The following is a 57,671-nucleotide window of genomic DNA, read 5'->3' as shown; positions in this document are numbered from 1 at the left end:
ACCATTAAGGTATTACCCATATTGTAATACTCCCCCAGCTTCTGGAAGGCGTAATACTGACCGTTAGTCATCAAATCATCGGGAATATTGCGCGAGTCAAACATCATCCCCATCGCCAGTGAGCCGAGAATCGCACATACTGCTACCATGCCCGCCAGACACAACATCCCTTTTGGAAATTCTTTTCCTGGGTTGCGTGTTTGGTTAACGTAAGGAGAAATCTTCTCAGCACCACCAACCGCAAAAACCAGCATTGAAATGGTGGTAATGTAGGTGAAATCGATATGTGGTATGAATGTTTCCCAGGTAATATTAGTAGTCGCAATATGCACTTCAGTAATCGCAGGCGCGGTTACCGCCATCGCCACATAGAGGAGCGACATGACAAACATCGCAATCCCTGCCACTGAACCAACAATTTTCAGTGACTTCATGCCTCGGGAGGCAACCCACATAAAGAAGATAAACAGCACCAGCGTTAACCCCTGTAACGCTACGACCGAATATTCTTTGATTAACGAACCATCGCCTTTCATCGCCCAACCGAGCGCGATCAGTATTGCCTGTGGTTTTTGTGCCAAATAAGGAATATGCACCACCCAGTAGGTCCATGCTGCAAGGTAAGCCAGCCCTGGCCCCATGGTATGTTTAATCCAGGTACTAACGCCCCCTCTCCCGTCTTTAAAGGTCGAACCTAACTGACCGACAATCAGGGCATAAGGTGTGAAATAGAGCGCAAAAATAAATACCCATGAAAAAACAACCACCAGTCCCTGGTTGGCATAGTTATTTACAACGTTGCCAAAGCCCCAAACGGTAATAAATGACATCAAAGCAATGTTGTACCATCGCAACTGTTTTTCCTGAACGTTTCCAGCCATAGTTCGATCCTTCGCCAATATTTAATGGATATTTAGAAAACGAGGAATTATGCGCGGCAAACAAGACGTGCGGAAATAGCGGAATGCAAAATTATAACCTGCTGCACACTTTATTTTTTAACGAATAAAATTTGCTAAAAAATAGTTGTACAGCGGAAACAAAAAACAGAGTGCGAAACAGCCAGTTCACACTCTGCACTCATTCATTTACACGTGAGCAACGGGTTTTGGTGTATGACCGGCGTTGCGAAGCAGCATGAGTAAATAAATAAACGACACACTGGCGATCATGATAAACAGCAGATTATCAGAGAAATTCTGCATTAACATGGCAGTAAAAGACGGGCCAAGCAGACTACCGACGGTATAACTTAACAATAACGCCTGATTCATTGCCACCAGCTGATGATGTTCAACTTTCTCGCAAGCCCAGGCCATCGCCACCGGATAGAGCGTAAAACCGGCTGCACCGAGGATGAACAACGCAGGTGCCATTGCCGCCTGACTTAACATCGCAATACTACCGAGAATGACGACAAATACCTGAACGCGCAGTACCAGCAGGCGACCAAATTTATCTGCCAGACGACCAATTGGCCATTGCCCAAGGATACCAGCACTAACCAGAACCGCCATCCAGAAGCCAATGCTGGCGTTGCTAATCCCTTTATGATTGAGGTACAGCGGCATCAGACCATACAAAGAACCCAGAACGATTCCCGAGATAATACAGCCGTTCACGCCAAGCCGCGCCTGACGAAGTTTTAGCATTGACGTAATTGGCGTCGAAGCATGGTTCTCAGCCTGCTGATTCACGATACGAGTAAACAGCAGCGGCAAGATCCCTGCCAGGGTCAACCCTGTAGCCCACGGCAATACGCTCATCAACTCGGTTGAAACTTTACTGAGCAGTAACTGGCCTAAAAACGTCCCCACATAATAAACCATCATATAGGCGGCAAGTAACCGCCCACGGTTACGTGACGTACCGCTGCACATCAGCGCGCTTTCTACCACCACCCAAATCATGGCGCAACCAACGCCTGCGACGAAACGCCAGGCTAACCAGCTCCAGAAACCAATCATCAAGCCAAGCCCGGCACAACCCGCAGCAAAAATAAAGGAAGCAAGGTAATAGCTGCGATTAAACCCAAAGCGTTTAATGACATACCCTGTCAGTAAAGTACCAACCAGGTTGCCGGTAAAATAAGACGAACTGACGACGCCGACCTGCCATGTGGGCAAGTGTACCTGGGCGAGCCATAGCGGCACGAGTGTATTTAACACCGCGATCGCCAGAGTCAACAAAAGTAGGCCAGACAGCAAAAGCATGACAGGCCGGGTATACGTGGACATGAATGAAAACCGTGAGGAAGTTCAAATTTCATGCGCATCATGCCACCGCCAAAAACATTGTCAATGGGTGAAAATACGTACATAACGCAGCGGCTGTATTATCGATTTATATTACTCATTCATAACACTAATAACGAAAAGATAATCAGTCTCATCTAATTGTTTTTATTGATCTAACATAACGTTCATATGTTTAGTTCAGTCGAAAAATTTCATGGTCACTGCAAACCTGAATTTCCCGTCTATGCTTTCAGGGCAACGCATCGCGTCTGAACGATTTCAGGCGTACCACTGACTCTCGAAAGGAGAAGAGAATGACCAAACCGTATGTTCGTCTCGATAAAAATGATGCTGCTGTTTTGTTAGTTGATCACCAGGCCGGTTTACTTTCCCTCGTGCGGGATATTGAACCTGACAAATTTAAAAATAACGTGCTGGCGCTGGGTGACTTAGCCAAATATTTCAATCTACCCACCATTCTTACTACCAGTTTTGAAACCGGTCCTAACGGCCCATTAGTCCCTGAACTGAAAGCACAGTTCCCGGATGCACCGTATATTGCCCGTCCGGGAAATATTAACGCCTGGGATAACGAAGATTTTGTTAAAGCGGTCAAGGCGACAGGTAAAAAGCAGTTGATTATCGCCGGAGTGGTCACCGAAGTTTGCGTAGCATTCCCGGCGCTTTCGGCGATTGAAGAAGGTTTCGATGTCTTTGTGGTGACTGACGCGTCAGGAACCTTTAACGAAATTACCCGGCATTCGGCATGGGATCGTATGTCACAAGCAGGGGCACAATTGATGACGTGGTTTGGTGTCGCCTGCGAACTGCACCGTGACTGGCGCAACGATATCGAAGGTCTGGCGACGCTGTTCTCTAACCACATTCCTGATTATCGTAATTTGATGACCAGTTATGACACCTTAACGAAACAGAAATAAAAGAAAACCGGGGCCGAGACCCCGGTTATAAACATCTTAGCTAGCAACGGCCATCCCCACAGTCATATGCAACCCGTAGAACACGCCACGCCCGATTAATTCACCAGCCAAAAGCAGGATGAATGACACGGAAAGCAGCGATACAGCAGGCTGAGAACCTTTTAACTGAGGTACAATCCACAAGCACAGTGCCACGGCGATAAGCACAATCCGCCAGGCCATCAGCGCACCATAATCCGGCACCAACGCCGCTGCCTGTTGTACAGAAGAGTGAATCGTAGCGAGTTCAGCCCCCTGCATCACAGACATTACGCCGCTCACCACCAGCGCCAGCACTGAAATGGCCGGAAGTAAACGCATCACCCAACCATTAACCCCCGCCAGACGCAGTAACAAATATCCCAGCAGCGGGCCTCCCATAAACATAGTCAGGAAGAAGCCCATCGGTGTCCAGATGCTGTACCAGGTCGGTACGGTATCGATGCTGTTATAAACTCGCACCATCATCCAGACAAACACCACGCCGAGAATCATCGTCACCACCAGCCACAGCATGCGTAATGCCGGTGACAGTTTTTTCAGCACTGCCAACAACCAGCCGATGCCACCTACGGCAAAAAAGATCGAACCACTGGCGATTTCATTACTCAATGCCGAAGAGCCAACCCGGTTGAGTGAGTTAAAGGCGCGCATAGGTGAGCCAAGGTGAAGCATTGAGGCGATAAAGCCAATGCCCATCAGTACCCACAAGCCAAACATACAGGTAATCACCCGCTGTTGGGTATCAGCCCTAAGTTCGCCTTTCAACAAGGCAAATGCCAGAACGATAAAACCGCCCACGACGCACTGCCCGAAGACCGTGAAGATCATCAACGGCCATTCATGCCATCCACTTCCCATCTCACACCTCCTTCGGATTTGCCAGATAGCCAGTGGTATCCCCGGTTGGGCGGCTGTTGGCGTTAGGTTTGATCACAATATTCGGTTTGGTAAAGTGCGCTCGTGGCAATGGCGCAACAGCCGCCAGATCACCATGTTTTTTACGCAGCTCGTCGATAGGGCCAAAATCCAGCGCCCGCAGCGGACAAGATTCAACGCAGATCGGCTTTTTACCTTCCGCGACACGGTCATAGCAACCATCGCATTTGGTCATATGCCCTTTGGTTTCGTTATACTGCGGTGCGCCATACGGGCAAGCCATATGGCAGTAACGACAGCCGATGCACACATCTTCATCAACAACGACAAAACCATCTTCACGTTTATGCATCGCACCGCTCGGGCAGACTTTGGTACACGCCGGATCTTCGCAGTGATTGCACGAAATCGAGAGATAGTAGGCAAATACGTTCTGATGCCAGACACCGTTATCCTCCTGCCAGTCGCCACCAGCATATTCATAAATGCGGCGGAAGCTGACTTCAGGCGTCAAATCTTTGTAGTCTTTACAAGCCAGTTCGCAGGTTTTGCAACCGGTGCAACGGCTGGAATCAATAAAAAATCCATACTGGGTTGTCATCGGTTACTCCTTACACCTTTTCAACCTGAACAAGGTTTGTATGCGACGGATTCCCCTTGGCGAGAGGAGACGGACGTTGAGTGGTCAGTACGTTGATACAACCGCCCTTATCGACACGTTTTGCATCCGGGTCATACCAGGCGCCTTCGCCCAGTGCGACCACGCCCGGCATCATTCGTGGCGTCACTTTCGCCTCAATATGAACTTCACCACGATCGTTAAAGATCCTGACCTTATCGCCGTTGCTGATACCACGTTTTTGCGCATCAAGCGGGTTGATCCACATCTCCTGGCGGCAAGCCGCTTTCAGCACGTCTACGTTGCCGTAGGTGGAGTGAACGCGAGATTTATAGTGGAAACCTGTAAGTTGCAGCGGATACTGTTTGTTCAGCGGATCCTGATAACTTTCAAAACCTGGCGTATAGATCGGCAGTGGATCGATCACATCGCCTTCCGGCAATTCCCAGGTAGCGGCAATGTCAGCCAGCGCCTGGGAATAGATCTCAATTTTGCCTGATGGCGTGGTCAGTGGATTAGCCTGCGGATCTTCACGGAAGGCTTTATAAGCAACGTGATGCCCTTGTGGGTCGCGCTTTTTAAAGATCCCCTGCTGGCGGAACTCTTCAAAGGTAGGCAACTCAGGAATCGCTTCCCGCGACTGGGCATACAGATGGCGCATCCACTCTTCCTGAGTACGACCTTCAGTAAACTGTTGCTCAACGCCAAGACGTTTTGCCAGTTCGCTGGTCATCTCATAGATGGTCTTACATTCAAAGCGCGGTTTAATCACCTGGTCGTTGAAAATCACATAAGACATATTCCCGCAGGATGCATCCAGCGCAAAGTCCATCTGTTCGGAAGCGGTGCAGTCCGGCAGCAGGATGTCAGCGTATTTCGCGGATGATGTCATGTGGCAGTCGATAACCACAATCAGCTCGCACTTCTTATCATCCTGAAGGATTTCATGGGTGCGGTTAATTTCTGAATGCTGGTTAATCAGGCAGTTACCGGCATAGTTCCAGATCATCTTGATCGGCACATCCAGCTTATCTTTCCCGCGAACCCCATCACGCAGCGCCGTCATTTCCGGGCCTCGTTCAATGGCATCGGTCCACATAAACATGGATATGCTGGTCTGGATCGGATTTTCGAGAGTCGGCATACGGACAAACGGTAAACTGTATGAACCTTCGCGCGCGCCGCTGTTCCCTCCATTGATACCAACGTTACCGGTCAGAATCGCCAGCATCGAGATAGCACGGGTTGCGATTTCACCATTAGCGTGACGCTGCGGCCCCCACCCCTGGCTGATAAACGCCGGTTTGGTACTGCCGATTTCACGAGCCAGTTTGATGATTTTATCTGCCGGAACACCGGTGATTTGCGATGCCCATTCCGGCGTTTTGGCAACGCCGTCTGCCCCTTCACCCAGAATATAGGCTTTGTAGTGGCCATTTTTCGGCGCACTGGCTGGCAGGGTTTTCTCGTCGTAGCCAACGCAATATTTATCGAGGAATTCCTGATCAACCAGATTTTCGGTGATCATGACGTACGCCAGACCGTTAACCAGTGCGGCATCTGTTCCCGGACGAATTGGGATCCACTCATCTTCACGGCCGGCACCGGTGTCGGTATAGCGCGGATCGATGATGATCATGCGAGCATTTGATTTCTGACGTGCCTGTTCAAGGTAATAAGTTACCCCGCCGCCGCTCATTCGCGTTTCGCCCGGGTTATTACCAAACAGCACCACCAGCTTACTGTTTTCGATATCTGACGGGCTGTTACCATCCGCCCAGCCGCCATAGGTATAGTTCAGACCTTCTGCAATTTGCGCGGAGGAATAATCACCATAATGGTTCAGATAACCGCCGCAGCAGTTCATCAGGCGTGCGACCAGGGTATTTCCCGGTGGCCAGGAACGGGTCATGGTGCCGCCCAGCGTACCTGTACCATAGTTCAGATAGATGGATTCATTACCGTACTCTTTAATCAGGCGCTGCATATTGGTCGCGATAATGTCGTAGGCTTCTTCCCAGCTAATACGCTCGAATTTGCCTTCACCGCGCGCCCCGACGCGTTTCATCGGATATTTCAGGCGGTCTGGGTTATAAACGCGGCGACGCATGGAACGTCCACGCAAACAGGCGCGTACCTGGTGCAGGCCATCGTAATTGTCATCACCGGTATTATCTGTTTCGACGTATTTGATTTCACCGTCCACAACATGCATTCGCAGTGGGCAGCGGCTACCGCAGTTAACTGTACATGCGCTCCAGATAACCTTCTCGTCAGAATTTGCCGCAATGGCGTTATCGACAGCGTGCGCTATTCGACTAAAAGGTAATGTTAATGCACTGCTGGCCATCGCCAGGCCACCGATCGCTGTCGTTTTAACCAAACCACGGCGACTCACCTCAGCAGCCAATACCGCATCAGGGATTTTCGTTTTCATAATGGCTCACTCAAGCTTGCTCACGATTAATTCCAGTAACAAACCGTATTGTGTAATTATTTTTATAGCTGGCGCTATATAGGTTTGTATACATCGAATGATTTGAAAATCAACAGGATAGGTAGATTTTCACTCGTAAGTAGTATTGCGCTTAAGTAACGAGTAATTATTGTTTGGTATCAAAGGGAGACAAAAAAAGCGCCCGCAGGCGCTTTTTAGATTCAGAAAAATTGGGTATTAGCCAATATATTCCAGTCCGTTCATATATGGACGCAAAACTTCTGGTACTTCAATACGACCATCGGCCTGCTGATAGTTTTCCATTACCGCAACCAGCGTGCGACCAACAGCCAGCCCGGAACCGTTCAGGGTATGAACCAGACGGGTTTTCTTGTCAGACTTGCTGCGGCAGCGTGCCTGCATACGACGCGCCTGGAAATCCCAGACGTTAGAGCAGGAAGAAATTTCGCGGTAGGTGTTCTGCGCCGGGATCCATACTTCCAGGTCGTAAGTTTTGCACGCGCCAAAGCCCATGTCACCAGTGCAAAGGATGATTTTACGGTACGGCAGACCCAGCAGTTGCAGGACTTTCTCCGCATGACCGGTCATCTCTTCCAGCGCCGCCATAGAGTCTTCCGGGCGCACGATCTGAACCATTTCAACTTTGTCGAACTGGTGCATACGGATCAGACCACGGGTATCACGACCATAAGAACCGGCTTCAGAACGGAAGCATGGCGTATGGGCGGTCATCTTAATCGGCAGGTCATCTTCATCAATGATTTCACCGCGAACCAGGTTGGTCAGAGGAACTTCTGCCGTTGGGATCAGCGCGTAGTTACTGGTGTCTGCTTCTTCTTCCAGCGGACGGGTATGGAACAGGTCGCCAGCAAATTTCGGCAACTGACCTGTACCGTAAAGCGTATCCTGGTTAACCAGATACGGGACATAGTTTTCACTATAGCCATGCTGCTCGGTATGCAGATCCAGCATAAACTGCGACAATGCGCGGTGCATACGTGCGATCTGCCCTTTCATCACCACAAAGCGCGAACCGGTCAGCTTAACCGCTGCTGCAAAGTCGAGGCCAGAGTGCATTTCACCCAGCGTCACGTGGTCACGAACTTCAAAGTCAAACTCACGCGGGGTGCCCCAGCGGCTGACTTCAACGTTGTCATTTTCGTCTTTACCCACCGGCACTTCATCTGCAGGCAGGTTAGGGATTGTCAGCGCGATATCGCGAATTTCAGCCTGTAAAGCATCCAGCTCGGCTTTTGCTGCATCCAGCTCTTCGCCCAGTTTGTTCACTTCCAGACGTAAAGGCTCGATATCTTCCCCGCGCGCTTTCGCCTGGCCAATGGATTTCGATCGGGAGTTACGCTCCGCTTGCAGGTTTTCCGTTTTGACCTGCAATACTTTACGACGCTCTTCAAGAGCGCCCAGCTTATCTACATCCAGCTTAAAGCCCCGGCGTGCCAGTTTTTCAGCGACTGCGTCTGGCTCATTACGCAGCAGATTGGGATCGAGCATGCTTATCCTGTGCTTATCGAATTAAATGGGAGATGTGGCCACAGCCTGCGACCACAGGGATACAGTAACAACATTACCGCAACGATAACATTAACGGTAGCGTTTTATGGGGCTATTTTGATCCTGTTCAGCCAGCCAGGCGAGCTTTTCGCCAATCTTGCCTTCCAGCCCCCTGTTTGTCGGGAAATAATAGCGTGTTTGTGCTATTTCCGGTGGGAAGTAAACCTCTCCGGCCGCATAAGCGTTTGCTTCATCATGAGCGTAACGATATTCCTGCCCGTAGCCCATTTCCTTCATTAATTTCGTCGGCGCATTACGCAAATGAACCGGCACGTCATAATCCGGACGTTCGCGAGCATCGGCCAGCGCGGCTTTAAACGCCGTATACACAGCGTTGCTTTTCGGTGCGCAGGCCAGGTAAACAATCGCCTGGGCAATGGCGCGTTCGCCTTCTGCCGGACCAACACGGGTAAAGCAATCCCATGCAGCAATCGCTACCTGCATCGCACGTGGGTCAGCATTGCCGACGTCTTCCGACGCTATCGCCAGACAGCGACGCGCGACATATAACGGATCACCACCAGCAGTAATAATTCGCGCATACCAGTACAACGCCGCATCAGGTGCGCTGCCACGCACAGATTTATGCAGTGCGGAAATCAGATCGTAAAAGCGATCGCCTTTGTTATCGAAGCGGGCGCTACGCTCACCGGCGATTTCCGTCAGTAATTCGGGCTTCAGGACACGTTTGCCACTGCCATCGACTTCGGCCATATCCGCCATCATTTCCAGCGTATTTAACGCCCGACGCGCGTCACCATTCACCAGTTCAGCAATCGCACGGCGTGTTTCATCTGGCAGAACAATATCCTGCCCGCCATAGCCGCGCGTTTTGTCTTCCATCGCCTGAGTAAGTACTCGCTCAATATCCTCGGTCGTCAATGATTTCAGCAGATAGACGCGGGCACGTGAAAGCAGCGCCGAATTAAGCTCAAACGAGGGGTTTTCAGTCGTCGCGCCAATGAAAGTGATGGTGCCATCTTCAATATGCGGTAGAAACGCATCCTGCTGGCTCTTGTTGAAGCGATGCACTTCGTCAACAAACAGAATGGTGCGGCGTCCGGCGTTGCGGTTCTGCCGCGCGCGCTCGATCGCCTCGCGAATCTCTTTCACACCAGAAGTAACGGCAGAAATACGTTCCACATCAGCGTTTGCGTAGCGGGCGATCACTTCAGCAAGGGTCGTTTTACCCGTACCCGGCGGCCCCCAGAGGATCATTGAATGCAGGTGCCCGGCTTCGATAGCGCGCGGCAACGGCTTCCCCGCAGCCAGCAAATGTTGCTGACCGATATACTGTGCTAAATTTTCTGGCCGCATACGCGCGGCCAGAGGTTGAAAAGTATTATCCGAAAAATCGAGCGACAGATTGCTCACTCAGGTGCCTCTACTTACGTTGGTCATCTACCGTTACGCCTTGCGGCGGGGTGAAGGTAAATTTCGCTGCATCCACAACGCCATTTTGCTGGGATTTCAGTTGATAACTGCTGCGCTGATCGTCCTGCTCCACCGCGCTAAACTGATGGATTGTGCCGTCACGCCCCACGTTGATGGTGAACTGCTTCAGGTTGCCATTGCTGGATTTCGGCGTGAGGACAAAGTCATCGCCATTCTGTTTGATATTGTACTGCTGCCAGTCGCTGGACTGGTTGCGGGCAATCAGCATAAACGGCGTATTACCGGTAGCATCTTTCAGCCAGGTTGCCGTAGCCTGCTCAACGAACGGGTTATAGAACCACAGTGTTTTACCGTCAGAAACCAGGATGCTTTCATCAGGTTGAGTCATATGCCAGTTGAACAAGTTAGGACGTTTCACCCACAGATCGCCCTGACCTTCCTGCACCGCCGCGCCGCTACCGTCAGTCACTTTTTGCGTGAAGCTGGCGTGGAAGCTGCTGACTTTATCCAGGCGGCTTTTCAGATCGCTTGCGGCATCAGCCCAAACACTGGACGCCACTAAACTTGAGAGTAATGCACAGGTGATGGCAATTTTTTTCATCATTGTTCCTCAAATTACGTCACTCCCAAACGGGAGTTCCCTCTACTCTATTCCAGGCTAATAATCAGCTTGAGGAAAGAAGAAAATACTGAATTTTCAGTTGATAGAGTGCCGAATGCGACGCTATTGCGTCTTATCCGGCCTACACATCCATTAGTCAAACGGCGGTGGGGCCAGCACTTCACGATTACCGTTGTGCCCCTGTTCGCTGACGATCCCCTGCGCTTCCATCTGTTCGATAATACGCGCCGCACGGTTATAACCAATGCGGAACTGACGCTGTACGCCTGAAATTGACGCTTTGCGTTTTTCAGTGACAAACTGCACCGCCTGATCGAACAACGGATCCAGTTCTTCAGCGCCATCGAAACCGCCCGCGCCACCTTCGCTTTCACTGTCGGAGGTGATGCCATCAACATACTGTGGGCGACCACGCGCTTTCCAGTCCTGCACCACGGCATGAACTTCCTGATCCCGAACAAAGGCACCATGAACACGTACCGGCATGGTGGAGTTCGGCCCGGAGTAGAGCATATCCCCCATGCCCAGTAACGATTCGGCACCAGCCTGATCGAGAATGGTTCGTGAGTCAATTTTACTGGATACCGTAAAGGCGATACGGGTCGGAATATTCGCTTTAATCAGACCTGTAATAACATCAACTGATGGACGTTGCGTTGCCAGTACGAGGTGGATACCTGCGGCACGGGCTTTTTGCGCCAGACGTGCAATCAGCTCTTCCACTTTTTTACCCACCGTCATCATCAGGTCGGCAAATTCATCGACCAGAACAACAATATAAGGCTCTTTTTTCAGCACCGGATGCTGAGCATCCATACTGTCGCCCGGTTTCCAGTACGGATCTGGTATTGGGCGCATCATACGGTCAGCTTCAGCAATTTTTTCGTTATAACCCGCCAGGTTACGCACACCCAGCGCAGACATCAGTTTATAACGACGCTCCATTTCGTTGACGCACCAGCGTAAAGCGTTGGCAGCATCTTTCATGTCGGTCACGACTTCCGTTAGCAGATGCGGAATACCTTCATATACCGAAAGCTCCAGCATTTTCGGGTCGATCATGATGAAACGCACATCTTCCGGCTGCGCTTTATAGAGCATACTCAGGATCATGGCGTTCACACCGACTGACTTACCGGAGCCGGTAGTGCCCGCAACCAACAAATGCGGCATTTTTGCCAGATCGGCAACGACCGGATCGCCAGCGATATCTTTACCCAGCACTATCGTTAATGGCGATGGGTTATCGCGGAACTTAGCGTTGTCCAGCACTTCGCGCAGGTAAACGGTTTGGCGTTTTTTGTTGGGTAACTCCAGACCTACGTAAGGTTTACCCGGAATAACTTCAACGACACGAACCGCCACGGTTGATAGCGAACGAGCGAGGTCACGTGATAAATTAGAAATACGCGCCGCTTTTACGCCCGGTGCCAGATTCAGCTCAAAGCGGGTGATAACTGGCCCCGGAGAATAATTGACGACATCGGCTTTAATGCGGAAATCAGCCAGACGCGCCTCTACCAGACGCGCCATTTGCTCAAGCGCAAAGGTATCTACGGGTTCCACTTCGCTCGGCGGCGGCGTCAGCAAATCCAGAGAAGGCAGCGGCGTCGTCGGTTTGTGTAGTGGACGACTGTCGCCATTGCGCATTAACAGCGGATGAAGCAGGGTATCCTGCGGCTGCGGCGCTACCGGTTGCTGCGGCTGCTGATATTGCGGCTGTGGCGCTACCGGTTGTTGCGGCTGTTGATAGTGCTGCTGCGGTGCTACCGGTTGTTGCGGCTGTTGATACTGCGGCTGTGGCGCTACCGGTTGTTGCGGCTGTTGATACTGCGGCTGTGGCGCTACCGGTTGTTGCGGCTGCTGATATTGCGGCTGTGGCGCTACCGGTTGCTGCGGCTGCTGAACAGGTTCAACAATTGGCGTAAACAGCGGTTCGTGTGGACCATCATCCACTAACGCTTTCATCGGTGAAAATTCGAAATCATCCAGCGAGAACGGATTCGCCCCAGCCGGTTGTTCACCGGAATAACGCTGCTGCTGAGTCTGGGCAAACTGACGAGCCAGCTCAGCCTCTGCCGCAGCATCTGCATCTTCCGCGTTCACTGGCACATCATGTTGATATTGCTCGCCATAGCGTTGCTGCTGCGTCTGGGCGAACTGACGAGCCAGTTCATCCTGCTGCATCGCATCGATTTCATCATCGTTATACTGCCCGCCAGCATCGTACTGGTTGCGCTGGGCTTCACGAGCCTTCTCTTCCGCTGCACGCTGTGAGGGCAGCTTAATGCCATATGACGCCAGTTCACGACGTGTTGGTACGCGGATACGCTTCGGTCGAGGTAACTGCGGGCCAATGCCCTCTTTCACTTGCGGACGCGGCGCACCGCTATTTGCCAGGCTGAAAACAGGCGCAGCAACCGTCGCTGCGGCTCCCGTCGCCAGGGTCGCTTTTTTCACGCCCGATGCCAGCGGTGAAACAGCGGCAGCGGCTTCTACTGGAGGTACTGCTGCAACAGAAGTTGCTTTCAGCGAAGATTTGATCGGTTCTGGTTCTTTAACCGGTTCAGGAATCGGTTGATACCAGGCCGCAAGTTGTTCACGTTCACGGGCACGCTTCTCTTCCACTTCTTCAAAATAGTAAAGCGGCGGACGCGCAGGCTTTGTCTCTTCTACAACAGGCTCAGGTGTCGCGACAGGCTGCTGTTCAACAGGTTGCGGCTGTTGGTACAACGGCTCCTGAACGGCTGGCTGCTGATAAGTTTGCTCAGTCTGGTATGTAGACTGTGGAGCAAAAGCGGATTGCTGCTCTTCGGCTTGCCAGGCGTTACCAGCCACCGGCTGTTCTGGTGCAGGGGCATAATACGGCTGTTGAACAGGTTGTTCCGCAGCAGGCGCGTAAGATGGTTGCTGAACAGCTTGTTCAGGGGCGTAGTAAGGTTGCTGAACCGGTTGTTCCGCAGCAGGCGTATAGTACGACTGCTGTGGCGGTACAGGCTGTTGCAGCGGCTCATTATATTGCACCGCAGGCTGCGAATATTGTGGCTGCTGTGGGTAACCTTCCGCTGCAGGAGCAATAACCGGCTCGCCCGTTTGCGGCTCCGGTACAGGCTGCCAGGCAACAGTAGGTTGCGCAGGTGGAACATCAACAGAGGCAACAGGCGGCGTCTGAGTAACAGGTTCAACCGGCGCGGCCCAGCTTTGCGTCGCCGTGGTTGCAGCCGCTGCGGCAGCAACAGGCTCGGTAATCGGCGCACCATTTAATAAAGGATCGTATTCGTCATACTCTGGCTGCGTTGCACGATTGCCCGAAAACAGGACGTCATCAGGATCGGCTGCTACGCCGCGCGCAGTGTAGGTAACATCGTCTTCATCATCCATCCGCTTGCCGGAGAATAACGCAGCGTCTGTTTGCCGCCCCATCGGATTAATGAATTTTTCCGCCAGGCGTTTACGACGCGCTAGCGCGCCGCGAAGAATACGGGCACGGCGCGATTCATGCTGTTTGCCGTGATTTTCATCTTCATACTCTTCGTCGTCTTCATACTCATCTTCATCGACCCAGGTATCATCGCGACGGGTGCGATTACTGGCGAAGGTGAGAATGTTTAAAATCCAGCCGCCCAGTTTTTCGGCAATAGTCACCCAGGACCAACCGGTAAACAGCGTCAGGCCAGCTGCCCAGACGCAAAGCAGCGCAATAGTTCCCCCACTGCTGTGTAGCAGAGGCTGCAACGTGGTGCTTAATAAACTACCGATTACGCCACCAGAGGCAAAATACCAGATATCGTCGGCGTTAATGGCTGCCAGACCACAGGAGGTAAGGATGAGCGCCAGCACGCCAATAATACGTAACGAAACGGCAAAATAATCAATGTATTCGTCGCTGGCCTGATGACGCCACGCAAACCAACAGCCACCGACAATGATGACGGGGATGGTGTAAGCCATCACGCCAAAAATGAAGAACAGGGTATCGGCCAGCCACGCACCAGGAGCCCCACCTAAATTATGGATAGGCTCATGCCAGGCCGTTTGCGACCAGCTAGGATCCGAAGGGTTAAAACTCAATAAAGCTGCCATCAACCAGACGGCAAACAGGACAATAAGAATCAGCAACGCCTCCAGAAGTCGGCGCCCGCTGCTTAACTTTGTCAATGTGACTTCTTTGTCTTCAGTGTATTCCTGGCTCAAGAAAGGCTCTCCAGGTTACAGGCTTTTCCTGCCCGATGCTAAAACGGACAACAGTACCAGGTTACCCCAGTACTGTTGCTGTATGGATTAACAGGAGTGTAATCAAAATACGCCGATTTTGCACCTGTTCCGTGTTAGCGCGTCTTAATAACCAGACGATTACTCTGCTTGACTTCTTCCATAACAACGTATGTCCGTGTGTCATTGACGCCAGGCAGACGCAGCAGAGTTTCCCCCAGCAGCTTACGGTAAGCTGACATATCCGGCACGCGTGTTTTCAACAGGTAGTCGAAATCACCAGATACTAAATGACACTCCTGAATTTCTTCAAGTTTTTGTACAGCGGTATTGAATTGTTCAAACACATCCGGAGCACCACGATTCAGAGTAATCTCAACGAATACCAGAAGTGATGCATCCAGATAATGCGGGTTCAGCAGTGCCGTATAGCCCTGGATAAACCCTTGTCTTTCCAGCCGACGCACACGCTCAAGGCACGGCGTTGGGGAAAGTCCCACACGTTTAGAAAGCTCGACGTTAGAAATACGCCCATCCTTTTGCAACTCATTAAGAATGTTACGATCGATACGGTCGAGATCTTTGCCAGGGCGCTTCTTGCTATCTACCATTATTATTGTCTCTCTGTATTCCTTCCCTACTCCTGTCTGACCCTGAAAACATCACTGTTCAGAGTCGCTACCCGTCACGATAGACCGAAATCATTAAGATTCACGGCGCGCAATGCCTGGGTCTACGGTGAGAAGACCGTTGCCTGGAGGCTGCTATCGACATCACGAATGGCGTCTGTCCACGCCATGCGTAGATTTCACTAGCACGGTAAACATGGTATTTACATGCATGATTATGCGCATATAAGAATACTGTTTTTTTCTTCCTCGAATGTTTTCGCAAAACACCAGGTGATTGTCAAAGCAAAACATCGTTTTTTAGTACAACATGCCAGTTATTCATTAACAGTCGCGTTTAATCATCATTTAATCGGCTTATAAACCGGAAAAATTAAGTAGCAGGCGTGATAATGACAGAAGAATTTGACATGCTTATCGCTTCTGACGATTGCACAAATCGTTAACAAAATCGTCATACTCTTTTTTTACGTCTGTAAATTCCCTACAATCCTGCCCATTGTCTGCCAACAACTATGGGGATCTCATGGGCACGACCAAACACAGTAAACTGCTTATCCTGGGTTCAGGCCCGGCGGGCTATACCGCTGCTGTCTACGCGGCGCGCGCCAACCTGCAACCCGTGCTGATTACCGGCATGGAAAAAGGCGGCCAACTGACCACCACCACGGAAGTGGAAAACTGGCCAGGCGATCCAAACGATCTGACCGGTCCGTTATTAATGGAACGCATGCATGAACATGCCACCAAATTTGAAACTGAAATCATCTTTGATCACATCAACAAAGTGGATTTGCAGAATCGTCCGTTCCGTCTGTCTGGCGACAGCAGCGAGTACACCTGCGATGCGCTGATTATTGCTACCGGAGCTTCTGCTCGCTATCTCGGCCTGCCCTCTGAAGAAGCCTTTAAAGGACGTGGGGTTTCTGCCTGTGCGACCTGCGATGGATTCTTCTACCGTAATCAGAAGGTTGCGGTTATCGGAGGCGGTAATACCGCTGTTGAAGAGGCATTGTATCTCTCTAACATTGCTTCTGAAGTACACCTGATTCACCGCCGCGATACTTTCCGCGCAGAAAAAATTCTGATTAAGCGTCTGATGGATAAAGTGGAGAACGGCAACATCATTCTGCACACCAACCGTACGCTGGAAGAAGTGACCGGCGATCAGATGGGTGTCACTGGCGTTCGTCTTCGTGATACGCAAAACAGCGATAACATCGAGTCACTCGACGTTGCCGGTCTGTTTGTTGCCATCGGTCACAGCCCGAATACTGCCATTTTCGAAGGGCAACTGGAACTGGAAAACGGCTACATCAAAGTACAATCGGGTATTCATGGTAATGCCACCCAGACCAGCATTCCGGGCGTCTTTGCCGCAGGTGATGTGATGGATCATATTTATCGCCAGGCCATTACTTCCGCCGGTACAGGCTGCATGGCGGCACTGGATGCTGAACGCTACCTCGACGGTTTAGCTAACGCAAAATAATTTTACAAATCAGTAACAAAAGTAAAGAAGGCGACACCATGCGACTATGGGTCGCCTTTATTATTCCTCCGTTGTAACATTGCCCTGCAAAAAATTCTGATAACTCACCTGCTAAGCGTGCAATGAATAAATCCCGTCAAAAAGAGTTAACCCGCTGGTTAAAACAGCAAAGCGTCATCTCCCAACGGTGGCTGAATATTTCTCGTCTGTTGGGCTTTGTAAGTGGCATATTGATAATTGCCCAGGCCTGGTTCATGGCGCGTATTCTGCAGCACATGATTATGGAGAACATCCCCCGCGAAGCCCTGCTTCTGCCCTTTACTTTACTGGTGCTGACCTTTGTGTTGCGCGCATGGGTGGTCTGGTTGCGCGAACGGGTGGGTTATCACGCCGGGCAGCATATCCGTTTTGCCATCCGCCGCCAGGTTCTCGACCGTTTGCAGCAAGCAGGACCGGCGTGGATTCAGGGCAAACCAGCGGGGAGTTGGGCGACGCTGGTACTCGAGCAAATTGACGATATGCATGATTACTATGCTCGCTACCTGCCACAAATGGCGCTGGCAGTGTCGGTGCCGCTGCTGATTGTGGTAGCAATATTCCCTTCTAACTGGGCTGCGGCGCTTATTCTGCTGGGCACTGCGCCGTTAATCCCGTTGTTTATGGCGTTAGTTGGAATGGGCGCCGCCGATGCTAACCGACGTAACTTTCTCGCACTTGCCCGCTTAAGTGGGCATTTCCTCGATCGCCTGCGCGGCATGGAAACGCTGCGTATTTTTGGTCGTGGTGAAGCTGAAATTGAAAGCATTCGTTCTGCTTCGGAAGATTTCCGTCAACGGACAATGGAAGTGCTGCGGCTGGCATTTTTATCCTCCGGCATACTGGAGTTCTTTACCTCGCTGTCGATTGCCCTTGTGGCGGTGTACTTTGGTTTTTCCTATCTCGGCGAGCTGGATTTTGGTCACTATGATACTGGCGTGACGCTGGCTGCGGGTTTTCTGGCGCTGATACTTGCGCCTGAGTTTTTCCAGCCATTGCGCGATCTCGGTACGTTTTATCATGCTAAAGCCCAGGCTGTTGGCGCGGCGGACAGTTTGAAAACGTTTATGGAAACCCCGCTCGCCCATCCGCAGCGCGGTGAGACGGAATTAACATCGACCGATCCGGTGACCATTGAGGCCGAGGATCTGTTTATCACATCGCCAGAAGGTAAAACGCTGGCCGGACCGCTGAACTTTACTTTGCCAGCAGGTCAACGTGCGGTGTTGGTTGGTCGTAGCGGTTCAGGTAAAAGTTCACTGCTTAATGCGCTTTCCGGTTTTCTCTCATATCAGGGATCACTACGGGTCAACGGGATAGAATTACGTGATTTATCACCGGAATCGTGGCGTAAACATCTCTCCTGGGTTGGGCAAAATCCACAATTACCAGCAGCAACACTACGGGACAATGTGCTACTGGCGCGACCTGATGCCAGCGAACAAGAGTTACAAACAGCACTGGATAACGCCTGGGTCAGTGAGTTTCTACCGCTCCTGCCACAAGGAGTTGATACGCCTGTTGGCGACCAGGCTGCCCGCCTTTCCGTGGGGCAGGCGCAACGCGTGGCGGTGGCTCGCGCATTACTGCATCCCTGTTCGCTATTACTGTTGGATGAACCCGCTGCCAGCCTGGATGCACACAGTGAACAGCGAGTGATGGAGGCGCTGAATGCCGCCTCTTTGCGCCAGACTACGTTAATGGTCACCCACCAGTTAGAAGATCTTGCTGACTGGGACGCCATATGGGTGATGCAGGATGGTCAGATTATTGAGCAAGGGCGTTACGCGGAATTAAGCGTGGCTAACGGTCCTTTCGCTACATTGCTGGCTCATCGTCAGGAGGAGATTTAAATGCGCGCTTTGCTACCCTATCTGGCTCTGTATAAACGTCATAAATGGATGTTAAGCCTTGGTATTGTGCTGGCGATTATTACTCTGCTCGCCAGTATCGGTCTGTTGACGCTTTCCGGCTGGTTCCTCTCCGCCTCAGCGGTTGCGGGCGTTGCAGGACTGTACAGCTTCAACTATATGCTCCCCGCCGCAGGGGTGCGTGGCGCGGCAATCACCCGTACCGCAGGGCGTTATTTTGAACGTCTGGTGAGTCATGACGCGACTTTCCGCGTATTGCAGCATCTGCGCATTTACACCTTCAGTAAACTTTTGCCGCTCTCCCCTGCCGGGCTGGCGCGCTATCGTCAGGGCGAATTGCTCAACCGCGTCGTGGCGGATGTTGATACGCTCGATCATCTTTATTTGCGCGTTATCTCACCGCTGGTGGGCGCTTTTGTGGTGATTATGGTGGTGACAGTCGGGTTAAGTTTCCTTGATTTCACCCTCGCCTTTACGCTGGGCGGCATTATGTTACTGACGCTTTTCCTGATGCCACCGCTGTTTTATCGTGCGGGAAAAAGCACCGGGCAAAATCTGACTCATCTTCGCGGGCAGTATCGCCAACAACTGACGGCCTGGCTGCAAGGGCAAGCTGAGCTGACCATTTTTGGTGCCAGCGATCGTTATCGCACGCAACTAGAGAATACTGAAATTCAATGGCTGGAAGCGCAACGCCGTCAATCTGAACTGACCGCATTGTCGCAAGCGATAATGCTGCTCATTGGCGCGTTAGCGGTGATCCTGATGCTGTGGATGGCGTCCGGCGGCGTTGGCGGCAATGCTCAACCCGGCGCGTTAATTGCACTGTTTGTCTTCTGTGCGTTAGCTGCGTTTGAGGCTCTGGCGCCGGTGACAGGTGCATTTCAGCATCTGGGGCAAGTCATTGCCTCTGCAGTACGGATCACTGACTTAACGGATCAAAAACCGGAAGTCACCTTCCCTGATACCCAAACCCATGTTGCCGATCAGGTTTCCCTGATGTTACGTGATGTTCAGTTCACTTATCCGGAACAATCACAACAAGCTCTTAACAGGATTTCCCTTCAGGCAAACACCGGAGAACATATTGCGATTCTCGGTCGAACGGGATGCGGTAAATCAACACTGTTACAACTGCTGACCCGCGCATGGGACCCGCAACAGGGCGAGATTTTGCTTAACGGTAGCCCTATAGCCAGCCTGAATGAAGCGACTCTGCGCCAGACCATCAGCGTTGTGCCACAGCGTGTACATCTGTTTAGCGCAACGCTGCGAGATAATCTGTTACTTGCAGCACCAGGCAGCAGTGATGAGGCTCTGGCGGAGATCTTGCGCCGCGTCGGTCTGGAGAAGCTGCTTGAAGACGAAGGACTCAACAGTTGGCTGGGTGAAGGTGGACGCCAACTCTCCGGTGGCGAACTGCGCCGTCTGGCTATCGCCCGTGCGCTATTACACGATGCGCCGCTGGTATTGCTGGACGAACCAACTGAAGGCTTAGATGCCACAACTGAAAGCCAGATCCTTGAATTACTTGTAGAAATGATGCGTGAGAAAACGGTGTTAATGGTCACCCATCGACTTCGCGGTCTCTCTCGTTTCCAGCAAATAATTGTGATGGACAACGGACAAATTATTGAGCAAGGTACTCACGCAGAACTGCTTGCCAGACAGGGGCGTTATTACCAGTTTAAGCAGGGTTTGTGAGCTATTATTGAACGATCCGACTTGCGTAGTGGAGTTTTGCGGTCATGCGCCTGGTTCAGCTTTCTCGCCATTCAATAGCCTTCCCTTCCCCGGAAGGCGCATTACGTGAGCCTAACGGCTTGCTGGCGCTGGGGGGCGATCTAAGCCCTGCGCGTCTGTTAATGGCTTATCAACGCGGTATTTTTCCGTGGTTTTCTCCTGGCGACCCCATTCTGTGGTGGTCGCCCGATCCGCGCGCGGTATTATGGCCAGAATCACTGCATATTAGTCGTAGTATGAAACGCTTTCATAAACGCTCGCCCTATCGTGTCACAATGAATTACGCCTTTGGTCAGGTTATTGAAGGTTGTGCCAGCGATCGCGAAGAAGGAACCTGGATCACGCGCGACGTGGTTGAAGCCTACTACCGCCTGCACGAGTTGGGTCATGCCCACTCGATTGAAGTCTGGCGTGAAGACGAGCTTGTCGGCGGCATATATGGCGTGGCGCAGGGAACGTTATTTTGTGGTGAGTCGATGTTCAGCCGCATGGAAAATGCGTCCAAAACGGCGCTCCTGGTATTCTGCGAAGAATTTATCCATCACGGTGGCAAATTAATCGACTGTCAGGTGCTTAATGATCACACAGCTTCGCTTGGCGCCTGCGAAATTCCCCGCAGGGATTACCTCAATTATCTTAATCAAATGCGCCCGGAACGATTGCCGAATAACTTCTGGGTGCCACGGCAATTGTTTTCGCCTCAGAAATGAATGTTTTCGGCACATTTCTCTCCAGAGTGTTATAATTGCGGTCGCAGAGTTGGTTACGCTCATTACTCCGCTGCCGATAAGGAATTTTTCGCGTCAGGTAACGCCCATCGTTTATCTCACCGCTCCCTTATACGTTGCGCTTTTGGTGCGGCTTAGCCGTGTGTTTTCGGAGTTATGTGCCAAACCTGTTTGTTGCGATTTAGCGCGCAAATCTTTACTTATTTACAGAACTTCGGCATTATCTTGCCGGTTCAAATTACGGTAGTGATACCCCAGAGGATTAGATGGCCAAAGAAGACAATATTGAAATGCAAGGCACCGTTCTTGAAACGTTGCCTAACACCATGTTCCGCGTAGAGTTAGAAAACGGTCACGTGGTTACTGCACACATCTCCGGTAAAATGCGCAAAAACTACATCCGCATCCTGACGGGCGACAAAGTGACTGTTGAACTGACCCCGTACGACCTGAGCAAAGGCCGCATTGTCTTCCGTAGTCGCTGATTGTTTTGCCGCCTGATGGGCGAAGAGAAAGAACGAATAAAAGGTCGGTTTAACCGGCCTTTTTATTTTGTGATATGTATGAAGTACTTTGGAAGTATAAGTCCATAACTTGTCTCGATGTAGATATACTGCACAAGTTGTTTACAGTATGAGCAAACAATAATTATCATTAAAATTCTTCTTGACCGTTTTACTCCAACTCCCTATAGTAGCGCCCCGTTGCCACCCATGAGGTTTGGCAGCAAAACAATTTGGTGAGGTGTCCGAGTGGCTGAAGGAGCACGCCTGGAAAGTGTGTATACGGCAACGTATCGGGGGTTCGAATCCCCCCCTCACCGCCATATTTAAAGAAGAGCTCGTACGAAAGTGCGAGCTTTTTTTCGCATTTTATCTGCCTGTACGGCAGTGAACATGGTGGGCGGGTGGAGTATGTTACCTGTGAATTTCTAAGCTGCCTGTACGGCAGTGAACCGAATGGCTTTTGATTCCTCGCTAAAGCGCACTTTCTAAGCTGCCTGTACAGCAGTGAACTCAAATACTACACGTTTAGCCCGTTGTTAATAAAGCAAAACCATCTCATTTTCCTGCTACCACCCTTTTTTATCCTTACCTTCCCGCAGGACTAATTATCAACAACTTACCATCATCATTAAAAAAAGGGTCTGAACCTCCTCCACCCCATAAACAAAAAGTCCGTAACCTCTTTCGAGATTACGGACTTCACCAACCTACCTAACAATCAGATTAATGCGCTGCTTCCGCCTTGTGCTTTTGCGCACTCTGGAACCCGTAGGTCAGCTCATTTTTCTCTTTATCCAGTGCAACGGTGACCTGACCGCCGTCCACCAGCGAGCCAAACAGCAGTTCGTTAGCGAGCGGTTTTTTCAGGTTGTCCTGAATGACGCGAGCCATCGGACGTGCACCCATTGCCCGGTCGTAACCTTTCTCGGCCAGCCAGTTACGTGCTTCCTGACTCACTTCCAGAGAAACACCTTTTTGATCCAGCTGAACCTGCAACTCGACGATGAATTTATCCACCACCTGATGGATTACGTCGGTTGACAGATGATCGAACCAGATAATGTTGTCGAGACGGTTACGGAACTCTGGCGTAAAGATCTTCTTGATCTCTTCCATCGCATCGGTGCTGTTATCCTGGTGGATAAGGCCAATAGATTTGCGCTCGGTTTCACGTACCCCGGCGTTGGTGGTCATCACCAGCACCACGTTACGGAAATCTGCCTTGCGTCCGTTGTTATCGGTCAGCGTGCCGTTGTCCATCACCTGCAACAGAATGTTGAATACGTCCGGATGCGCTTTCTCGATTTCGTCCAGCAGCAGCACCGCGTGCGGATGTTTGATCACCGCATCGGTCAGCAGACCACCCTGATCAAAACCAACGTATCCCGGAGGTGCACCAATCAGGCGGCTGACGGTATGACGCTCCATATACTCGGACATATCAAAGCGTAAAAGCTCAATGCCCAGGGCTTTGGAAAGCTGTACCGTCACCTCGGTTTTCCCGACCCCAGTTGGACCAGCAAACAGGAACGAACCGACCGGTTTATGTTCGTGGCCTAAACCCGCACGCGCCATCTTGATAGCCTCAGTCAGCGCCTCAATGGCTTTATCCTGACCGAAGACCAGCATTTTCAGGCGATCACCGAGGTTTCTCAGCGTATCGCGGTCACTCTGAGAAACGCTCTTCTCTGGAATACGCGCAATACGGGCTACCACGGACTCAATATCCGCCACATTGACCGTTTTCTTGCGCTTGCTTACCGGCATCAGGCGTGCGCGAGCGCCCGCTTCGTCGATAACGTCAATCGCTTTATCCGGCAGATGACGATCGTTTATGTATTTCACCGCCAGCTCTACCGCCGCACGCACCGCTTTCGCGGTATAACGCACGTCGTGGTGCGCTTCGTACTTCGGTTTCAGGCCGTTGATGATTTGAACAGTTTCTTCGATCGACGGTTCAGTAATATCAATTTTCTGGAAGCGACGCGCCAAAGCACGGTCTTTCTCGAAAATGTTGCTGAACTCCTGATAGGTTGTCGAACCAATTACGCGAATTTTACCGCTGGAGAGCAACGGTTTGATCAGGTTAGCTGCATCCACCTGACCGCCAGAGGCTGCACCTGCGCCGATGATGGTGTGGATCTCATCAATAAACAGGATGCTGTTTGTATCCTGCTCAAGTTGTTTAAGCAATGCTTTGAAACGTTTTTCAAAGTCGCCGCGATATTTGGTGCCCGCTAACAGAGAACCGATATCGAGGGAGTAAATCGTACAGTCAGCCATCACTTCCGGTACATCGCCCTGAACAATACGCCAGGCAAGACCTTCCGCAATGGCGGTTTTACCGACGCCAGACTCCCCGACCAGCAGCGGGTTGTTTTTACGGCGGCGACAGAGAACCTGAATGGCGCGCTCCAGTTCCTTCTCACGACCAATCAGCGGGTCGATTCCTCCCACGCGTGCAAGCTGGTTCAGGTTAGTCGTGAAATTCTCCATACGGTCCTCCCCACCAGCTTGTTCTTCACTGCTCGGCTGGTTTCCTGGTTCAGAAGACTGAGATGGCTCGTCTTTACGCGTGCCATGAGAAATAAAGTTCACCACATCGAGACGGCTGACTTCATGTTTGCGCAACAGATACGCCGCCTGTGACTCCTGTTCGCTAAAGATAGCAACCAGAACATTCGCACCGGTAACCTCACTGCGACCGGAGGACTGTACATGGAAGACCGCACGTTGCAGTACACGCTGAAAACTCAGCGTCGGCTGTGTGTCGCGCTCCTCTTCACTGGCAGGCAGAACGGGTGTGGTTTGTTCAATAAAGGCTTCCAGTTCCTGACGGAGCGCCACCAGATCCACGGAACATGCTTCCAGCGCCTCCCGAGCAGACGGATTACTGAGCAATGCCAGTAACAAGTGCTCGACGGTCATAAACTCATGACGGTGCTCGCGCGCTCTGGCGAAAGCCATGTTTAAACTGAGTTCCAGTTCTTGATTGAGCATAGGCACCTCCCCCAATTTTTATGCCTGCATTCAGGCTTTTTCCAGCGTACACAGCAATGGATGCTCGTTCTCCCTCGCGTACTTGTTCACCATCGCCACTTTGGTTTCTGCAACCTCGGCGGTAAAGACTCCGCAAATGGCCTTCCCCTGGTAGTGAACAGCGAGCATCAATTGCGTTGCACGTTCTACATCATAAGAAAAGAATTTTTGTAACACGTCAATAACAAACTCCATCGGAGTGTAATCATCATTGACTAATATCACTTTATACATAGATGGCGGTTTTAGCGCGTCACGCATTTTTTCTTCCGCCAGTTGATCAAAGTCCAGCCAGTCGTTCGTTTTACCCATTGTCAGTTATCATCTTCGGTTACGGTTATCGGCAGAACGCTCTGCCGCTGACAAGAGCTTATTTGCCTGACCAATCTACTCCACATAATAGATAAGTATCATCTATCGTTGGCATCAGCGACATCAGTCACATTACTGTCAATAGCGTTAACTGCTTCAAATTTTTGATGCATACCTACCCCCTGGCTCCTGTCAAACGCTTGACGACTCGCCCTATTTCTCTAAATTGTATTTCTAGAGTTGGCGAGGTTTTGAACTGCCCCCTCTCTGACCCCGGTTTATTCCATCTTACTTGTATAAGATTTGCGAAGGATGTCGAAGCATGGAAAAGGGTACTGTTAAGTGGTTCAACAATGCCAAAGGGTTTGGTTTCATCTGCCCTGAAGGCGGCGGCGAAGATATTTTCGCTCATTATTCCACCATCCAGATGGATGGTTACAGAACGCTAAAAGCTGGGCAATCCGTTCAGTTTGATGTCCACCAGGGGCCAAAAGGCAATCATGCCAGTGTTATTGTGCCCGTCGAAGTAGAAGCGGCAGTCGCATAGCTCTTCTGTCTCATTGTGTACATCCTACAGGCAAAATGCCAGCCCGATCGGCTGGCATTTTTATCTCAAATACTACTCTCGCGCCAGAGCATCCACTGGATCCAGCCGTGCCGCATTTCTCGCAGGCAGCCAGCCGAATAAAATCCCGGTTATGGTCGAGCAAAGAAACGCCAGCAGCAGCGCCAACGGAGAAAAGCCAATTTCCCAGCCGGGTAAAAAAAGCTGCAAGGTGAAAGCGATTAACAGCGAAAGAGAGATCCCTAACGCGCCACCCACCAGACAAACCAGCACGGCTTCGATCAGAAACTGTTGCAGTACATCGCTGGCTCGCGCCCCCACAGCCATGCGAATGCCAATTTCCCGCGTTCGCTCGGTCACTGACACCAGCATAATGTTCATTACACCAATGCCTCCGACCACCAGCGAAATCACCGCCACCAGCGTCAGAAACAGTTGTAAAGTACGTGTGGTCTTTTCGACGGTTTTCAAGACGCCGTCCATGTTCCAGGTGAAGAAATCCTTTTTGCCGTGACGCAGCGACAACAAACGCGTCAGTTGCTGTTCCGCCTCGGCGCTGTCAAAGCCTTCTTTCACTCTTACGGTAATTGAGTTAAGCCACGACTGTCCCATAACTCGCCCGGACATCGTGCTGTAAGGCAACCACACGCGCAGCACTTTACTGCTACCAAACATCGACTGTTTTTCTTCCGCTACGCCGATGACCCTCGCTGGCATATTACCAACCAGAATCACCTCGCCAACCACATCCGCTTTATGCGGGAAAAGCTGACGGCGGGTATTACTGTCGAGAACGACGACCTGCGCGCGACCGTTGAGTTGCTCCTGATTAAAGGTGTTGCCTTCGCTGAAGGTCATGCCATAGACATTGAAATAATCGCCGCTCACGCCGTTGGCACTGGCAGCTACATCAACATTGTTATAACGCAGGCGCAGGTTTTGCGAGACAGCGGGGGTGGCAGAGGCGACCCACGGCTGTTTTTGAATAGCGATTAAGTCGTCGTATTTCAGCGCCTGTTGATATTGCGGATCGTCATCGCCAAAATCTTTCCCGGGATAGACATCAATAGTATTCGTACCAATAGAACGAATATCCGCCAGCACCATTTGTTTGGCGGCGTCGCCCACCACGACAATAGAAACCACCGACGCAATACCGATAATAATCCCCAGCATGGTCAGTAAAGTACGCATTTTATTCGCTGCCAGCGCCCGCCACGCCATCGTCAGCGCCTCGTTAAAACCGCTGACAAACTGCCGCCAGCCAGACGCCGTTTTGACTACAGGCTCCGTCCCGCCAGCAACATTCTCCTTTTCAATAGCGGGCGGATTGCGCACGATTTCGCCGTCGCGAATTTCGATCACCCGCTCGGCCTGAGCAGCGACCTGCGGATCGTGGGTGACAATAATCACCGTGTGCCCGCGATCGCGTAACTGATGCAGGATCGCCATGACCTCTTCGCCAGAATGGCTGTCCAGTGCGCCGGTCGGTTCATCGGCAAGGATCACCTGCCCGCCGTTCATCAATGCCCGCGCGATACTGACGCGCTGTTGCTGACCGCCGGAAAGCTGCGCAGGGTAATATTCTGTGCGGTCTTCCAGCCCCAGTCGTTGCAGTAACTCCTGGGCGCGCAGCAGTCGCTGTTTCCTCTCAAGACCGGCATAGACGGCGGGTACTTCAACGTTCTGCTCGGCGGTTAAATGCGAAAGCAAATGGTAACGCTGGAAAATAAAGCCAAAATGCTCGCGGCGCAGTTGCGCCAGCGCATCGGCGTCCAGTGTGGCAACATCCTGGCCGGCAACGCGATAGGTGCCGCTGGTGGCTTTATCCAGGCAGCCGAGAATATTCATCAGGGTCGATTTACCAGAACCCGAAGCGCCGACAATCGCCACCATCTCACCGGCATAAATATCAAGGCTGATGCCCTTCAGCACCTCGACCTGCTCATCCCCAGCGGGATAGCTGCGGCGAATATCCTTCAATTCGAGCAAAGGCGTCATTGCGCAGCTCCTGGCTTGGCCTCACCAATCACCACTTCATCGCCCGCTTCCAGCCCTTTGACAATCTCAACATCGGTATCGTTACGTGCGCCAATCGTCACTTCACGCTCGCGTGTTTCACCATTACGCAACAATTTAACCTTATAACGATTATCACCAACCGGATCGCCTAACGCTGACAGAGGGATCGTCAGCACGTTTTTCACATCGGTGAGCTGAATATGAACCTGTGCGGTCATATCCAGTCGCAGCAAACCATTGGGGTTTGGGACTTCAAAACGGGCATAGTAGAAAATGGCGTCGTTAACCTTTTCCGGCGTCGGTAGCACGTCTTTAATCTGCCCTTCGTAGCGCGTCAGCGGATCGCCAAGCACCGTAAACCAGGCTTTTTGCCCCGGCTTCAGGTGAATGACGTCCGCTTCAGAAACCTGCGCTTTTACCAGCATGGTACTCATATCCGCCAGCGTCAGAATGTTCGGTGCTTGTTGTGCGGCAATCACCGTCTGACCTTGCAGAGTGGTGATTTGCGTGACTTCCCCAGCCATCGGGGCAACGATGCGGGTGTAATCAAGATTGGTTTTAGCGGTGTCGAGAGAGGCCTGATTGCGCTTGATTTGCGCGTCAATAGTGCCGATTTGCGCCTGTTTCACAGCCATCTCCGTCGCGGCGGTGTCGAGATCCTGTTGTGAAACCGCCTGCGTTTGCGCCAGACGTTGTTGACGTGAATACGTCACCCGCGCCAGTTTCAACTCCGCTTCCGCCTGTTGCCGCTGCGCGCGCAGCTCCATCAGTGTTGCTTCCACTTCCTTGATCTGGTTTTCAGCCTGCTCAGGATCAATAACCCCTAAAAGCTGATCTTTTTTAACTTTATCGCCAATCGCCACCGACAGCGTTTTCAACTGACCGCTAACCTGCGCGCCCACGTCAACCTTACGCAGCGCGTCCAGCTTTCCGGTCGCCAGTACGCTTTGCTGCAAATCACCGGGGCGAACAATCAGTGTCTGATAAGTCGGCACGGGCGCGTTGAGAATTCTCCATAACGCAATCAGCCCGGCGATGACTATCACCAGCGCAATAACGTAACGTTTCTTCACGGTTCTCCGATTTTTCATAAATATTCTGAATACTCCATATGCCAATCCGGGTCATCAACTTCAACGAAATATCAACAAAACCCTAAAATTTACGTTAGTAATCACACTATTGATGTTTGGTTAAGATACGCAATGGTGAAATCGGCGTCATGTACAACCATTGATTTCATGAATATGTCGCAGCTAACTGAACGGTCCTTAACGCCATCTGAATCTCTCAGCAGCCTGTCTCTTTTTCTTAGTCTGGCACGCGGACAGTGTCGACCAGGTAAATTCTGGCACCGACGTAGCTTTCGTCAGAAATTTTTGCTGCGCTCGTTGATTATGCCGCGCTTAAGCGTTGAATGGATGAACGAACTATCCCACTGGCCTAATCTCAATACGCTGTTAACACGCCAGCCGCGACTGCCTGTTCGTCTGCATCGCCCTTACCTTGCCGCCAATCTTAGCCGTAAGCAATTACTCGAGGCGCTACGTTACCATTATGCATTGCTGCGTGCGTGTATGTCGGCAGAAGAATTCAGCTTATATTTGAATACCCCCGGCCTGCAACTGGCGAAGCTGGAAGGTAAAAATGGTGAGCCGTTCACGCTTGAGCTGACCATGATGATCTCAATGGATAAAGAAGGTGACAGCACAATCCTGTTCCGCAACAGTGAAGGTATTCCTCTGGCAGAGATCACTTTTACCCTGTGTGAATATCAAGGGAAAAGAACGATGTTTATTGGTGGACTGCAAGGTGCGAAATGGGAAATTCCGCATCAGGAAATTCAGAATGCGACGAAAGCCTGCCACGGGCTATTTCCAAAACGCCTCGTGATGGAAGCGGCCTGCCTGTTTGCCCAACGTTTACAGGTAGAGCAAATCATTGCCGTCAGTAATGAAACGCATATTTACCGCAGCCTGCGTTATCGCGATAAAGAAGGCAAGATCCACGCTGATTACAACGCTTTCTGGGAATCGGTTGGCGGCGTATGTGATGCTGAACGCCATTACCGCCTTCCGGCACTGATAGCACGAAAAGAAGTTGCCGAAATCGCCAGTAAAAAACGAGCTGAATACCGTCGGCGCTATGAGATGCTCGACGCCATTCAGCCACAGATGGCAACGATGTTTCGCGGTTAATCTGCCCGACCGCGCGCCAGCCACAGCACGCGTGAGAACATTTTTTTCAGCAGCGTCGGTACGGATTCCACACCACGACGACCGGCCTCCATTGCCACTTCAATGGCAAGATCGGGTTTGGAAGAGCGATGGATCGCCTTCGAGATAATTTTGCGCAGATTCATCGGCACATTTTCCGGGATCTGCGCCACGCGGTGGAACACATCGGAAAATCCCTGGCGATACATAAAATGTTCCATATCCAGCGCCGGTAACGCCGTTAAATGTTCTCGTTCAGCTTCCCGATCGTTATTCAACAGGCTGCGTACCGTAGCGGCATATTTCTTCCCTGCTTCATCGCCATCGACCAGTACATGCCATTCAATCCCCATTCGCCGGGCAAATTTAACCAGTGGCTTTAGCCCGGACTGGGCAAATTCAATGACCTTGATCCCTTCGGCATCGAAATGGTGTCCACACTGGCGCGCCAGTTCATTGATAACCCAGGTTTCTGTTTCCCCTTCCACCAGCAACCAGCAGCGAGCAAACAGCGATGACGGACGATTAAAACGAATATGAAAGGATATGCGTCGGCTATCTTCAGTACTCAAGCCACTCGGCCCCAGACGCCAGGCGGCAACGCGAGAAGATTCACGCACCAGACGGCAAACATGCTCTACCGGTGTTAACGAAAGCAGCTCGCCAGAGTTGGTTGTAGCAATACGTTGCAATGGCAGAAGATTCAGCAGATGCCAGGCAACGGAAAGCATAATGGGGTGTAAACGGGTTTCTGGATCTTCTATCAGCAATAATGGACGGGCGTCTTTATCCAGCCGTAATGTACCTTTTGCCTGCAATAAAGTGGCAAACAGGCCGAGCAAAATAACCCTATACGAGCGACCTCCAGGCCGGTCAATCATCCGGTTGATGATATCCAGATATCGCCAGCTTCGTTGCTCATTGCTGGCTCGCCGCCGCATTAAACGATATCTCGCCTGTCCGGCTCCCTGCTCAGAGAAATAATGCTCAAGCAGTTGCACCATTGCCGAAAGTCCCTGACGAATCTGCCCATCAGAGAGATTTTGTGGATGCGAGGATAACTCACGGGCGAGGAAATCGAGCTGGCGTGCGGTGACTTCCACATTGGGGACATTTGGCACCGTGCCACTACGAATACGGCGCATAAAACGGGCATCACGCAAGCGCAGCACCGGCATTAAACGCACCAGATGGCGTGCCTGATCGTTAATATCCTCGACATCAATCGGATGTCCGTCTTTATCGAGAAAACTGCGGAGTGTCATCACACTGCCGTCTTCCGCACTCTCCCCTTCCAGGCGATAAAAAATACGGTGATAGCCATCGGCGCACGGCGTCCAGCACGCTTCCAGCGGACGATAGCAGCGCACCCGATGTCGGCCTGGCAGCGATTCGCGGAAGGTCAAAATGATATGCAGATGATGTTCCCGCCCATTGATATCTCCCGTCGGAAACCAGAAATCGTCGCGCTCAAAATGGTAGAGATCTGACTCTGGCGATAACAGCAGGGTTAAAGCGTCCAGCAAGCTGGATTTACCCCACGCGTTCTCCCCAATCAGGACATTGTTTTGTTCCAGCATCAACGATAAACGGTTGATACCGCGAAAACCCACAATTTCAACGCGCTCAAGAATCATATCCCCTCCAGAAATATGTTATTTATCTTCTACTCCGGCAGTATAACGAGAAAGACGGTGACAATACGTGATGACAGCACAATTAAGCATGGCAAATGACTGAAAAATGAGCGAATAATTGTGTTATATACCCTCTTAACGATCCCCCTGAAAAAACAACGAAATCAAATAATTAGCTTATGAATTATTTTTGTTACCACCAAAGGCTTAATTCAGTTGTTTGCACTACAATGTCAATCAGGCAAATGACTATATGAGGGAACTGACTATTGCCCTAAATCAAAATTACTGGATTTATTTATCTGGCGAATGACTCGCCTTCGTTTTTAAAATACCCACGCATTATTTCTGTCGTCACTTTTTTACGACGACCCTATAAAACGACCATATTTTTCACAGGGTCAATTTTTAATTGAGGTGGATATGTTCAGAAAATTAGCAGCTGAATGTTTTGGTACTTTCTGGCTTGTATTTGGTGGCTGCGGTAGCGCAGTGCTGGCAGCAGCGTTCCCGGAATTAGGCATTGGTTTTGCTGGTGTCGCGCTGGCTTTTGGTCTGACCGTACTGACCATGGCCTTCGCTGTCGGTCATATTTCTGGTGGTCATTTTAACCCGGCAGTCACTATTGGTTTATGGGCTGGCGGTCGTTTCCCGGCAAAAGAAGTCGTTGGCTATGTGATTGCCCAGGTTGTCGGCGGTATTGTGGCGGCGGCATTGCTGTATTTAATTGCCAGCGGCAAAGCTGGATTTGACGCGGCAGCCAGCGGTTTTGCTTCTAACGGTTATGGCGAGCATTCACCGGGCGGTTATTCCATGCTTTCTGCACTGGTGGTTGAACTGGTACTGAGTGCGGGTTTCCTGCTGGTGATCCACGGTGCAACCGACAAATACGCTCCGGCGGGTTTTGCACCCATTGCCATTGGTCTGGCATTAACACTGATTCACTTAATCAGTATTCCGGTGACTAACACTTCCGTTAACCCGGCGCGCAGTACTGCGGTTGCTATCTTCCAGGGCGGTTGGGCATTAGAACAACTGTGGTTCTTCTGGGTGGTGCCAATTGTCGGCGGTATTATCGGTGGTCTGATTTACCGTACTCTGCTGGAAAAACGTGATTAATTAGCATTGGCATTTTATCTGCCCTGATTGTTTTATCTTCGACGTTACAAACCGCACGGGTGTTGGTGGCGTCAAAATCGCTGAAGCGTTCCCCGAAGGCCGGGGCAGCCCACATGGATGTGGGCTGAGGGCGCGTCTTACAGGGACGTTACCTCGCGCTCGACCCGGTAGCCGAAGGGGATAAGCTGAAGGCACCGCGCAGCGGCGATTTTGTTCGCCAGAGCCCGGGGGTGCAGGGGGCGGCGGCGACTGGCCGCCCCCTGCGCGCTCCTTGCACCAGTGGCTTTATATGGCATTGCACATGAAAGGAGTGCAACAATGTTAAGCTCTCAAATAGAATGACGAGATCTTTAAGCTCAACGCAGTCCCCTTCTTGTGCATAACATTTCCTTTTAATTGCAACTTTACTCGTCCTTCCGCTTTCAGTAGTGTGTCATCGCGCATTTCGACTTCTTTCTTTGCAAGGACTGGGTTTTCATGTTTTCTGGGCTGTTAATCATTCTGGTTCCCCTGATTGTGGGTTACCTCATTCCGCTTCGCCAAAAAGCTGCATTAAAAGTTATTAATCAGCTATTAAGCTGGATGGTTTACCTTATTCTCTTTTTTATGGGTATCAGTCTGGCGTTTCTCGATAACCTCGCCAGTAACCTGTTGGCGATTCTGCATTATTCTGCCGTCAGTATTACCGTTATTTTACTGTGTAATATTGCCGCCCTTATGTGGCTGGAGCGCGGTTTGCCGTGGCGTAATCACCATCAGCAAGAAAAACTCCCGTCACGTATTGCGATGGCGCTGGAGTCGCTAAAACTGTGCGGCGTAGTCGTAATTGGTTTTGCCATTGGCCTTAGCGGATTAGGTTTCTTACAACACGCCACTGAAGCCAGCGAATACACCTTAATTCTGTTACTTTTCCTCGTCGGTATTCAGCTACGCAATAATGGCATGACCTTAAAGCAGATTGTCCTTAATCGCCGGGGAATGATTGTCGCTGTAGTGGTGGTTGCCAGTTCTTTAATTGGTGGCTTAATTAACGCCTTTATTCTTGATCTCCCCATCAATACCGCGCTGGCAATGGCCTCCGGTTTCGGCTGGTATTCTCTTTCCGGTATTTTGTTGACCGAATCTTTTGGGCCGGTAATCGGAAGCGCGGCGTTTTTTAATGATCTGGCTCGTGAGCTAATCGCCATTATGCTCATCCCCGGTCTTATCCGTCGCAGTCGCTCAACGGCACTGGGTTTGTGCGGTGCCACATCAATGGATTTCACCCTACCCGTGCTTCAGCGGACAGGCGGGCTGGAGATGGTTCCAGCGGCGATTGTTCACGGTTTTATTCTTAGCCTGTTAGTGCCAATTCTGATCGCCCTTTTCTCTGCGTAATACCTCTCTGGCGGTAGATCCCTGCCGCCAAAATTGCGCTAAATCAATCTCCCTTAAAGTTGCATGAAAAACCCCTTTTATCCCGTCTTGAAGAGTCTTAACCTTAAACATGTATATTAAATATAACTTTAAAAGGTGTGATCATGTTTTGTGTGCAATGTGAACAAACTATCCGTACTCCGGCAGGAAACGGCTGCTCATACGCGCAGGGGATGTGTGGTAAAACGGCGGAAACCTCTGACCTTCAGGATTTACTCATCGCGGCGCTGCAAGGGCTTTCGGCCTGGGCGGTTAAAGCGCGTGAATACGGCATCATCAACCACGATGTAGACAGCTTTGCGCCACGCGCATTTTTCTCAACCCTGACCAACGTTAACTTCGATTCTCCGCGTATTGTCGGCTACGCTCGTGAAGCGATTGCCCTGCGCGAGGCGTTGAAAGCGCAATGCCTGGCTGTAGATGCCAACGCCCACGTCGATAATCCGATGGCGGACTTACAACTGGCGAGCGACGATCTCGGCGAACTGCAACGTCAGGCAGCAGAATTTACTCCGAACAAAGATAAAGCGGCGATTGGCGAAAACATTCTCGGCCTGCGTCTGCTCTGCCTGTATGGCCTGAAAGGTGCGGCAGCCTATATGGAACACGCGCATGTTCTCGGTCAATACGACAACGATATTTACGCCCAGTACCATAAAATCATGGCATGGCTGGGGACGTGGCCTTCCGATATGAACGCACTTCTCGAATGTTCAATGGAAATCGGTCAGATGAACTTCAAAGTGATGAGCATTCTGGATGCAGGCGAAACCGGTAAATATGGTCACCCGACGCCAACTCAGGTCAACGTGAAAGCGACGGCGGGTAAATGCATCCTGATTTCCGGTCACGATCTCAAAGATCTCTACAACCTGCTGGAACAGACCGAAGGCACGGGCGTTAACGTCTACACCCACGGCGAAATGCTGCCAGCGCATGGCTATCCGGAACTGCGTAAATTCAAACATCTGGTCGGTAACTACGGCAGCGGCTGGCAGAATCAACAAGTTGAGTTCGCTCGCTTCCCTGGTCCCATCGTGATGACCTCTAACTGCATCATCGACCCAACCGTGGGCGCTTATGACGATCGTATCTGGACCCGCAGTATTGTTGGCTGGCCGGGCGTGCGTCATCTGGATGGCGAAGATTTCTCTGCGGTTATCGCCCAGGCGCAACAAATGGCGGGCTTCCCGTACAGCGAAATTCCGCACCTGATCAATGTGGGCTTTGGTCGCCAGACGCTGCTTGGCGCGGCGGATACGCTGATTGATCTGGTCAGCCGCGAAAAACTGCGTCATATCTTCCTGCTTGGCGGCTGTGACGGCGCACGCGGCGAACGTCACTACTTCACCGATTTCGCCACCAGCGTGCCGGATGACTGCCTGATCCTGACCCTCGCCTGTGGTAAATATCGCTTTAACAAACTTGAGTTTGGCGATATCGAAGGTCTGCCGCGTCTGGTGGATGCCGGTCAGTGTAACGATGCATACTCGGCGATTATTCTGGCGGTAACGCTGGCAGAAAAACTGGGATGCGGTGTCAACGATCTGCCGTTGTCGCTGGTGCTCTCCTGGTTTGAACAGAAAGCGATTGTCATTCTGCTGACACTGCTTTCTCTGGGCGTGAAAAATATCGTCACCGGCCCGACTGCACCTGGCTTCCTGACCCCAGACCTGCTGGCGGTGCTGAATGAGAAATTCGGCCTGCGTTCTATCACCACTGTTGAAGAAGACATGAAGCAACTGTTGAGCGCGTAAGGAGTTTGTCGATGACGATGCCAACGAATCAATGCCCGTGGCGGATGCAGGTTCATCACATTAAGCAAGAAACGCCGGATGTGTGGACGATTTCCCTGATTTGCCACGATTACTATCCGTATCGCGCCGGGCAATATGCGCTGGTCAGCGTGCGAAACTCAGCCGAAACGCTGCGTGCTTATACCATCTCCTCCACACCTGGTGTGAGTGAATACATCACCCTGACCGTGCGGCGGATTGATGACGGTGTCGGTTCCCAGTGGCTGACCCGCGAAGTGAAACGCGGTGACTATCTCTGGCTTTCGGACGCGATGGGGGAATTTACCTGCGACGATAAATCTGAAGATAAATTCCTGTTACTGGCGGCCGGCTGCGGCGTCACGCCGATTATGTCGATGCGTCGCTGGCTGGCGAAAAATCGTCCGCAGGCAGATGTACAGGTGATCTACAACGTGCGTACGCCGCAGGACGTCATTTTCGCCGATGAGTGGCGTAATTATCCGGTGACGCTGGTGGCAGAAAATAACGTCAGTGAGGGCTTTATCGCTGGGCGTCTCACTCGCGAACTGTTGGCAAGCGTTCCTGACCTGGCTTCGCGTACTGTGATGACCTGTGGCCCGGCGCCGTATATGGATTGGGTGGAACAGGAAGTGAAGACGCTTGGCGTGACACGTTTCTTTAAAGAGAAATTCTTTACGCCAGTGGCGGAAGCGGCGACCAGCGGTCTGAAATTCACCAAACTGCAACCGGCGCAAGAATTTTACGCACCGGTTGGCACCACGCTGCTGGAGGCGCTGGAAAGCAACAAAGTTCCGGTTGTCGCCGCCTGCCGTGCGGGTGTTTGCGGCTGCTGTAAGACAAAAGTGGTTTCCGGTGAATATACGGTGAGCAGCACCATGACGCTGACCGACGCCGAAATCGCTGAAGGTTACGTACTGGCGTGTTCATGTCATCCGCAGGGGGATATGGTGCTCGCCTAAAGTTTAATGCCCGGCAAACTTAGCCGGGCATTTTTTAAGGAATTATCGCCAGGCAGAATTACCCGCCACGGCATAACGTCCGGCACCAAGAAAAGCGACGGCGAGAGCTGCAATAAAGAAATAAACCAGGCTTTCAATCGCCCAGGCTCCGGTTTTATCCAGCATCCCTGTTTTTCCCATTCCCACCATCAACCACGCCACGACCATTGTCAGGGCGATAACCAATGCGGCAGGTCGCGTCAAAATACCGAATATAATCAATATCGGCGCAACCACTTCCCCAATCAGTACGCCGTAGGCAGTAAAGCCAGGAAAACCTTTTGCAACCAGCATTCCACTAATACCGTCAATTCCGGCAAATAACTTATGTATCCCGTGGAAAAGCATCAATCCTCCCACCGCCAGGCGTAACAATAATTTGCCAAAATCCTCATGCGTCAGCATCCGGTTCACTGCATTTAACATTGGTGTAACCATCTGAATTAACTCCTTTTATCGTAAAAATGCCATTCGCATCAGCCTTGGCGATTCCCGGATTAAAAGCAACAGAAATATCAGTATTCAGCCAGCGCAACAGGCAGCATCTACTAAACTTGTTACCGTTATCACATTCAGGAGACGGAGAACCATGAAACAAACGGTTGCAGCTTATATCGCCAAAACACTCGAATCGGCAGGCGTGAAACGCATCTGGGGAGTCACGGGTGACTCTCTGAACGGTCTTAGCGACAGTCTTAATCGCATGGGCACTATCGAGTGGATGCCTACTCGCCATGAAGAAGTCGCGGCCTTTGCCGCTGGCGCTGAAGCCCAGCTTTCGGGAGAACTGGCGGTCTGTGCCGGATCGTGCGGCCCCGGCAACCTGCACTTAATCAACGGCCTGTTCGATTGTCATCGTAATCACGTTCCGGTACTGGCGATTGCCGCCCACATCCCTTCCAGCGAAATTGGCAGCGGCTATTTCCAGGAGACCCACCCGCAAGAGTTATTCCGCGAATGTAGTCACTATTGCGAGCTGGTTTCCAGCCCGGAGCAGATCCCACAAGTGCTGGCGATTGCCATGCGCAAAGCGGTGCTTAACCGTGGCGTTTCCGTTGTCGTTTTACCGGGCGACGTGGCGTTAAAACCTGCGCCAGAAGGGGCGACCTCGCACTGGTATCATGCGCCACAGCCGGTAGTCACACCGGAAGAAGAAGAGTTACGCAAACTGGCGCAACTGCTGCGTTACTCCAGCAATATCGCCCTGATGTGCGGCAGCGGCTGTGCGGGGGCGCATAAAGAGTTAGTCGAGTTTGCCGGAAAAATTAAAGCGCCAATCGTCCATGCCCTGCGCGGTAAAGAACATGTCGAATACGACAATCCGTATGATGTCGGAATGACGGGATTAATCGGCTTCTCATCAGGTTTTCATACCATGATGAACGCCGACACGTTAGTGCTGCTCGGCACCCAGTTCCCCTACCGCGCGTTCTACCCGACCGATGCCAAAATTATTCAGATTGATATCAACCCAGCGAGCATTGGCGCACACAGCAAGGTGGATATGGCACTGGTCGGCGATATCAAATCGACTCTGCGTGCATTGCTGCCGCTGGTGGAAGAAAAAACCAATCGCAAGTTCCTCGATAAGGCGCTGGAAGATTACCGCGATGCCCGAAAAGGGCTGGACGATTTAGCTAAACCGAGCGAGAAAGCCATTCACCCGCAATATCTGGCCCAGCAAATCAGTCATTTTGCCGCCGATGACGCCATCTTTACCTGTGACGTAGGTACGCCAACAGTATGGGCAGCGCGTTATCTGAAAATGAACGGCAAGCGTCGCCTGTTAGGTTCGTTTAACCACGGTTCAATGGCTAATGCCATGCCACAGGCGCTGGGTGCTCAGGCGACGGAGCCGGAACGTCAGGTGGTCGCCATGTGCGGCGATGGCGGTTTTAGCATGTTGATGGGCGATTTCCTGTCAGTAGTGCAGATGAAACTGCCGGTGAAAATTATCGTCTTTAACAACAGCGTGCTGGGCTTTGTGGCGATGGAGATGAAAGCCGGAGGCTACCTGACAGACGGCACCGAACTGCACGACACCAACTTTGCCCGCATTGCCGAAGCGTGCGGCATTACGGGTATTCGCGTAGAAAAAGCGTCTGAAGTCGATGAAGCACTGCAACGCGCCTTCTCCATCGACGGCCCGGTGCTGGTGGATGTGGTGGTTGCCAAAGAAGAGTTAGCCATTCCGCCGCAAATCAAACTCGAGCAGGCCAAAGGATTTAGCCTGTATATGCTGCGGGCGATCATCAGCGGACGCGGTGATGAAGTGATCGAACTGGCGAAAACAAACTGGCTAAGGTAAAAAGGGTGGCATTTCCCGTCATAAATAAGGACATGCCATGATTGATTTACGCAGTGATACCGTAACCCGACCGAGCCGCGCCATGCTCGAAGCGATGATGGCCGCCCCGGTAGGGGACGACGTTTACGGAGACGACCCTACCGTTAATGCTTTGCAGGACTACGCCGCAGAGCTTTCCGGTAAAGAAGCCGCCATCTTTCTGCCGACCGGCACCCAGGCTAACCTGGTCGCTCTGCTCAGTCACTGCGAACGTGGCGAAGAGTATATTGTCGGTCAGGCCGCGCATAATTATCTGTTTGAAGCCGGTGGCGCTGCGGTGCTGGGCAGTATTCAGCCGCAACCCATCGACGCTGCTGCCGACGGCACGCTACCGCTGGATAAAGTGGCGATGAAAATCAAACCCGACGATATTCACTTCGCCCGCACCAAATTACTCAGTCTGGAAAACACCCACAACGGCAAAGTGCTGCCGCGTGAATACCTGAAACAGGCATGGGAATTTACCCGCGAGCGTAATCTGGCGCTACACGTTGACGGCGCGCGCATCTTTAATGCCGTAGTAGCTTACGGCTGCGAACTGAAAGAGATCACGCAATATTGTGATTCGTTCACCATTTGCCTGTCGAAAGGTCTTGGGACGCCAGTCGGTTCATTACTCGTCGGTAATCGTGATTACATTAAACGCGCCATCCGCTGGCGGAAAATGACAGGTGGCGGGATGCGCCAGTCCGGCATTCTGGCTGCCGCCGGGATGTATGCGCTGAAAAATAACGTCGCGCGGTTGCAGGAAGACCACGACAACGCCGCCTGGATGGTGGAACAGTTGCGTGAAGCAGGCGCGGATGTGATGCGTCAGAACACTAATATGCTGTTTGTCCGCGTCGGGGAAGAAAATGCTGCCGCGTTAGGTGAATACATGAAAGCGCGAAACGTACTGATCAACGCCTCGCCGATTGTCCGCCTGGTGACGCATCTTGACGTCTCGCGCGAACAACTGGCGGAAGTCGCCGCCCACTGGCGCGCTTTCCTGACGCGTTAAGGAGAGAGACGTGCCGCAACGCATTTTAGTTCTCGGTGCCAGTGGCTACATTGGTCAGCATCTGGTGCGCACACTCAGCCAGCATGGGCATCAGATCCTGGCGGCGGCACGTCACGTCGACAGACTTTCGAAGCTGCAACTGGCTAATGTCAGTTGCCATAAAGTCGATCTTAGCTGGCCGGATAACCTACCGGCACTATTGCAGGATATCGATACCGTCTATTTTCTGGTGCACAGCATGGGCGAAGGCGGCGATTTTATCGCGCAGGAGCGCCAGGTGGCTCTCAACGTCCGCGATGCGCTGCGCAAAGTGCCGGTTAAGCAATTAATCTTCCTCAGTTCACTGCAAGCCCCGCCACATGAGCAGTCAGACCATCTGCGCGCCCGTCAGGCTACGGCGGACATTCTTCGTGAAGCGGGTGTCCCGGTGACCGAATTGCGTGCCGGAATTATCGTTGGCGCAGGTTCAGCGGCGTTCGAAGTCATGCGCGATATGGTATACAACCTGCCGGTGCTAACCCCGCCGCGCTGGGTTCGTTCACGCACCACGCCCATCGCGCTGGAAAACCTGCTGCACTATCTGGTGGCGCTGTTAGATCATCCGGCCAGCGAACACCGCATCTTCGAAGCTGCCGGACCAGAGGTGCTCAGTTATCAACAACAATTTGAACATTTTATGACCGTAAGCGGTAAGCGCCGCTGGTTGATCCCCATCCCCTTTCCCACCCGCTGGATTTCGGTATGGTTTCTCAATGTGATTACTTCCGTACCGCCCACCACCGCCAAAGCGTTGATTCAGGGGCTGAAACACGATCTGTTAGCAGATGACACCGCGTTACGTGCACTCATTCCACAACCGCTGATCGCTTTCGATGATGCGGTACGTAGCACGTTGAAAGAGGAAGAAAAACTGGTCAACTCCAGCGACTGGGGATACGACGCTCAGGCCTTTGCCCGCTGGCGACCAGAATACGGTTATTTCGCCAAACAGGCGGGGTTTACCGTTAAAACTTCCGCCAGCCTTCAGGCTTTATGGCAGGTGGTGAATCAAATCGGCGGTAAAGAGCGTTATTTCTTTGGCAATATTTTGTGGCAGACCCGGGCGCTAATGGATCGCGCGATAGGTCACAAACTGGCGAAAGGTCGCCCCGCACGGGAATATCTGCAAACAGGCGATGCGGTGGATAGCTGGAAAGTGATTATCGTCGAACCGGAAAAACAACTTACCCTGTTATTTGGCATGAAAGCGCCGGGGCTGGGAAGACTGTGTTTTACTCTGGAAGATAAAGGCGACTATCGCACTATTGATGTACGCGCCTTCTGGCATCCTCACGGTATGCCAGGGTTGTTTTACTGGCTACTGATGATCCCAGCGCATCTGTTTATTTTTCGCGGCATGGCAAAACGAATCGCCAGACTTGCAGAACAAAGCACAGATTAATCGAAAAAAACCTGCGTTATTCTTTCACGTTTCCCATTGCATCAAGGAGGAAATCACGGAAGAATGCGCTCGTCGTTTTATCAACAACAGTGGAATGATATGAAGGTACTGGTTACCGGCGCCACCAGCGGTTTAGGTCGAAACGCGGTTGAGTTTTTATGCCGGAAAGGCATCAGTGTGAGAGCAACCGGTCGCAACGAAGCGATGGGCAAATTGCTGGAAAAAATAGGTGCAGAGTTTGTCCATGCGGATCTGACTGAGCTGGTCTCATCGCAGGCGAAGGTGATGCTCGCAGGCATTGATACACTGTGGCACTGTTCCAGCTTTACCTCGCCATGGGGAACGCAGCAGGCTTTCGATCTGGCAAACGTTCGCGCCACTCGCCGCCTGGGCGAATGGGCTGTCGCCTGGGGTGTACGTAATTTTATTCATATCTCTTCACCCTCCCTGTACTTCGACTATCACCACCATCGCGATATCAAAGAAGATTTTCGCCCTCACCGCTTCGCCAACGAATTTGCCCGCAGCAAAGCCGCCAGCGAAGAGGTGATCAATATGCTTTCGCAGACCAACCCACAAACGCGCTTTACTATTCTGCGCCCCCAAAGTCTGTTCGGCCCGCACGATAAAGTTTTTATTCCCCGTCTGGCGCATATGATGCACCACTACGGCAGCATCCTGTTACCCCACGGCGGCAGCGCGCTGGTCGATATGACCTACTATGAAAATGCCGTGCACGCTATGTGGCTGGCGAGTCAGGAAGCGTGCGATAAGTTGCCTTCTGGTCGTACGTACAACATTACCAACGGCGAACATCGCACTCTGCGCAGCATCGTACAGAAACTGATCGACGAACTGAACATTGATTGCCGTATCCGGTCGGTGCCTTACCCGATGCTGGATATGATTGCCCGCAGTATGGAGCGTTTAGGACGCAAGTCAGCAAAAGAGCCGCCGCTGACCCATTACGGCGTCTCCAAGTTGAATTTTGACTTTACGCTGGATATCACGCGTGCGCAGGAAGAGTTAGGTTATCAGCCGATCATCACGCTAAATGAAGGTATTGAGCAAACTGCCGCCTGGCTGCGCGACCACGGAAAACTGCCGCGCTAATCCTGACCATATTTCTCCAGCAACGCTTCGACAATCGCCTGAGTTTCTGCATCCGCTTCGCCGTTATATAACGTCGGGCGGAAATGCATCTGAAACGCCATAATCACTCGCTGCTGTTCGCGCGGCGTCATTTCAGGTTTTACGTCATAGCCGTAGCGTGCCAAAAGCTCAAGCAACGATGCGGTTTCTACCGGCGTGTGGGGCGCGCGCCCGGCCAGATAAAAGCTAACGCGCGATGCATCCGGCCAGGCACCAATCCCCTGCTGCGCCAGTTGCTGCCACGGGAACAGTGGACCAGGATCGTCTTTGCGCTGTGGGGCAATATCCGCATGTGCCACTACGTTTTCTGGTTTGATGTGATAGCGGGCGATAATATCTTTCGCCAGTGGAATGAGCGCCTGAATTTGCGCTGGTTCAAACGGCGTAAAATATTTCATCCCCGCTGATTTCTGCCAGCCGCGATTTTCCAGCTCAATGCCAATAGAGGTATCGTTAATCCGCGTCGCCCCGCGCCAGGCGCTAATCCCCGCGTGCCAGGCCAGTTCTTGTTCCGGCACCAGTTGCCAGATACGCGGTTTGCCGTTGAAACGCGGCGGCACGGCTGGCACCAGGTAGTGCGAGCTGACTTTTTTATCGGTCAGCGTCGCCAGCGACGTGTCGAAATCATCCGCCGTGTAGTGGATCACCAGCACTTTAATGCGCGGATACGCCGCCTGCGCCTGGCGTCGGGTATCGAGTTGGTATCCCTCTTTCTCGACAATGCCTTTTTCGCCTGCACACCCTGCCAGTAACAGGATCGCCGCAACCAGCCAGAAAACGCTTCTCATCGACGTGTTTTCACCGCCGTTCCGCTGACGCTGACCATCAGCATACTGCCGTTTTGCCCGACAGTTTCGTAGTCGATATCAATGCCAACCACTGCGTCCGCTCCCAGCGCCCGTGCCTGGGAGCCTAATTCTTCAAACGCAATCTCCCGGGCTTTGCGCAGTTCCTTTTCGTAAGCCCCTGAACGACCGCCGACGATATCGCGGATACCGGCAAAGAAATCACGAAAAATATTGGCGCCTAAAATCGCTTCGCCCGTCACCACACCGCAATATTCAACGATGGTCTGACCTTCAAGTGTTGGGGTTGTGGAAAATTGCATGATCGATCTCCTTGTTTGCTAAGCCTTCGATCTCAAAAGCATTATCGGACTGATACGCTATTATTGAAAGGATATCATTATTATCGTAGAACGCTTTCAAGGTGTTCGCTTATAAGGAAATCATTATGCGCTACAGCAAATTGACCATGCTTATCCCTTGCGCACTGTTACTCAGTGCTTGCACCACCGTCACGCCAGCCTATAAAGACAACGGCTCCCGCACAGGTTCTTGCGTCCAGGGCGGCCCTGACAGCGTGGCTCAGCAATTCTATGACTACCGTATTCAGCATCGCAGTAACGACATTACCGCTCTGCGTCCGTACTTGAGTGACAAACTGGCGGCACTGCTCAGTGATGCCAGCCGCGATAACAACCAACGCGAATTGTTAAGCAGCGATCCCTTCTCCAGTCGTACCACCTTGCCAGACAGCGCCCGCGTCGCCAGTGCTTCTACCATCCCGAATCGCGATGCACGTAATATTCCGCTGCGCGTGGATCTAAAACAAGGCGACCAGAGCTGGCAGGATGAGGTGCTGATGATTCAGGAAGGCCAGTGTTGGGTCATCGACGATGTGCGCTATTTAGGTGGCAGCGTTCACGCCAAAGCGGGGACATTACGCCAGTCCATTGAGAATCGTTAATCCCTTGATTAGATTATAACCCCCATAAATTGTCCGGCATTCTGAGAGGAATGCCGACATTTATGCTCGCCGAACAACGCCCCCGTTATTTTGTGCTATGTTTATTGAATAATGCGCTTTGCTTTTAACTTTTAAAGCAGAAATATTGCATAATTATTCTGTCAAAGGTACTATCTTCGACCTCAATAGCTATCAGACTGCCAGTATACGAGTGTCAATGAGTATTCAATTAAACGGCATTAATTGCTTCTACGGCGCACATCAGGCGCTGTTCGATATCACGCTGGATTGCCCGCAGGGCGAAACGCTGGTGTTACTTGGCCCCAGCGGCGCGGGGAAAAGCTCGCTGCTGCGTGTACTCAATCTGCTTGAGATGCCGCGCTCCGGTACGCTCAACATTGCAGGCAACCATTTCGATTTCACCAAAACACCGTCAGACAAAGCGATTCGCGACCTGCGTCGCAACGTCGGCATGGTGTTTCAGCAATACAATCTGTGGCCGCATCTCACCGTACAGCAAAACCTGATCGAAGCACCATGCCGCGTACTCGGCTTGAGTAAAGATCAGGCGCTGGCTCGTGCAGAAAAACTGCTGGAGCGTCTGCGTCTCAAACCTTATAGCGATCGTTACCCGCTGCACCTTTCTGGTGGTCAGCAACAACGTGTTGCTATTGCCCGTGCGCTGATGATGGAGCCGCAGGTACTGCTGTTTGATGAACCGACCGCCGCGCTGGATCCGGAAATTACGGCACAAATCGTCAGCATCATTCGTGAGCTGGCGGAGACCAATATTACCCAGGTGATCGTCACCCACGAAGTTGAAGTGGCGCGTAAAACCGCCAGCCGTGTGGTGTATATGGAAAACGGTCACATCGTTGAACAAGGCGACGCGCGCTGCTTTACCGAGCCGCAAACCGAAGCATTTAAAAACTATCTCTCTCACTAAAGATTCGGGATAACGACAATGAAAAAAGTTCTGATTGCCGCGTTAATTGCAGGTTTTAGTCTTTCCGCCACAGCTGCCGAAACCATTCGTTTTGCTACCGAAGCCTCCTATCCTCCGTTTGAATCTATAGACGCGAATAACCAGATCGTCGGTTTTGACGTCGACCTCGCACAGGCGCTGTGTAAAGAGATTGATGCAACCTGTACTTTCTCCAACCAGGCATTTGACAGCCTGATCCCGAGTCTGAAATTCCGCCGTGTGGATGCCGTTATGGCAGGTATGGATATCACTCCAGAGCGTGAAAAACAGGTGCTGTTCAGCACTCCGTACTATGACAACTCCGCCCTGTTTGTGGGTCAGCAAGGTAAATACACCAGCGTTGATCAGCTGAAAGGCAAGAAAGTCGGTGTGCAGAACGGGACGACACACCAAAAATTCATTATGGATAAGCATCCGGAAATCACCACAGTTCCGTATGACAGCTACCAGAACGCAAAACTGGATCTGCAAAACGGGCGTATCGACGGTGTATTCGGTGACACCGCAGTAGTAACCGAATGGCTGAAAGATAACCCGAAACTGGCGGCAGTGGGCGACAAAGTGACCGATAAAGATTACTTCGGTACTGGCCTCGGCATCGCAGTACGTCAGGGCAACACTGAACTGCAGCAGAAATTTAATACTGCGCTGGAAAAAGTGAAGAAAGATGGCACTTACGAAACCATCTACAACAAATGGTTCCAGAAGTAATTCCTGATGAATGAATTTTTTCCTTTAGCAAGCGCCGCCGGGATGACCGTCGGCCTTGCCGTTTGTGCATTGATTGTCGGACTGGCGCTGGCGATGTTCTTTGCAGTATGGGAGTCAGCAAAATGGCGCCCTGTTGCGTGGGCAGGTTCGGCGCTGGTGACGATTCTACGCGGCCTGCCAGAAATTCTGGTGGTGCTGTTTATCTATTTTGGCTCCTCGCAGTTACTGCTGACGCTTGCGGATGGCTTCACCATCAATCTTGGGATTGTAGAGATCCCGGTGCAGATGCAGATTGAAAACTTCGATGTCAGTCCGTTCCTTTGCGGTGTTATCGCTCTGTCACTGCTGTATGCCGCTTATGCTTCGCAAACTCTGCGTGGCGCACTGAAAGCGGTGCCGGTGGGTCAGTGGGAATCGGGTCAGGCGCTGGGGCTGTCGAAATCGGCTATCTTTTTCCGTCTGGTGATGCCGCAGATGTGGCGTCATGCGCTGCCTGGTCTCGGCAACCAGTGGCTGGTACTGCTGAAAGATACCGCGCTGGTCAGCTTGATTAGTGTGAATGATTTAATGCTGCAAACCAAAAGCATCGCCACCCGTACCCAGGAACCGTTCACCTGGTACATTGTGGCGGCGGCGATTTACCTGGTGATTACCCTGTTGAGCCAGTACATTCTCAAACGCATTGACCTGCGCGCGACACGTTTTGAGCGGAGACCTGGCTGATGCTTGAGTATTTACCCGAACTGATGAAAGGGCTGCATACCAGCCTGACCCTGACGGTTGCCTCGCTGATTGTGGCGCTGATTCTGGCGTTGATTTTTACCATCATCCTGACGCTGAAAACGCCGGTGCTGGTGTGGCTGGTGCGTGGTTATATCACGCTGTTTACCGGTACACCGCTGCTGGTGCAAATCTTCCTGATTTACTACGGACCAGGTCAGTTCCCGACGTTGCAGGAGTATCCGGCGCTGTGGCATTTGCTGTCGGAACCGTGGCTGTGTGCGCTAATTGCATTGTCGCTGAACAGTGCGGCGTATACCACGCAGCTGTTTTACGGGGCGATTCGCGCGATCCCGGAAGGTCAATGGCAGTCCTGTAGCGCGCTGGGAATGAGCAAAAAAGATACGCTGGCGATCCTTCTGCCGTATGCCTTTAAACGCTCGCTCTCGTCTTATTCCAACGAAGTGGTGCTGGTGTTCAAAAGTACCTCTCTGGCATACACCATTACGCTAATGGAAGTGATGGGCTACAGCCAGTTACTGTACGGACGCACCTACGACGTAATGGTGTTTGGCGCGGCGGGGATTATTTACCTCGTCGTCAACGGCCTGCTGACGCTGATGATGCGTCTGATTGAGCGTAAAGCACTGGCATTTGAACGTCGGAATTAATGTGACTGCGTACACATTCGCCGGGGGGTTTTGTAGGTCTGAGAAGACGCGCCAGCGTCGCATCAGACACCTGCACGGTGCCTGTGCCGGATGCGGCGTAAACGCCTTACCCGGCCCACATAGTGCATAAATCCTTATAATGAAGACGGACAACCCACTAAGTTGTCCGTCTTTTTTTATCTCGCACAAACTATTTAATCATATTTATTGCATATAAATTCATTTGATGGCATTGTAAATCCATGCCGCAGACACGGCTAATAATCATAAGATTGACAGACGGGAGTTCCATCATGAAAAAGCTAGTTCTTGCCGCATTACTTGCATCCTGTGCATTCGGCGCTTCTGCCGTAGAGAAAATCAATTTCGGCGTCTCTGCCACTTATCCGCCATTCGAATCGATGGATGCAAATAACCAGATCGTCGGCTTTGATATCGATCTGGCAAAGGCGTTATGCAAACAAATGCAGGCAGAATGTACTTTTACTAATCACGCTTTCGACAGCCTGATCCCGTCACTGAAATTCAGAAAATATGACGCTGTGATTTCCGGGATGGACATCACACCGGAACGTAGCAAACAGGTCGCCTTTACCTCCCCCTATTACGAAAACTCAGCCGTTGTGATTGCCAAAAAAGATACCTATAAGACTTTTGCCGACCTGAAAGGTAAACGTATTGGTATGGAAAACGGCACTACCCACCAAAAATATATTCAGGATCAGCATCCGGAAGTGAAAACCGTCTCTTATGACAGTTATCAGAATGCATTTATCGACCTGAAAAATGGTCGTATTGATGGGGTATTTGGTGATACAGCGGTAGTTAATGAGTGGCTGAAAACCAATCCGCAACTGGGCGTTGCGACTGAGAAAGTAACCGATCCGCAGTACTTCGGCACCGGTCTGGGCATCGCTGTACGTCCGGATAACAAAGCTCTGCTGGAGAAACTGAATAACGCACTGGCAGCCGTTAAAGCAGACGGTACATATCAGAAAATCAGCGATCAGTGGTTTCCGCAGTAATTGAGACTGAGACGAAAGTAAGATGCCTGATGCGCTACGCTTATCAGGCCAACATCGACTCTGCAATGTATTGATTTAGCAAGATTTGTAGGCCGGATAAGGCGTTCACGCCGCATCCGGCATGAACAAAGCGCACCAAGTCTGCGATCTGAAGCCGCAGATGCGGCTTTTTTATTGCTTCACCAGCAGCGTCAGCACTTCATAATGTGCGGTGTGGGGGAACATATCGAAAAGCTGTACCCGCTCAATGCGATATCCTGGCAGTTCGCGGATATCTTTCGCCATCGTTTGGGCGTTACAGCTTGAGTAGATAATAAAATGCGGTGCCATCGTCGAAAGATAATCACACAGCGGTTTACCAATGCCGCGACGCGGTGGATTAACCAGCACCAGCTCCGGCACTTCGCCCTGAGCGGTGGCAAACTGAGTGGAGTCCAGCGCCTGAAATTGCAGACGCGTTAGACCCAGTTCAGCAGCAGATTGTTTCGCACAGGCTATCGCTTCTGGCGCAATTTCAATCCCCGTTAGCTGCATTTCTGGCGTTGCGCAATGCAAACCAAAACCACCAACGCCGCAGAACAGATCCCACATATGATTTACCGGCAATTGCCGCACCCAGTCACGCGCGGTGGCGTACAGCTGGCTGGCGACCGCCGGATTAGTCTGGAAGAAACTTTGCGGGCGGATCCACAGCGGCACGTCATTAAAACGCTCTGCCAGCGCCTGCTGTTCGGTCAGGTAGATCTCCGTCTCCCCTTCCATTATCGCCATATGCACTGGCTGAATATTGACGGTAATGACTTTTAGCTGCGGCAGTTGCGCCTGTAACCACGGCAGCGCCTTACGCAGTTGCGCCAGCTTGGTTTCAGAGCGCAGTACAAAGCGCAGCATCATACCGCCATCCATCTGGCTTTCAGTCAGCAGAATATATTTCAGTTCGCCACGCTTGCGCGCCACGTTGTAGGGCGTCAGCCCCGCACGGGCGATAAACGGTTTTAGCGCCGCAAAAACAGGCGCAAATGAGGCAGGGTAAAGCGGACAGTCGCAAAGATCTTCTGGCGTACCGTCGCGGTGTAGCATTCCGAGCAGTGGTTTTTCAACGCTACCACTCACCACCATTTTGGCTTTATTGCGAAACCCTTGTTCCGGGCCAGACACCGGCGCGCACCATTCCGCGACCGGAAAATCGGCCAACAGATTTTTAAGATCGGTGGTTTTAGCGGAGAGTTGCTCTGGAATCGGCTGCGTTATCCACTGACAGGAGCGGCAGCGACCCGCGTCGTAAAGTGCGCACTGCATACATTGACCTTCACATCATCAGGGGCGAGGATTATACACATTATTGCAACTGGAAGAACCGCCTACTGGTGGCGGGAACAAACAGCAGCAATAAGATGAGCATGTCCGGCAGCTTTTGTAACATCAGGCTATGGAAGATTTCGCGTTTCGATTCACCAGGAATGCTGAACAGCTCAGGGTAACCATAACCGAGCGAAGCTGCCCACAGATAACTGGCGGCCGTGATTTGCGTCAGCAGATACAGCCAGCGCGCCAGGCGACGCCCTTTCACTAGCGAAAACGCACACCAGATTTCAATAAAAACCAGCGCAAGGCTGCTTAGAAAGACCAGCGTTAAACTCCAGGTTTGTACGCTGCGATGTATGAACTCGCCGATACCGCGCACGCCCAGCGTATTGAAAATCATCAGCACGTCGAGGCCACGGATCATAATAATGGCGAGCGCCGCCACCTGCACCAGTGCAGGCACATTCAGGCGAGCATGTGATGAAGATGTTTTCTTAAAAAATCCCAACGTTTCGTCTTCCATGAAAACAATGCCGCGACATGCGCGGCATTATGTAGCCAGGTTGGCAAATTTTAGTGTCTTCAGCCACGTCTTGCACGCTGGATATCGCGTATCCGCTGCTTTTCTGCGCGCGCCATTAAATACCAGGCGATAAATCCGACAATTCCTACCGCGCCGAGAATCAATGTTGCCAGGGCGTTGATTTCCGGATTCACCCCCATCCGCACGCTGGAGAAGACCAGCATTGGTAAGGTGGTGGCTCCCGGCCCGGAAACAAAGCTGGCGATCACCAGATCATCAAGCGACAGAGTAAAAGCCAGTAACCAGCCAGAAATGATCGCCGGCATGATCATCGGTAGTGTAATGACGAAAAACACCTTCAGCGGCGTCGCGCCGAGATCCATCGCCGCTTCTTCAATGGAGCGATCCAGTTCCCGCAGACGCGAAGAAATAACAACTGCCACATAAGCCGTACAGAAAGTGACGTGCGCCAGCCAGATAGTTAACATACCGCGATCGGCAGGCCAGCCGATCGCATGAGCAAGAGCAACGAACAATAACAACAGCGACAGGCCAGTGATCACATCCGGCATGACTAGCGGCGCGGTGATCATAAAGGCAAAGCCATTTGATCCACGAAACCGCCCAAAGCGTACCAGCACAACCGCCGCGATAGTTCCAAGAATTGCCGCCGCCGTCGCCGCACAGGCGGCAATCGTCAGACTTAAGCCGACCGCACTCATCATCGCATTATCACGCAATAACTCGCCGTACCAGCGCGTTGACCAACCGGCCCACACCGTCACCAGCTTCGAACTGTTAAATGAATAGATGACCAGCATCAGCATCGGCGCATAGAGAAAGGTGAAGCCCAGCAACAAAATCACCATTCGCCAGGGCGAACGAACGACCGGTAAATTATTCATCCGTGTTCCCCCACGCTTTTTTGCTGATATTTGTGGAACCACATAATTGGCACAATCAGCAGCAATAACATAACGATTGCCACCGCTGAGGCCACCGGCCAGTCACGGTTATTGAAAAACTCCTGCCATAGAACGCGCCCGATCATGATGCTGTCCGGGCCGCCGAGCAGTTCCGGGATCACAAACTCACCCACCGCCGGAATGAAAACCAGCATCGATCCGGCGATAATCCCACCTTTGGTAAGCGGCACTATCACCGTAAAGAAAGTCTTCAGCGGACGCGCGCCGAGATCAAGCGCAGCTTCCACCAGCGAATAATCAATGCGAGTTAACGCGGTGTAGATAGGCAACACCATAAACGGCACATAGGCGTAAACAATGCCGATATAAACGGCCAGATTGGTATGCAGAATGGTCAGCGGCTGATCGATAACCCCCAGCCACAGCAGGAAATTATTCAGCACGCCATTGTTTTTTAGTATCCCCATCCAGGCGTAAACGCGGATCAAAAATGAGGTCCACGAAGGCAGGATCACCAGCAGCAATAAGATATTGCGGGTCGAAGGTTTACTGTGCGCCACTGCCCACGCCAGCGGATAGCCGAGCAATAAGCAACAAACGGTCGAAATCGCCGCCACCTGTAACGACTGGAGATAAGCATCGAAATAGAGCGGATCGTCAGTCAGTTGCAGGAAATTGCCGAGATTGAGGGTGACAGACAGTTGCCCGTCAGCCCACTCCATCAGTTCGGTATAAGGCGGAATGGCGCGCGCCATCTCAGCCAGGCTTATTTTAAAGACGATAAGAAATGGCAGCAGAAACAACAAAATCAACCAGATATACGGCAGCGCAATCACCAGTTTGCGACCGTGCTTCATCTGCCACTGTGTAAGCCACTGCTTTAATCCGCCCGGCTGGGCAGCAGGTTCAAGTGTACTCATCTTTGCTCCTTAAACCGTCAGCACCACACAACTGTCTGATTCCCAGCACAAACGAACTTCATCGCCCCAGGTCGGTAACCCTTTGCGAAAACGATGGGCGTTTTGTAACTGGGCGCTGATCATCTGCCCGCTTTTCAGGCGGACATGATAAACAGACAAATCACCGAGATAGGCAATATGTGTCACCTCTCCCACTGCAAAATTGCAGCCATCAGCAGGCGGTTCGTCACAGAGCATGATTTTTTCCGGACGCAGCGCCACATGCACCGGCACGTTATCCACCACCGACGCATCGGGATCGACTTTCAACGGATGCACCAGCCCAGGCGAATAAAGCAACAGGCCATCTTCCTGGCGTTCCTTTAGCAGCCCTTCGAAAACATTGACCGATCCAATGAACTCGGCGCTATATCGTGTCGTCGGGTGCTCATAAATTTCCTCCGGCTCGCCAATCTGAACAAATTTACCGCGATTCATAATCGCGATGCGCCCCGCCATGGTCATCGCCTCTTCCTGATCGTGCGTTACCATCACACAGGTCACGCCGACACGCTCCAGAATATCCACCACTTCAAGCTGCATCCGGTCGCGCAGCTTTTTATCCAGCGCACCCATCGGTTCATCGAGCAGTAATAGTTTCGGGCGTTTAGCGAGGCTTCGGGCCAGCGCCACTCGCTGACGTTGGCCACCGGAAAGCTGATGCGGTTTGCGTTTGGCAAACTCCTGCATATGCACCAGCCCCAGCATTTCATTGACCCGACTGGCAATTTCCGCTTTTGGTAACTTGTCTTGTTTCAGACCAAAAGCAATGTTTTGCTCCACGGTCATATGGGGGAATAGCGCGTAGGACTGGAACATCATGTTGATGGGGCGCAGATAAGGCGGAACCTGTGACAAATCAACACCATCAAGCATAATTTGCCCGGCAGAAGGTTGTTCGAAACCTGCCAACATACGCAGCAGTGTGGACTTGCCACAGCCGGATGCGCCCAGCAGTGCAAAGATTTCGCCTTTATAAATGGTCAGACTGACATCATCGACCGCATGTTGACCATCGTAAGATTTGGTCAAATTGCGGATTTCTAATAGTGGTGTCAGCGACTTACGACTTTTCGCCTGCGGGCGAGGGATAGCGTCATTCACGGCTGCTCTCCGGCATTTAATGTGTGCAAGCGCACCAGGATGGTGCGAATTGCCGGCGGGAGTGGTGCGCCCGTCCGGCATCTACGGCAGCGGATTATTTTCCGCTCTTCACTTTGGTCCACGCGCGGGTGCGCACACGATCGATTTTCGGATCCTGCACTTGCAGGGTGAACATTTTGGCGCGAACGTCCGCCGGAGGATAAATCCCTGGATTATCACGCACTTCCGCACTCACCAGCGGCGTAGCTGCTTTATTGGCGTTGGCATAGAACACATGGTCAGAGATATGTGCTACTACATCCGGGCGCAGCAGATAATTCAGGAACTGATACGCTTCGTCTTTATTTTTGGCATCGGCAGGCATGGCAAAGACATCAAAGAATGCCATCGCCCCTTCTTTCGGAATCGAGAAAGAGACATTCACGCCATTCTTCGCCTCCTTCGCGCGGTTGGAGGCCTGCCAGACATCGCCCGCCCAGCCAATCGCCACGCAGATGTCGCCATTAGCCAGGTCGTTAATATATTGAGATGAATGGAAATAACGAATATTCGGGCGCAGTTTCAATAGCAGGTCAGTCGCTGGTCCGGTGTAATCATCCGCTTTGGTGCTGTTCGGATCTTTACCAAGATAATTCAACACAGTGGCAAAAACTTCTTCCGGCGCATCGAGGAAAGAGACACCACAGCTTTTCAGTTTTTCCAGATTTTCTGGTTTGAGGATCAAGTCCCAGCTATCGACCGGCGCGTTTTCGCCCAGCACTGCTTTGACTTTATCGACGTTATACCCAATCCCGGTAGTCGCCCACATATACGGCATAGCAAATTTATTATCCGGGTCGTGTTTTGCCACCAGCTTAAGTAATTCTGGATCGAGATTCTTCCACTCCGGCAATTTGCTTTTATCCAGCGGCTGGAATACTCCCGCAGTCAACTGGCGCTCCAGAAAGCTGGCTGACGGCACGACCAGGTCAAAACCGGTACTCCCCGCCATTAATTTGCCTTCCAGCACTTCGTTGGAATCAAAAACATCGTAGACGACTTTAATACCGGTCTCTTTTTCAAAATTTGCCACCGTATCCGGGGCGATATAATCAGACCAGTTATAGATGTGGAGTGTTTTTTGTTCAGCCGCGAGCGTGCCGACAGAGACGGCCATCAGAGCACCCGCAATCAGACCCGATAGCCATTTTTTATTTAAGGCGGTCATATCTCTTTCCTTCTGAAAGTTCGTTAACAAACGAACAAAAGTTGTCACACTGAAAGATATGCAATAAACGTGCATATTTTTTATCGGCGCGGTACAAGAAAAGAGAACTCTCTCCCGGCCAGCATTGCTCGCTATATAAAAGCCTCGCAAGAATAACTTTAGCCAGGGTTTGAAACTATAGCTGTAATTAAAAAACGGTATTTAACAAATTTTTATGCGCATTTGCTCTATGTGATAAAGCAAATCTGGCACAATGGAAGTGAAACAATCTTTAATGAAAGGTTAAAATCAGCAGGAAATATTACGGCGCGCAGTCACTGCGGCAGCGACTGCGTGCTCGAAGAAAGTTATCAGTGAAGGAAATAGTTTTCGGTAACGTTGTTTTGCCCTTCATCGTCAGTCGGCAACAGCAGCTGATGGGCATTAGCTTCGAGGATGACCATTGAAATCTGCTCTTCGCTCTGGCGTACAAACCATGCAAACTGTTCATAGGTTACGCCCTGCATAACAGATAAAGACTGGCAAACCACCAGCTTTGGCAGATTATCATCCTGCATATCGAGAAATGCTTTCACGGTCAGTGAGCTGGCATTGATAGCTGATAAATCCGCCGCCAGCGGCAACACGGCTGAAGGCCTGACTTCCGCCATGGCAGAAAACAGGATTGTGTTATCAATCAGGTCGATTTTGGCATCAAAGACACCGTCGAAATTCTGCATATGGGGCAGATGCAAAGCCTGACAGTTATCACATTCAAAAAAACTCATCCCCAGGTCATCGAGCCATTGACGCAACGTATCCAGACCAGGAACGACCAGCGATGTCATAATTTTGTACAACCTCTTCCGATAAAAAGACTGGCACAGCTTACGCAAAAAGCGCAGGCAAAACCATGATCAGTAATGTGATTGCGACTAACCACCCGTTTTCAGGCAATATTCTGCCGTGGCGTGGCGTTCGATCCAGCGGATCATTTTACCCGCAATGTCGATACCGGTGGTTTTTTCTATTCCTTCCAGCCCCGGCGACGCATTCACCTCCATCACCAATGGCCCGCGATTGGCACGCAGAATATCCACACCGGCAACATCCAGCGCCATCGTTCGCGCGGCTTTGATGGCGATTTCACGCTCCTTCGGCGTGATACTGGCGATGCTTGCCGCGCCGCCACGATGCAAATTGGAGCGAAAATCGCCCTCTTTCGCCCGCCGTTCAATCGCCGCGACAACTTCATCACCGACGACCAGACAGCGGATATCGCACCCTTGCGCCTCTTTGATATATTCCTGCACCAGAATATGGGCGTTCAGGCCGCGAAAAGCATCAATCACGCTTTCTGCCGCCTGGCGCGTTTCCGCCAGCACCACACCAATTCCCTGCGTGCCTTCGACCAGCTTAACCACCAGTGGCGCACCACCGACCATATCGATTAAGTCGCTGGTATCATCCGGCGAATGCGCAATCCCCGTGACAGGCAGGTCAATGCCCTGACGCGCCAGCAGTTGCATGGAACGCAATTTGTCACGCGCCCGGGCAATCGCGACCGATTCGTTCAGCGGATAACTGCCCAGCATTTCGAACTGGCGCAGCGCCGCCGTCCCATAAAAGGTTATAGCAGTGCCAATGCGTGGGATCACCGCGTCAAAATGGGGGAGTTTGCGGCCTTTATAGTGAATGGAAGACGCCGCAGGATTAATGTTCATGTAGCAAGAAAGCGGATCGAGAATTTCAACCAGGTGACCACGCTGTATGGCGGCTTCACGCAGCCGCTTACACGAATAGAGCGTTCCATCCCGGGACAATATGGCAATTTTCACCCTGCACCTCTCTGTCAGACCTGGTCAAAAGCCCGCGTATAATACATCGCCGTAACGGTTTTAGCGCGTCGCCCAACCTTGTTTATGCAAATAATCGAGAATAAAAGGACGGCTTTCTTTGATAATCGTCCGGCGAATATGATCGCTCCAGGTATCCCGGCGATTATTGCTGCCACGGGTAAGATAATATTCCGCCAGTTGCTCGTCATACTGCGCCAGAGCATCTTTATCCAGCGGTTGGTAGCTGTTTTCATGCACCAAAATGGAAGCCGGTAAACGCGGCTTGAGATCCGGGTTATCCGCAGGCCAGCCGAGACACAGGCCAAACAGCGGCAGAACATGCTTTGGTAATTTCAGCAGTTCCGTCACCGCTTCAATGTTATTGCGCAAGCCGCCAATATATACACCGCCTAACCCCAACGATTCCGCTGCGGTTAAGGCGTTTTGTGCCATCATCGCCGTATCAACAACACCGAGCAACAACTGTTCAGCCAGGCCGAGTTGAGCATCCGGGCAGATCTGCAAATGACGGTTAAAGTCGGCGCAAAACACCCAAAACTCCGCCGCTTGCGCAACATGTTTTTGCCCGCCGGTCAGCGGCACCAGGGCTTCACGCAATGCGGGGTCGGTAATGCGAATAATGCTACTACACTGCAAAAAGCTGGAACTGGAGGTCGCACGGGCGCTGTTGATAATCGCCTCACGCTGTTCAGCGGAGATAGGTTCATCAGTGAAATGGCGAATGGAGCGGTGACCACAAATAAGTTCAATGGTTGGCGTCATTATCTTTTTCTCTTTCTGAACGTGAAGATTCCGGTGGATGATTCATCAGTTGCGGGGCCAGCCGTTTTGCCACCTGAAGAATAACCACCACCGCAGCGGGAAGCATGAGCAAAACACCGAGAAAAATCATCAGAATTTGCGCTTCTGGCGTAGAAAACGGCGCTGGAA

Annotated in this window: 51 protein-coding genes and 1 tRNA gene (2 of these 52 running past the window's edge); 23 read left to right on the top strand and 29 right to left on the bottom strand. The window is 51.7% G+C overall.

All coding sequences use genetic code 11. The annotated features are described in order from the left end of the window. Positions 1-881 carry the 5' portion of an APC family permease gene (locus A7Z29_RS14050; protein WP_000918532.1) on the bottom strand. It extends 550 nt beyond the left edge of the window, so the window shows 881 of its 1,431 coding nt (coding positions 1-881); the start codon lies at positions 879-881; the stop codon falls past the left edge of the window. 207 nt (positions 882-1,088) lie between these two features. Next, a complete protein-coding gene (locus A7Z29_RS14045; RefSeq protein ID WP_000109306.1) occupies positions 1,089-2,237 on the bottom strand; it encodes an MFS transporter in 1,149 nt (382 codons plus the stop codon). A 314-nt stretch (positions 2,238-2,551) separates the two neighbouring features. On the opposite strand from A7Z29_RS14045, the gene ycaC reads away from it, so the two are divergent. Continuing rightward, the gene (gene ycaC, locus A7Z29_RS14040; RefSeq protein WP_000165876.1) at positions 2,552-3,178 is read left to right on the top strand and encodes an isochorismate family cysteine hydrolase YcaC; all 627 of its coding nucleotides are present in this window, start codon (positions 2,552-2,554) and stop codon (positions 3,176-3,178) included. Positions 3,179-3,214: 36 nt separating this feature from the next. Here ycaC and A7Z29_RS14035 read toward each other — a convergent pair whose 3' ends face one another. The 8 genes from A7Z29_RS14035 to lrp form a co-directional block, all read right to left on the bottom strand. Next, complete coding sequence (locus A7Z29_RS14035; RefSeq protein ID WP_105290386.1) at positions 3,215-4,078, bottom strand: dimethyl sulfoxide reductase anchor subunit family protein; 864 nt, start codon at positions 4,076-4,078, stop codon at positions 3,215-3,217. A 1-nt stretch (position 4,079) separates the two neighbouring features. Beyond that, positions 4,080-4,697: a dimethylsulfoxide reductase iron-sulfur subunit DmsB gene (dmsB, locus tag A7Z29_RS14030; protein WP_000213098.1), complete on the bottom strand. Its 618-nt coding sequence runs from the start codon at positions 4,695-4,697 to the stop codon at positions 4,080-4,082. 10 nt (positions 4,698-4,707) lie between these two features. Next, complete coding sequence (gene dmsA / locus A7Z29_RS14025; protein WP_000850275.1) at positions 4,708-7,152, bottom strand: dimethylsulfoxide reductase subunit A; 2,445 nt, start codon at positions 7,150-7,152, stop codon at positions 4,708-4,710. Positions 7,153-7,389: 237 nt separating this feature from the next. Further along, entirely contained in the window at positions 7,390-8,682 is a 1,293-nt protein-coding gene (gene serS / locus A7Z29_RS14020; RefSeq protein WP_000886683.1) for a serine--tRNA ligase, read from the bottom strand. Positions 8,683-8,772: 90 nt separating this feature from the next. Next, the gene (gene rarA / locus A7Z29_RS14015; RefSeq protein WP_085460577.1) at positions 8,773-10,116 is read right to left on the bottom strand and encodes a replication-associated recombination protein RarA; all 1,344 of its coding nucleotides are present in this window, start codon (positions 10,114-10,116) and stop codon (positions 8,773-8,775) included. A gap of 10 nt (positions 10,117-10,126) precedes the next feature. Continuing rightward, entirely contained in the window at positions 10,127-10,738 is a 612-nt protein-coding gene (lolA, locus tag A7Z29_RS14010; RefSeq protein ID WP_105290385.1) for an outer membrane lipoprotein chaperone LolA, read from the bottom strand. Between the two features lie 153 nt (positions 10,739-10,891). Beyond that, the gene (gene ftsK, locus A7Z29_RS14005; protein WP_105290384.1) at positions 10,892-14,953 is read right to left on the bottom strand and encodes a DNA translocase FtsK; all 4,062 of its coding nucleotides are present in this window, start codon (positions 14,951-14,953) and stop codon (positions 10,892-10,894) included. Between the two features lie 134 nt (positions 14,954-15,087). Then, positions 15,088-15,582, bottom strand: coding sequence for a leucine-responsive transcriptional regulator Lrp (gene lrp / locus A7Z29_RS14000; RefSeq protein WP_000228473.1), 495 nt, complete (start codon positions 15,580-15,582; stop codon positions 15,088-15,090). 544 nt (positions 15,583-16,126) lie between these two features. Here lrp and trxB point away from each other — a divergent pair. From trxB to A7Z29_RS13965, 6 genes are all read left to right on the top strand, one after another. Further along, positions 16,127-17,092, top strand: a complete 966-nt coding sequence (gene trxB / locus A7Z29_RS13990; RefSeq protein WP_000537427.1) for a thioredoxin-disulfide reductase — start codon at positions 16,127-16,129, stop codon at positions 17,090-17,092. Between the two features lie 122 nt (positions 17,093-17,214). Then, a complete protein-coding gene (gene cydD, locus A7Z29_RS13985; protein WP_085460575.1) occupies positions 17,215-18,981 on the top strand; it encodes a heme ABC transporter permease/ATP-binding protein CydD in 1,767 nt (588 codons plus the stop codon). Then, on the top strand, positions 18,982-20,703 hold the full coding sequence (gene cydC / locus A7Z29_RS13980; RefSeq protein WP_001202149.1) for a heme ABC transporter ATP-binding protein/permease CydC: 1,722 nt from the start codon (positions 18,982-18,984) through the stop codon (positions 20,701-20,703). A gap of 44 nt (positions 20,704-20,747) precedes the next feature. Next, a complete protein-coding gene (gene aat / locus A7Z29_RS13975; RefSeq protein WP_001241665.1) occupies positions 20,748-21,452 on the top strand; it encodes a leucyl/phenylalanyl-tRNA--protein transferase in 705 nt (234 codons plus the stop codon). A gap of 284 nt (positions 21,453-21,736) precedes the next feature. Continuing rightward, positions 21,737-21,955 (top strand): translation initiation factor IF-1, encoded by a 219-nt coding sequence (gene infA, locus A7Z29_RS13970; protein WP_001040187.1) that lies wholly within the window; start codon positions 21,737-21,739, stop codon positions 21,953-21,955. Between the two features lie 253 nt (positions 21,956-22,208). Beyond that, a tRNA-Ser gene (locus tag A7Z29_RS13965) sits at positions 22,209-22,296 on the top strand. 403 nt (positions 22,297-22,699) lie between these two features. Here the strand turns inward: A7Z29_RS13965 and clpA are convergent. From clpA to A7Z29_RS23770, 3 genes are all read right to left on the bottom strand, one after another. Continuing rightward, positions 22,700-24,976, bottom strand: coding sequence for an ATP-dependent Clp protease ATP-binding subunit ClpA (gene clpA, locus A7Z29_RS13955; RefSeq protein WP_000934072.1), 2,277 nt, complete (start codon positions 24,974-24,976; stop codon positions 22,700-22,702). A gap of 30 nt (positions 24,977-25,006) precedes the next feature. Continuing rightward, complete coding sequence (gene clpS, locus A7Z29_RS13950; RefSeq protein ID WP_105290383.1) at positions 25,007-25,327, bottom strand: ATP-dependent Clp protease adapter ClpS; 321 nt, start codon at positions 25,325-25,327, stop codon at positions 25,007-25,009. A gap of 98 nt (positions 25,328-25,425) precedes the next feature. Then, positions 25,426-25,500, bottom strand: coding sequence for a hypothetical protein (locus A7Z29_RS23770; RefSeq protein WP_212741843.1), 75 nt, complete (start codon positions 25,498-25,500; stop codon positions 25,426-25,428). Between the two features lie 149 nt (positions 25,501-25,649). On the opposite strand from A7Z29_RS23770, the gene cspD reads away from it, so the two are divergent. After that, entirely contained in the window at positions 25,650-25,874 is a 225-nt protein-coding gene (gene cspD / locus A7Z29_RS13945) for a cold shock-like protein CspD (RefSeq protein WP_000410785.1), read from the top strand. Positions 25,875-25,946: 72 nt separating this feature from the next. On the opposite strand, the gene macB is transcribed toward cspD, so the two are convergent. Both macB and macA read right to left on the bottom strand, forming a co-directional pair. Beyond that, complete coding sequence (gene macB, locus A7Z29_RS13940; protein ID WP_000188131.1) at positions 25,947-27,893, bottom strand: macrolide ABC transporter ATP-binding protein/permease MacB; 1,947 nt, start codon at positions 27,891-27,893, stop codon at positions 25,947-25,949. Then, entirely contained in the window at positions 27,890-29,005 is a 1,116-nt protein-coding gene (macA, locus tag A7Z29_RS13935; protein ID WP_000797455.1) for a macrolide transporter subunit MacA, read from the bottom strand. The genes macB and macA overlap by 4 nt, the downstream gene beginning before the upstream one ends. 150 nt (positions 29,006-29,155) lie before the next feature. On the opposite strand from macA, the gene A7Z29_RS13930 reads away from it, so the two are divergent. Further along, complete coding sequence (locus tag A7Z29_RS13930; RefSeq protein WP_157944803.1) at positions 29,156-30,112, top strand: VirK/YbjX family protein; 957 nt, start codon at positions 29,156-29,158, stop codon at positions 30,110-30,112. Here A7Z29_RS13930 and A7Z29_RS13925 read toward each other — a convergent pair. After that, positions 30,109-31,767, bottom strand: coding sequence for an ATP-dependent endonuclease (locus A7Z29_RS13925; RefSeq protein ID WP_105290381.1), 1,659 nt, complete (start codon positions 31,765-31,767; stop codon positions 30,109-30,111). The two genes, A7Z29_RS13930 and A7Z29_RS13925, sit on opposite strands and share 4 nt — an antisense overlap. Positions 31,768-32,190: 423 nt before the next feature. Between A7Z29_RS13925 and aqpZ the strand changes: the two genes are divergently transcribed. The 4 genes from aqpZ (at position 32,191) to hcr (ending at position 37,039) form a co-directional block, all read left to right on the top strand. Beyond that, positions 32,191-32,886, top strand: coding sequence for an aquaporin Z (gene aqpZ / locus A7Z29_RS13920; RefSeq protein ID WP_010347562.1), 696 nt, complete (start codon positions 32,191-32,193; stop codon positions 32,884-32,886). Between the two features lie 477 nt (positions 32,887-33,363). Then, on the top strand, positions 33,364-34,263 hold the full coding sequence (lysO, locus tag A7Z29_RS13910; protein WP_000491129.1) for an L-lysine exporter LysO: 900 nt from the start codon (positions 33,364-33,366) through the stop codon (positions 34,261-34,263). A 143-nt stretch (positions 34,264-34,406) separates the two neighbouring features. Next, positions 34,407-36,059 carry a hydroxylamine reductase gene (hcp, locus tag A7Z29_RS13905; RefSeq protein WP_085460568.1) on the top strand — a complete coding sequence of 551 codons (1,653 nt, stop codon included), beginning with the start codon at positions 34,407-34,409 and terminating at the stop codon, positions 36,057-36,059. Positions 36,060-36,070: 11 nt separating this feature from the next. Then, positions 36,071-37,039 (top strand): NADH oxidoreductase, encoded by a 969-nt coding sequence (hcr, locus tag A7Z29_RS13900; RefSeq protein ID WP_000178649.1) that lies wholly within the window; start codon positions 36,071-36,073, stop codon positions 37,037-37,039. 42 nt (positions 37,040-37,081) lie between these two features. Here hcr and A7Z29_RS13895 read toward each other — a convergent pair whose 3' ends face one another. Continuing rightward, the gene (locus tag A7Z29_RS13895) at positions 37,082-37,516 is read right to left on the bottom strand and encodes a DoxX family protein (protein ID WP_085460567.1); all 435 of its coding nucleotides are present in this window, start codon (positions 37,514-37,516) and stop codon (positions 37,082-37,084) included. 151 nt (positions 37,517-37,667) lie between these two features. Between A7Z29_RS13895 and poxB the strand changes: the two genes are divergently transcribed. The 4 genes from poxB (at position 37,668) to A7Z29_RS13875 (ending at position 42,979) form a co-directional block, all read left to right on the top strand. Continuing rightward, on the top strand, positions 37,668-39,386 hold the full coding sequence (gene poxB, locus A7Z29_RS13890) for a ubiquinone-dependent pyruvate dehydrogenase (RefSeq protein WP_105290380.1): 1,719 nt from the start codon (positions 37,668-37,670) through the stop codon (positions 39,384-39,386). Positions 39,387-39,423: 37 nt separating this feature from the next. Then, positions 39,424-40,425: a low-specificity L-threonine aldolase gene (gene ltaE / locus A7Z29_RS13885; RefSeq protein ID WP_105290379.1), complete on the top strand. Its 1,002-nt coding sequence runs from the start codon at positions 39,424-39,426 to the stop codon at positions 40,423-40,425. A gap of 10 nt (positions 40,426-40,435) precedes the next feature. After that, a complete protein-coding gene (locus A7Z29_RS13880) occupies positions 40,436-41,866 on the top strand; it encodes an SDR family oxidoreductase (protein WP_085460564.1) in 1,431 nt (476 codons plus the stop codon). A 99-nt stretch (positions 41,867-41,965) separates the two neighbouring features. Beyond that, on the top strand, positions 41,966-42,979 hold the full coding sequence (locus A7Z29_RS13875) for an NAD-dependent epimerase/dehydratase family protein (protein WP_024191085.1): 1,014 nt from the start codon (positions 41,966-41,968) through the stop codon (positions 42,977-42,979). On the opposite strand, the gene amiD is transcribed toward A7Z29_RS13875, so the two are convergent. Next, a complete protein-coding gene (gene amiD / locus A7Z29_RS13870; RefSeq protein ID WP_001258029.1) occupies positions 42,976-43,806 on the bottom strand; it encodes an N-acetylmuramoyl-L-alanine amidase AmiD in 831 nt (276 codons plus the stop codon). The genes A7Z29_RS13875 and amiD overlap by 4 nt on opposite strands. Continuing rightward, complete coding sequence (locus tag A7Z29_RS13865; protein WP_001160737.1) at positions 43,803-44,126, bottom strand: heavy metal-binding domain-containing protein; 324 nt, start codon at positions 44,124-44,126, stop codon at positions 43,803-43,805. The genes amiD and A7Z29_RS13865 overlap by 4 nt, the downstream gene beginning before the upstream one ends. Before the next feature lie 125 nt (positions 44,127-44,251). Here A7Z29_RS13865 and A7Z29_RS13860 point away from each other — a divergent pair, with 125 nt between their 5' ends. The 6 genes from A7Z29_RS13860 to artJ all read left to right on the top strand — a co-directional run bounded on the left by A7Z29_RS13860 (position 44,252) and on the right by artJ (position 48,879). After that, entirely contained in the window at positions 44,252-44,767 is a 516-nt protein-coding gene (locus tag A7Z29_RS13860; protein ID WP_010347551.1) for a lipoprotein, read from the top strand. A gap of 217 nt (positions 44,768-44,984) precedes the next feature. Then, complete coding sequence (gene artP / locus A7Z29_RS13855; RefSeq protein ID WP_000027204.1) at positions 44,985-45,713, top strand: arginine ABC transporter ATP-binding protein ArtP; 729 nt, start codon at positions 44,985-44,987, stop codon at positions 45,711-45,713. Positions 45,714-45,731: 18 nt separating this feature from the next. Next, positions 45,732-46,463 carry an arginine ABC transporter substrate-binding protein ArtI gene (artI, locus tag A7Z29_RS13850; RefSeq protein WP_105290378.1) on the top strand — a complete coding sequence of 244 codons (732 nt, stop codon included), beginning with the start codon at positions 45,732-45,734 and terminating at the stop codon, positions 46,461-46,463. Between the two features lie 6 nt (positions 46,464-46,469). Next, the gene (gene artQ, locus A7Z29_RS13845) at positions 46,470-47,186 is read left to right on the top strand and encodes an arginine ABC transporter permease ArtQ (protein WP_001001682.1); all 717 of its coding nucleotides are present in this window, start codon (positions 46,470-46,472) and stop codon (positions 47,184-47,186) included. Next, complete coding sequence (gene artM / locus A7Z29_RS13840) at positions 47,186-47,854, top strand: arginine ABC transporter permease ArtM (RefSeq protein WP_000895401.1); 669 nt, start codon at positions 47,186-47,188, stop codon at positions 47,852-47,854. The genes artQ and artM overlap by 1 nt, the downstream gene beginning before the upstream one ends. Before the next feature lie 293 nt (positions 47,855-48,147). Next, complete coding sequence (gene artJ / locus A7Z29_RS13835) at positions 48,148-48,879, top strand: arginine ABC transporter substrate-binding protein ArtJ (protein WP_105290377.1); 732 nt, start codon at positions 48,148-48,150, stop codon at positions 48,877-48,879. A gap of 171 nt (positions 48,880-49,050) precedes the next feature. On the opposite strand, the gene rlmC is transcribed toward artJ, so the two are convergent. The 10 genes from rlmC to A7Z29_RS13780 form a co-directional block, all read right to left on the bottom strand. After that, positions 49,051-50,178: a 23S rRNA (uracil(747)-C(5))-methyltransferase RlmC gene (gene rlmC, locus A7Z29_RS13830; RefSeq protein ID WP_105290376.1), complete on the bottom strand. Its 1,128-nt coding sequence runs from the start codon at positions 50,176-50,178 to the stop codon at positions 49,051-49,053. Between the two features lie 40 nt (positions 50,179-50,218). Continuing rightward, a complete protein-coding gene (locus A7Z29_RS13825) occupies positions 50,219-50,707 on the bottom strand; it encodes a YbjO family protein (protein ID WP_000389254.1) in 489 nt (162 codons plus the stop codon). A 59-nt stretch (positions 50,708-50,766) separates the two neighbouring features. Beyond that, a complete protein-coding gene (gene potI, locus A7Z29_RS13820) occupies positions 50,767-51,612 on the bottom strand; it encodes a putrescine ABC transporter permease PotI (RefSeq protein ID WP_001061680.1) in 846 nt (281 codons plus the stop codon). Further along, entirely contained in the window at positions 51,609-52,553 is a 945-nt protein-coding gene (potH, locus tag A7Z29_RS13815) for a putrescine ABC transporter permease PotH (RefSeq protein WP_000105411.1), read from the bottom strand. The genes potI and potH overlap by 4 nt, the downstream gene beginning before the upstream one ends. Before the next feature lie 9 nt (positions 52,554-52,562). Next, complete coding sequence (gene potG / locus A7Z29_RS13810) at positions 52,563-53,696, bottom strand: putrescine ABC transporter ATP-binding subunit PotG (RefSeq protein ID WP_000995981.1); 1,134 nt, start codon at positions 53,694-53,696, stop codon at positions 52,563-52,565. Positions 53,697-53,790: 94 nt separating this feature from the next. Beyond that, the gene (potF, locus tag A7Z29_RS13805; protein WP_000126057.1) at positions 53,791-54,903 is read right to left on the bottom strand and encodes a spermidine/putrescine ABC transporter substrate-binding protein PotF; all 1,113 of its coding nucleotides are present in this window, start codon (positions 54,901-54,903) and stop codon (positions 53,791-53,793) included. A 350-nt stretch (positions 54,904-55,253) separates the two neighbouring features. Further along, on the bottom strand, positions 55,254-55,730 hold the full coding sequence (locus A7Z29_RS13795) for a type III secretion system chaperone family protein (RefSeq protein WP_000203025.1): 477 nt from the start codon (positions 55,728-55,730) through the stop codon (positions 55,254-55,256). An 87-nt stretch (positions 55,731-55,817) separates the two neighbouring features. Beyond that, positions 55,818-56,720, bottom strand: a complete 903-nt coding sequence (gene rimK / locus A7Z29_RS13790; protein WP_000684316.1) for a 30S ribosomal protein S6--L-glutamate ligase — start codon at positions 56,718-56,720, stop codon at positions 55,818-55,820. Positions 56,721-56,780: 60 nt separating this feature from the next. Then, positions 56,781-57,503: a nitroreductase NfsA gene (gene nfsA / locus A7Z29_RS13785; RefSeq protein WP_021550513.1), complete on the bottom strand. Its 723-nt coding sequence runs from the start codon at positions 57,501-57,503 to the stop codon at positions 56,781-56,783. Then, positions 57,487-57,671: the 3' portion of a YbjC family protein gene (locus tag A7Z29_RS13780; RefSeq protein WP_001201587.1), read on the bottom strand. 103 nt of this gene lie beyond the right edge of the window; 185 of the gene's 288 nt are visible here — the last part of the coding sequence; the start codon falls outside the window, past its right edge; it ends in the stop codon at positions 57,487-57,489. The genes nfsA and A7Z29_RS13780 overlap by 17 nt, the downstream gene beginning before the upstream one ends.

The organism is Escherichia sp. MOD1-EC6842 (assembly GCF_002965705.1).
Classification (GTDB): Bacteria; Pseudomonadota; Gammaproteobacteria; order Enterobacterales; family Enterobacteriaceae; genus Escherichia; species Escherichia ruysiae.
This window is presented reverse-complemented; position numbering and strand designations above follow the sequence as displayed.

Coding starts and splice junctions, on each gene's coding strand:
- ycaC (WP_000165876.1), top strand. CDS start 2,552: ATGACCAAACCGTATGTTCGTCTCGATAAAAATGATGCTGCTGTTTTG.
- A7Z29_RS13825 (WP_000389254.1), bottom strand. CDS start 50,707: ATGGAAGACGAAACGTTGGGATTTTTTAAGAAAACATCTTCATCACAT.
- A7Z29_RS14045 (WP_000109306.1), bottom strand. CDS start 2,237: ATGTCCACGTATACCCGGCCTGTCATGCTTTTGCTGTCTGGCCTACTT.
- A7Z29_RS13925 (WP_105290381.1), bottom strand. CDS start 31,767: ATGATTCTTGAGCGCGTTGAAATTGTGGGTTTTCGCGGTATCAACCGT.
- dmsB (WP_000213098.1), bottom strand. CDS start 4,697: ATGACAACCCAGTATGGATTTTTTATTGATTCCAGCCGTTGCACCGGT.
- A7Z29_RS14035 (WP_105290386.1), bottom strand. CDS start 4,078: ATGGGAAGTGGATGGCATGAATGGCCGTTGATGATCTTCACGGTCTTC.
- artP (WP_000027204.1), top strand. CDS start 44,985: ATGAGTATTCAATTAAACGGCATTAATTGCTTCTACGGCGCACATCAG.
- serS (WP_000886683.1), bottom strand. CDS start 8,682: ATGCTCGATCCCAATCTGCTGCGTAATGAGCCAGACGCAGTCGCTGAA.
- nfsA (WP_021550513.1), bottom strand. CDS start 57,503: ATGACGCCAACCATTGAACTTATTTGTGGTCACCGCTCCATTCGCCAT.
- artJ (WP_105290377.1), top strand. CDS start 48,148: ATGAAAAAGCTAGTTCTTGCCGCATTACTTGCATCCTGTGCATTCGGC.
- amiD (WP_001258029.1), bottom strand. CDS start 43,806: ATGAGAAGCGTTTTCTGGCTGGTTGCGGCGATCCTGTTACTGGCAGGG.
- ltaE (WP_105290379.1), top strand. CDS start 39,424: ATGATTGATTTACGCAGTGATACCGTAACCCGACCGAGCCGCGCCATG.
- clpA (WP_000934072.1), bottom strand. CDS start 24,976: ATGCTCAATCAAGAACTGGAACTCAGTTTAAACATGGCTTTCGCCAGA.
- macB (WP_000188131.1), bottom strand. CDS start 27,893: ATGACGCCTTTGCTCGAATTGAAGGATATTCGCCGCAGCTATCCCGCT.
- lolA (WP_105290385.1), bottom strand. CDS start 10,738: ATGAAAAAAATTGCCATCACCTGTGCATTACTCTCAAGTTTAGTGGCG.
- A7Z29_RS13895 (WP_085460567.1), bottom strand. CDS start 37,516: ATGGTTACACCAATGTTAAATGCAGTGAACCGGATGCTGACGCATGAG.
- aat (WP_001241665.1), top strand. CDS start 20,748: ATGCGCCTGGTTCAGCTTTCTCGCCATTCAATAGCCTTCCCTTCCCCG.
- potF (WP_000126057.1), bottom strand. CDS start 54,903: ATGACCGCCTTAAATAAAAAATGGCTATCGGGTCTGATTGCGGGTGCT.
- clpS (WP_105290383.1), bottom strand. CDS start 25,327: ATGGGTAAAACGAACGACTGGCTGGACTTTGATCAACTGGCGGAAGAA.
- dmsA (WP_000850275.1), bottom strand. CDS start 7,152: ATGAAAACGAAAATCCCTGATGCGGTATTGGCTGCTGAGGTGAGTCGC.
- cydC (WP_001202149.1), top strand. CDS start 18,982: ATGCGCGCTTTGCTACCCTATCTGGCTCTGTATAAACGTCATAAATGG.
- lysO (WP_000491129.1), top strand. CDS start 33,364: ATGTTTTCTGGGCTGTTAATCATTCTGGTTCCCCTGATTGTGGGTTAC.
- artQ (WP_001001682.1), top strand. CDS start 46,470: ATGAATGAATTTTTTCCTTTAGCAAGCGCCGCCGGGATGACCGTCGGC.
- cspD (WP_000410785.1), top strand. CDS start 25,650: ATGGAAAAGGGTACTGTTAAGTGGTTCAACAATGCCAAAGGGTTTGGT.
- potI (WP_001061680.1), bottom strand. CDS start 51,612: ATGAATAATTTACCGGTCGTTCGTTCGCCCTGGCGAATGGTGATTTTG.
- artI (WP_105290378.1), top strand. CDS start 45,732: ATGAAAAAAGTTCTGATTGCCGCGTTAATTGCAGGTTTTAGTCTTTCC.
- A7Z29_RS13795 (WP_000203025.1), bottom strand. CDS start 55,730: ATGACATCGCTGGTCGTTCCTGGTCTGGATACGTTGCGTCAATGGCTC.
- hcp (WP_085460568.1), top strand. CDS start 34,407: ATGTTTTGTGTGCAATGTGAACAAACTATCCGTACTCCGGCAGGAAAC.
- lrp (WP_000228473.1), bottom strand. CDS start 15,582: ATGGTAGATAGCAAGAAGCGCCCTGGCAAAGATCTCGACCGTATCGAT.
- aqpZ (WP_010347562.1), top strand. CDS start 32,191: ATGTTCAGAAAATTAGCAGCTGAATGTTTTGGTACTTTCTGGCTTGTA.
- A7Z29_RS13875 (WP_024191085.1), top strand. CDS start 41,966: ATGAAGGTACTGGTTACCGGCGCCACCAGCGGTTTAGGTCGAAACGCG.
- A7Z29_RS13860 (WP_010347551.1), top strand. CDS start 44,252: ATGCGCTACAGCAAATTGACCATGCTTATCCCTTGCGCACTGTTACTC.
- A7Z29_RS13865 (WP_001160737.1), bottom strand. CDS start 44,126: ATGCAATTTTCCACAACCCCAACACTTGAAGGTCAGACCATCGTTGAA.
- artM (WP_000895401.1), top strand. CDS start 47,186: ATGCTTGAGTATTTACCCGAACTGATGAAAGGGCTGCATACCAGCCTG.
- cydD (WP_085460575.1), top strand. CDS start 17,215: ATGAATAAATCCCGTCAAAAAGAGTTAACCCGCTGGTTAAAACAGCAA.
- potH (WP_000105411.1), bottom strand. CDS start 52,553: ATGAGTACACTTGAACCTGCTGCCCAGCCGGGCGGATTAAAGCAGTGG.
- rlmC (WP_105290376.1), bottom strand. CDS start 50,178: ATGCAGTGCGCACTTTACGACGCGGGTCGCTGCCGCTCCTGTCAGTGG.
- A7Z29_RS13930 (WP_157944803.1), top strand. CDS start 29,156: ATGAATATGTCGCAGCTAACTGAACGGTCCTTAACGCCATCTGAATCT.
- macA (WP_000797455.1), bottom strand. CDS start 29,005: ATGAAAAATCGGAGAACCGTGAAGAAACGTTACGTTATTGCGCTGGTG.
- poxB (WP_105290380.1), top strand. CDS start 37,668: ATGAAACAAACGGTTGCAGCTTATATCGCCAAAACACTCGAATCGGCA.
- infA (WP_001040187.1), top strand. CDS start 21,737: ATGGCCAAAGAAGACAATATTGAAATGCAAGGCACCGTTCTTGAAACG.
- hcr (WP_000178649.1), top strand. CDS start 36,071: ATGACGATGCCAACGAATCAATGCCCGTGGCGGATGCAGGTTCATCAC.
- trxB (WP_000537427.1), top strand. CDS start 16,127: ATGGGCACGACCAAACACAGTAAACTGCTTATCCTGGGTTCAGGCCCG.